Here is a 57160-nt window from a genome sequence, read left to right as displayed (position 1 = left end):
GCGAAGTCTCTGACCCGCCGTGAACGCTGACGCGTCGGGGTGGGGTTCGGTCTGCTCAGCCGGTGAGGGACTGCCGGTGTGGGTTCGGTCTGCTTCAGCCGGTGCGGCGGGGATAGCGGTCCCGCCAGCGCTGCGGTGAACCGGGGCCCGGGGCCGGGCCCGTCTGGCAGGCGGGGCACCAGTAGGTGGGGCGTTCCTGGGAGCCGTCGCCCTGGTCGGCCACGCGGACCGGTGTGTGGCAGCGCAGGCAGGGGCGGCGTGCGCGGCCGTAGACGAACAGGTCGTGCCGGTGCAGGCCGGTGGTCTGCCGGACCGGGCGGTCGCGGTTCGCCTCCAGGAGTCTCTTGGCGAGCGCGGGCAGTTTCTCGGCGCGGTCCGCGGGCAGCGCGCCGACCGGGAGCCACGGGGTGACGCCCAGCAGGAAACAGAGTTCGTTCTTGTAGATGTTGCCGATGCCGGCGAGGTTGCGCTGGTCGAGCAGGGCTTCGCCGAGCGGGCGGGCGGGGTCCGCGAGGACGTTGGCGAGGGCGCGCTCGGGGTCCCAGTCGGGGCCGAGCAGGTCCGGTCCCAGATGGCCGACGACCCGCTCTTCCTCCCCGGTGCGCAGCAACTCCAGCACCTGGAGCCGGTATCCCACGGCCGTGCGGTCGGCCGTGCCGAGGATCGCCCGGATCTGGTGGGCCGGGCCGCCCCGCCAGCGCTCGCCGGTGCCGTACACCTTCCAGGCGCCCTCCATACGCAGATGCGTGTGGAGGGTCAGGCCGCCCTCGAACCGGGTGAGCAGGTGTTTGCCGCGCGGGATCGTGCTGAGCACGGTACGGCCCGTGAGGTCGACCGTCGCGTACTTCGGCACCCGGAAGTCGCTGCGGGTCAGCGCCTTGCCCGCGAGGGCCTCGTGCAGCCGCCGCGCGGCCTGCCAGACCGTGTCACCTTCGGGCATGCGTCAAGAGTGCCACGGGCGGCCAACAGGGGTGGGGCGGGACCAGCCTGCCTCTCCCGGGCGCGAGGGCGCCCCAAGGGCGAGCGGCGAGGCGGTGGTCATGGTCTCAGGCGCAGGCCGCGCGGTGTGGCCACGAAGCCCGCGGCTTCCAGAAGACTGCCTATGGGCGAGGTCAGCGCCTGGGCGCCGTTGATCCGCTCGACCGTGACCGTGCCGAGGGAGCCCGCGCGGGCCGCCGCGGCCAGGGCCTCCGCGGCCGTACGCAGCCGGGGGTCGTCCGCGGTCTCGGTGTCCGGCGTTTCGGGCCAGGCCAGCAGGGTCTTGCCGCCGCGCTCCATGTACAGGGTCAGCTCGCCGTCCACCAGGACGACCAGCGAGCCCGCCTTGCGGCCCGGTTTGTGACCGGCGCCGGTCGGCGGCTCGGGCCAGGACAGGGCGGCGCCGTAGGCGTTGGCGGGGTCGGCCGCGGCGAGGACGACGGCACGCGGGTCGGGCGCGGCCGTGCTCGGACGACCGCTGCCGTACCCGCGTGGCAGCGGTGAGCCGTAGGCCCCGGAGCCGCCTCCTCGGGGGCCGCCGTAGCCGGGGGTGGCGAAGGGGTCGGCGAGGTCGCAGGGCGAGACGTACTCGCCGGGCGCGGGCGGGGGGTCCGCCGGCGGCCAGGTGAAGTCGCCGTCGAGGCCGGGGTGGGCGAAACCGCCGTCCGACCCGTCGAAGGGCCCGGGGAGGGGGTGGCCGTGGGGTGTGCTCTCGGCGCCGGGGACACCGCCCCCGAACGCGGGCGCGGCGAAGCCGTTCGAGGGACCCGGGAAGCCGTTTCCGGCGGTGGTGCTCTCCCCGCGGTCACGGGCGTTGGACACCGCGCGGAGCCGGTCCACCGCGCCGTCCATCGCGAACTGGGCCGCGCCCAGGCCCTCGACCACATAGCCGCGCCGCGCCTGGCCGCTCTCCTCGAAGGCGGACAGCACGCGGTACACCGCCGAGAAGCCGCCCTCGATCCCCTCCGCGGCGACCGCCCCGCGGGTCACCACGCCGTGCCGGTCCAGCAGGGTGCGGGCCAGCGCGTGGGCGCGCACGGTGGCGTCCGGCTCGGCCGGGGGAAGCAGCGACCAGCGGCCGGCGACGGTGGGCGGGCCGCTACGGGAGGCGGTGCGGGCGGCGGCCGTCAGGGAGCCGTAGCGTCCGCGCGGGACGGCACGCCTGGCGCGGTGGGCGGTCGACCCCGCCGTACGGCCCGAGCCCAGCAGCGACCGCATCGGGGCGAGGGTGTCGTTGGTGAGCCGGCCCGACCAGGCCAGGTCCCAGAGCACATCGGCCAGTTGGGGATCGGTGGCCTCGGGGTGGGTGGTCGCGCGGACCTGGTCGGCGATCTGGCGGAAGAACAGGCCGTAGCCGCCGGACAGCGCGTCCAGCACGGACTGGTGCAGCGCGGTCAGCTCCAGGGGGTGGGGCGGCGGGAGCAGCAGGGGGGCCGCGTCCGCCAGATACAGGGAGACCCAGCCGTCCTTGCCGGGCAGGGCGCCCGCGCCCGCCCACAGCACCTCGCCGGCGGCGGTCAGCTCGTCGAGCATGGCGGGCGTGTAGTTCACCACGCGGGAGGGCAGGACGAGCTTCTCCAGCGCGGACGCCGGCACCGAGGCGCCTTGCAACTGCTCGATGGCGCGCACCAGTCCGTCGATCCCGCGCAGGCCGTGGCCCTTGCCGATGTGCTGCCACTGCGGCAGGAACTGGCCGAGCGCGGCCGGTGGCACGGGCTCCAGCTCATGGCGCAGGGCCGCCAGCGAACGGCGGCGCAGCCGGCGCAGTACGGCCGCGTCGCACCACTCCTGGCCGATGCCCGCCGGGTGGAACTCGCCCTGGACCACCCGGCCGTTGGCGGCCAGCCGCTGCAGCGCGCCCTCGGTGACCGCCACGCCCAGGCCGAAGCGGGCCGCCGCCGTGGCCGACGTGAACGGGCCGTGAGTGCGGGCGTACCGGGCGAGGAGATCGCCCAGCGGGTCCTTCACCGGCTCGGTGAAGGCCTCCGGCACGCCGACCGGCAGGGCCGTGCCCAGCGCGTCGCGCAGCCGGCCCGCGTCCTCGACCGCCGCCCAGTGGTCCGCGCCGGCGATCCGGACCTTGATGGCCCGGCGCGCACCGGCCAGCTCGCGCGCCCACTGCGGATCCGCGCCCCGCGCGACCAGCTCCGCGTCGGTGAGCGGACCGAGCAGCCGGAGCACGTCGGCGACGCCCTCCACGTCCTTGACCCGGCGGTCCTCGGTGAGCCACTGCAGCTCGCGCTCCAGCTCGGTCAGCACCTCGGCGTCGAGCAGCTCCCGCAGCTCCGCCTGGCCCAGCAGCTCCGCCAGCAGCCGGGAGTCCAGGGACAGGGCGGCGGCGCGGCGCTCGGCGAGCGGGGAGTCGCCCTCGTACAGGAACTGGGCGACGTACCCGAACAGCAGGGAGCGGGCGAACGGGGACGGCTCCGGGGTGGTGACCTCGACCAGGCGCACCTTGCGGGATTCGATGTCGCCCATCAGCTCCACGAGCCCGGGGACGTCGAAGACGTCCTGGAGGCACTCGCGCACCGCCTCAAGGACGATCGGGAAGGAGCCGAACTCGCTCGCCACCTGCAGGAGTTGGGCGGCGCGCTGGCGCTGCTGCCACAGCGGGGTGCGTTTGCCGGGGTTGCGGCGCGGCAGCAGCAGCGCCCGGGCGGCGCACTCGCGGAACCGGGAGGCGAACAGGGCGGACCCGCCGACCTGGTCGGTGACGATCTGGTCGACCTCGCCCTTGTCGAAGGCGACGTCCGCCGCGCCGACGGGCGCCTGCTCGCTGTCGTATTCGGTGCCCGCCTTCATGGGCTCCTGGTCGAGCAGGTCCAGCCCCATCAGATCGGCGTCGGGCAGGCGCAGCACGATGCCGTCGTCGGCGTGCATGACCTGTGCGTCCATGCCGTACCGCTCGGAGAGGCGGGCGCAGAGCGCCAGGGCCCACGGTGCGTGCACCTGGGCGCCGAAGGGGGAGTGGACGACGACCCGCCAGTCGCCCAGCTCGTCACGGAAGCGCTCCACGACGATGGTGCGGTCGTCCGGGACATGGCCGCAGGCCTCCCGCTGCTCGTCCAGGTACGACAGCACGTTGTCCGCCGCCCAGGCGTCCAGGCCCGCTGCCAGCAGTCGCAGCCGGGCGTCGTCCTTGGGCAGCGAGCCCACCTCGCGCAGGAACGCGCCCACCGCGCGGCCCAGTTCCAGCGGGCGGCCCAGCTGGTCGCCCTTCCAGAAGGGCAGCCGGCCGGGCACGCCGGGTGCGGGGGAGACCAGGACGCGGTCGCGGGTGATGTCCTCGATGCGCCAGGAACTGGTGCCCAGCGTGAAGACGTCGCCCACCCGGGACTCGTAGACCATCTCCTCGTCCAGCTCGCCGACCCGGCCGCCGCCCTTCTTGGGGTCGGAACCGGCGAGGAAGACCCCGAACAGGCCCCGGTCGGGGATCGTGCCGCCGGAGGTGACGGCGAGGCGCTGGGCGCCCGGGCGGCCGGTGATCGTGCCGGCCACGCGGTCCCACACCACGCGCGGGCGCAGCTCCGCGAACGCGTCCGACGGATAGCGGCCCGCGAGCATGTCGAGGACCGCGGTGAACGCCGACTCGGGCAGCGACGCGAAAGGGGCCGCGCGGCGGACCACGGTGAGCAGGTCGTCGAACTGCCAGGTGTCCAGCGCCGTCATGGCGACCAGCTGCTGCGCGAGCACGTCCAGCGGATTCGCGGGCACCCTCAGGGACTCGATCGACCCCGAGCGCATCCGCTCGGTGACCACCGCCGCCTGGACCAGGTCACCGCGGTACTTGGGGAAGACGACACCGGTGGAGACGGCCCCCACCTGGTGTCCCGCGCGGCCCACGCGCTGCAGCCCGGAGGCGACCGACGGCGGGGACTCGACCTGCACGACCAGGTCGACGGCGCCCATGTCGATGCCCAGCTCCAGGCTGGAGGTGGCGACCACCGCGGGCAGCCGGCCCGCCTTCAGATCCTCCTCCACCAGGGCACGCTGCTCCTTGGAGACCGAGCCGTGGTGCGCGCGGGCGATCACCGGGGGCGCGCCCTGGGCGGCGCCCGAGCCGCCCATCAGCTGGGCCGGGGAGTGGTGCTCGTCCAGGGTCTCGCCGGTCGCCCTCTCGTAGGCGATCTCGTTGAGCCGGTTGCACAGCCGCTCGGCGAGGCGACGGGAGTTGGCGAACACGATCGTGGACCGGTGGGCCTGCACCAGGTCGGCGATCCGCTCCTCGACATGGGGCCAGATCGACGGCTTCTCGCCGCCTTCGCCGGCGTCGGCCGCCGGGGAGCCGCCCAGCTCGCCCATGTCCTCGACCGGCACCACCACGGACAGGTCGAACTCCTTGCCGGACTCCGGCTGGACGATCTCCACCTTGCGGCGCGGCGAGAGATACCGGGCCACCTCGTCCACCGGGCGGACGGTCGCCGACAGGCCGATCCGGCGGGCCGGCCGCGGCAGCAGTTCGTCGAGCCGCTCCAGGGAGAGCGCGAGATGCGCGCCGCGCTTGGTGCCCGCGACCGCGTGCACCTCGTCCAGGATCACCGTCTCCACGCCCGTGAGCGCGTCACGCGTGGCCGAGGTCAGCATCAGGAACAGCGACTCGGGGGTGGTGATCAGGATGTCCGGCGGGCGGGTGGACAGGGCGCGCCGCTCGGCCGCCGGGGTGTCGCCGGAGCGGATACCCACCCGGACCTCGGGCTCCGGCAGGCCCAGGCGCACGGACTCCTGGCGGATGCCGGTCAGCGGGCTGCGCAGATTGCGCTCGACGTCGACCGCGAGGGCCTTCAGCGGGGACACGTACAGCACCCGGCAGCGCTTCTTCGGGTCGGCCGGGGGCGGGGTCGAGGCCAGCTGGTCCAGGGCGGCGAGGAACGCGGCCAGCGTCTTGCCCGAACCGGTCGGGGCCACCACCAGCACGTCCGAGCCCGCGCCGATGGCCTGCCACGCGCCGGCCTGGGCCGCGGTGGGCGCGGAGAAGGCCCCCGTGAACCAGCCGCGGGTCGCGGGGGAGAAGCCGTCGAGGGCTCGATGTGCGGAGCTGACCATGCGTCCATCCTGCACCCGGCCACTGACAATCACGCTGACCTGGGCAAATGCCGTCCGGTGAGGCTGGGCGGGGTCGGCCGGCGGACGCCCGGGCGGAGAATGGGGGCATGGCGGGTGCAGCAGGCCGGGATGAGGAGCGGATCCGCGGGGGTGCGGCCGAGGGCCGGCCGCTGGAGCGCGGGCGGAACCGGTGGGACGACGGTGAGCGGGGTGGGGAGCGGGCCGGCGGGGGCACGGTCGAGGGCCGGCCGATGGAGTGCGGGGGGGGGGGAACCGGCAGGACGACGATCGGCGCGGTGGCAAGCGGGCCGGCGGTGCCGCGGCCGGGGTCCGGCCGGCGGAGCGCGGGCGGGACCGGTCGTACGTCGATCAGCCGGGCGGAGAGCGCGTCGGTGAGGGCGTGGCGGAGCGTCGGCCGGTGGAGCGGGCGCGGCACTGGCGGTACGACGACCTGCCGGGCGTGGACCTGCTGCGGGCCCGGTATGTCCGCAAGACCTTCGTGCGGCACACCCACGAGCACTTCGTGATCGCGGCCATCGCCGACGGCGTCGAGGTCTTCCAGCACCGTGGCTCCGACGTGTACGTCCCCGCCGGAGCCCTCGCCCTCGTCAACCCGGACACCGCGCACACCGGCCGCGCCGGTGTCCCGGAGGGCTGGCGGTACGGTGCCGTCTATCCCTCGCCCGAGGTGGTCGCCGCGATCGCGGCCGAGACCACCGGCATCCGGGGCACGCCGGGTTTCGTCAGCCCCGTCCTCGACGACCCCTACGCCGTCCGCCTGGTCCACCGGATCCTCCGCGCCGCCGACGAGGGCAACGCGCTGGCTGCCGACACCCTGCTGCGGGTCGCCGTGACCAGGCTGCTGCGGCTGAACGGCGGCCCGCTGCCGCAGCGGCCGGTGCGCACGGCGGGAGCCCGTGTCGCGGCACGCGCGCGTGCCGTGCTCGAGGCGCGCATGGCCGAGCCCCCGACCCTGGAACGCCTGGCCGCCGACCTCGGCACCAGCCCCTTCGCGCTGCTGCGCGCGTTCCGCGACAGCTACGGCATGCCGCCGCACGCCTGGCTGACCGACGCCCGGGTGCGCCGCGCGCGCCTGCTGCTCGACGCGGGGGCACCCCCGGCCGAGGCGGCCGTGGCCGTCGGCTTCACCGACCAGCCCCACCTCAACCGCCACTTCACCCGGATCGTCGGCGTGCCCCCGGGGGCCTACCAGCGCGAGCGCGTGGCATCCGGCGAAGGCGGGCGCAAGAACGTACAAGACCCGGACTGAGACACGCCCGTACCGTCCCGCGTGTGGCACAGCAGACGTTACTCGCGGACATGACAGCCGACGACGCGCACAAGCCCGACCGGTCCGTCGTACGGGACGCGCTCGGGGTCGGCGTCGCCGTCGGGCTGTCCGGATTCGCCTTCGGGGTGACCTCGGCCGGCAGCGGGCTCGGACTTCTCCAGACCTGCGCGCTCAGCCTCCTGGTCTTCACCGGCGCCTCCCAGTTCGCCCTGGTCGGGGCACTGGCCGCCGGCGGCAACCCGTTCACGGCGGCCGCCGGCGCCTTCTTCCTCGGCGTGCGCAACGCCTTCTACGGGCTGCGGTTGTCGCACCTGCTCGCTCTCCCGCGCGCGGTACGGCCGTTCGCCGCCCAGTGGGTGATCGACGAGACAACGGCGGTCACCCTGGCCCAGCCGACCCGGCGGGCCCGGCGCATCGGCTTCACCGTCACCGGGCTCACCCTGTACGCCTTGTGGAACCTCACCACGCTCCTCGGCGCGCTGGGCGCCAAGGCCATCGGCGACACGCGCGCGTGGGGCCTGGACGCGGCCGGCCCCGCCGTGTTCCTGGCGCTGCTCGCGCCCATGCTGCGGACCACCACCGAGCGCGCGGTCGCAGGCCTCGCGGTCCTGCTGGGCCTCGGCCTGCTGCCCGTCCTGCCGGCCGGTGTCCCCGTCCTGGTGGCTGCCCTGGCCGCGCCGGTCGCCCTCCTCGCCGAGGGACGCCGCGCGGCGCGCACCCGACGAGGTGCGGCACGAGCGCCGGACCGGCGGGGCGGACCGGATGGACCAGGCGGATCCGCTGCATGTACTGGATCGGACGAAGCGGATCAGATTGACCAGGTTGACCGGGTCAATGGGATGGCCGGACCGGCTGGATCGGATGGACCGGCCGGACTGGATGGGGTGGCCGGACTGGATGGACTGGATGAACCGGACGGACCCGCGGAGGGGGAGGAGAACCGTTGAACACCTGGATCGCGATCGGCCTGACCGCGCTCGGCTGCTACGCCGTGAAGCTCGCCGGGCTGCTGGTGCCCGCGGGCGTCATGGAACGGCCCTTCGTACGGCGGCTCGCCGCCCTGCTGCCCGTCGCCCTCCTCGCCGCGCTCACGGCGCAGCAGACGTTCGCCGACGGGCACGCGCTCGTGCTGGACGCACGGGTCGCCGGGCTGGGCGCGGCCGCCGTGGCGCTGGTGCTGCGCGCGCCGTTCCTGCTGGTGGTCGCGGCGGCCGTGGTGGTGACGGCGGGCGCGCGTGCCCTCGGAGGGTGAGGGGGACGTTGGCGCAACGCGGTCGCCGGGTGCGGTCGCCGGAGGAGGCCAGCGGGTGCGGCGGTTCGCGGGTGAGCCTGCGGAGTGATCCGTCCCCGGCCGTGCCCCGGGCGCGATCAGCCGGCGGCAGGGCGCCGGCTCAGCCCACGTACCGGCCGTACACCCGCAGAGTGCGCAGGGCCTCGATCGTCACCAGGGAGCGTGCCTCCAGCGCGGGAGCCGGCGCCCACCGGCGCCAGCGGATCGGCCAGCCGCCGTCGTCCTGCTGCTCGGTGGCGAGGTGGTCCAGGGAGCGCGCCATTTCGTCGTCCGTGAACCACGCGCGTGCGAGCGACTGCGGAGTCCTGGCGAAGTCGTGCGGGAAGTGGTGCTCACCGGGGGCGTAGCCGGACGCCACCGGAAACGCGTCGAGCCTCTCCGGGTCCAGGGCGGCGAGGCGCTGCTCGCGCACCAGGCGGCCGAGCCGGTCCGCGGCGGCCTCCGCGCGCGAGCGGTCGGGAGCGGAGTCCAGGAAGGCCACGGCGGCCTCCACCTCGTAGGGGTGGGACTTCTCCAGGGACTCCACGGCCTGCCAGCAGAAGTCGGTGGCCCGGAACAGCCAGGCGTGCCACACCTCGTTGCGGTGCAGCAGCCCGACCACCGGCCCGGTGGCGAGCAGGTCGCTGGGAGGGTCGTCGACGACCGGGACGAACGGCGCCGCGGGATAGCCGCGCTGACTGGGATGGATCGCCGGCAGGGCGCCGTCGGCGGTGGAGATCCCGGTCAGGTAGCGGCACACGCGCTCGACCCGCTGCCCGGCGCAGCGCCCGATGGCGTCCAGCACCCGCAGCGCGTGCGCGGTGTGCAGAGGCTGGCTCACGGGGCCGCGCAGATCGGGTTCCAGCGCGTGCCCGTATCCGCCGTCCTCGTTGCGGTAGGCGTCCAGCGCCGCTTCCACAGCGTCCGGGCTGCCGTGCAGGAAGTGGTGCGCGAAGAGGTGCTGCTCCAGCACGCGCGCGTTGAGCCACACGAACTGCTCGGCGCGAAAGAGCGGGGAGCGCGCCGAGGGCGTGGAGGGGAGTGGGGAAACTCCTGTTTCGGCCATGCGTCAGACCGTAGGGCGGAAAGCGGTCTCGGCAAGCGCTCCCGGCCGGCGCCCACCCCCAGGGGCGGGATACTGGAGTCATGCGGTTGACGGTCTTCTGGCAGCGGATGGCGGAGCACTTCGGTCCGGGGTACGCCGACACCTTCGCACGTGATCACGTCATGTCGGAGCTGGGCGGGCGCACGGTGCACCAGGCGCTGGAGGCCGGCTGGGACGCGAAGGACGTGTGGCGCGTGGTCTGCGCGGTCATGGACGTGCCGGGCGAGCGGCGCTGAGGCGCGCACGCGCAGCCGGAAAAGTCCCCTTTCCTTCGTTAAGCGGTCAACTGTACGACGCTGAACGACCGCGAAGATCGCAGGTGGGCGCGGGTTGTCGGTGACGTGGGCGAGACTTGGCCCGTGGCATCCATCGACCAGGACAACGAGCCGCCGGTCCGCGACGCGGCATCGACCGGCACGACCCCGCCCGAGCGGCCCCCGGCCCCCGGCGCCGTCGCCGCGGCCGCCCGCATGCCGCGCTGGCTGCCGCGCGCCATGGTGCTCGCGCTCGCGCTGATCGCCGCGTTCCAGCTCGGCAGCTGGGCCTTCCACCAGCTGACCGGACTGTTGATCAACGTGTTGATCGCGTTCTTCCTGGCCCTCGCGGTGGAACCCGCGGTGAGCCGGATGTCCGCCCGCGGCATGCGCAGGGGACTCGCCACCTTCCTCGTCTTCCTCGGACTCGCGATCGCCGCCGCCGGATTCGTCGCCCTGCTCGGTTCGATGCTGGCCGGCCAGATCATCAAGATGGTCGAGGGCTTCCCGGCCTACCTCGACTCGCTCATCAACTGGATCAACGAGACCTTCCACACGCAACTGCGGCGCGTGGACGTCCAGGAGGGGCTGCTCCACTCCGACTGGCTGCGCAAGTACGCGCAGAACAGCGCCGCCGGTGTCCTCGACGTCTCCGCACAGGTGCTCGGCGGGCTCTTCCAGATGCTGACGGTGGGACTGTTCTCGTTCTACTTCGCCGCCGACGGCCCCCGGCTGCGCCGGGCCCTGTGCTCCGTCCTGCCGCCCGCGCGTCAGGCCGAGGTGCTGCGCGCCTGGGAGATCGCCGTCGACAAGACGGGCGGCTATCTGTACTCGCGTGGCCTGATGGCGCTCATCTCCGGCGTCGCCCACTACATCCTGCTCCAGGCCCTGGGCGTGCCGTACGCGCCCGTGCTGGGCGTCTGGGTGGGCCTGGTCTCGCAGTTCATCCCGACCATCGGCACCTACCTCGCGGGCGCGCTGCCGATGCTGATCGCGTTCACCGTCGACCCCTGGTACGCGGTGTGGGTGCTGGTCTTCGTCGTGGTCTACCAGCAGTTCGAGAACTACATGCTGCAGCCCAAGCTGACCGCCAAGACCGTCGACATCCATCCCGCCGTCGCCTTCGGCTCGGTCATCGCGGGCACCGCGCTGCTGGGCGCCGTCGGCGCGCTGATCGCCATTCCGGCGGTGGCCACGCTCCAGGCGTTCCTCGGCGCGTATGTGAAGCGGTACGCCGTCACGGACGACCCGCGCGTGCACGGGCACCGTGGCCGGGGTACCGGCGGTCCCGGGCTGCTGGCCCGGATACGCCGGCCGCGAGCCGGGCAGCCCGAGCCGGAGGAGTCGTAGCAGCAGGGGCGCCTCGTCGTCCGCGGATGCCCGTCGCCGTAGGTGGGGTGCGTCCGGAGACGGACGGCTGAGCCGGTGGCGGGCGGGCGTCGCGGGCCCGCCCACCGCTCCCGCCCCTGTCACCGGTACGTCGGCACCGCCCACAGCCCCGCCACGGCGACCGCCGCCGTGTAGCAGCCAGCTCCCGCGGCCGCGATTCGCAGGCGTGTGAGTTCGCTCCAGGGCGAGCCGGTGAGCAGCCAGGCCGGCGCGGGCAGGACGAGCACCGCGTGCAGGCTCACGTCGTGCGGGGGCTTGAGCGGGGCCGTCGAGTGGTGGGCGGCCTCCTGATGGCCGGTCCCGGTCAGCACCACCCCGCGCGCGATCATCGCCGCTCCGGAGGCCGGCGCCATCAGCGGGATCGCGAACCCGGAACGTATGGCGAGCGGCACGCCGGCCGGACCCGCCGGCCGGCGCCGGAAGACGCCACGGCGAAGACCGTGAGCAGGACGACCAGTACACCGCCGCCCACCGCCAGCGTCATGGACACCATCGTGTCGAAAGGCGTCTCCATGTTCAGATGCGCGGGCACCCGGCGCCACGCCTGGAGGACCTGACAGGACGAGGAGCGGCCCCGTCGCACCGGCAGAGGCGGTCGGCGGTGCCCGGTGGTGAAGGACTGGTTCCGTGCGCCATGTGGTGCGCTTGACACCAAAATCGAACATCCATTCTTATGGAGGCTCAGGCGAGGGTCTCAAGGGGGATTTCGTCCCGTTCTGCGGGGATGAGTCCCATAGTTATCCACAGGCCAGGCCTGCGTCGGGGCGCATTGTCAGTGGCAGGCGTTAGCGTCTTTGACGTGAAGCGATCGACTCAAGCAAACCGGGTGGAACCCATGGCAGGAACCGACCGCGAGAAGGCGCTCGACGCCGCGCTCGCACAGATTGAACGGCAATTCGGCAAGGGCGCGGTCATGCGCATGGGCGAGCGGTCGAAGGAGCCCATCGAGGTCATCCCGACCGGGTCGACCGCACTCGACGTCGCCCTCGGCGTCGGTGGCCTGCCGCGCGGCCGTGTCGTCGAGGTGTACGGCCCGGAGTCCTCCGGTAAGACCACGCTGACCCTGCACGCCGTGGCCAACGCCCAGAAGGCGGGCGGCACCGTCGCCTTCGTGGACGCCGAGCACGCCCTCGACCCCGAGTACGCCCAGAAGCTGGGCGTCGACATCGACCAGCTGATCCTCTCCCAGCCGGACAACGGCGAGCAGGCCCTGGAGATCGTGGACATGCTGGTCCGCTCCGGCGCCCTCGACCTGATCGTCATCGACTCCGTCGCCGCGCTCGTGCCGCGCGCGGAGATCGAGGGCGAGATGGGCGACAGCCACGTCGGTCTCCAGGCCCGTCTGATGAGCCAGGCCCTGCGGAAGATCACCGGTGCGCTCAACCAGTCCAAGACCACCGCGATCTTCATCAACCAGCTGCGTGAGAAGGTCGGAGTGATGTTCGGCTCGCCGGAGACCACCACCGGCGGCCGCGCGCTGAAGTTCTACGCCTCGGTGCGCCTGGACATCCGCCGCATCGAGACCCTGAAGGACGGCACGGAGGCGGTCGGCAACCGCACCCGCGTCAAGGTCGTCAAGAACAAGGTCGCCCCGCCCTTCAAGCAGGCCGAGTTCGACATCCTCTACGGCCAGGGCATCAGCCGCGAGGGCGGCCTGATCGACATGGGCGTGGAGCACGGCTTCGTCCGCAAGGCCGGCGCCTGGTACACGTACGAGGGCGACCAGCTCGGCCAGGGCAAGGAGAACGCGCGCAACTTCCTCAAGGACAACCCCGACCTGGCCAACGAGATCGAGAAGAAGATCAAGGAGAAGCTGGGCGTCGGCGTCCGGCCGGAGGAGCCCGCCGCCGAGCCGGGCGCGGACGCGGCGGTCACCGCCGCGGCCGCCGGCGACGCCAAGACGGTGCCCGCCCCGGCAGCCGCCAAGGCCACCAAGCCCAAGGCCGCCGCGGCCAAGAGCTGACCCGTGACACGACGAACCGACTGGGCCGAGTACGAGTACGCCACCCCCGGTGCCCCACGGGGGAGGGGCACCGGGGGTGGCTCGGACTCCGCACCCGGCGGTGACGGCGGACACCGGGACGACGGTCACGGCGAGCACGACCCGGACCACGGCAGCCGGCGGTACAGGGACGACGGCGGCTTCCACCCGGGTGACCCGGGCGGCGAGCCGTACGGGGACGGCTCGCCCGGCCGGTCCCACGGCGGCACGGGTCCGCGGGGCGGCCGGGCCCGCGGCCGGAGACGGCGCGGGTTCGGAGATGCGCCCGGTGAGGACGAAGGCGCCCCTTCCTCGTCGAGGGCCGAGCGGGGGGAGTCTTCAGGGGACCCGGCTGAGCGGGCACGGGCGATCTGCCTGCGCCTGCTCACCGGGACCCCGCGCACCCGCAAGCAACTCGCGGACGCCCTGCGCAAGCGGGAGATTCCCGAGGACGTCGCCGAGGAGGTGCTGTCGCGGTTCGAGGAGGTCGGGCTGATCGACGACGGCGCGTTCGCGGACGCCTGGGTGGAGTCACGGCACTACGGCCGGGGGCTCGCACGCCGGGCGCTCGCCCAGGAGCTGCGCACCAAGGGGGTCGACTCGGCGCTGATCGACGAGGCCGTCTCCCAGCTCGACTCCGAGCAGGAGGAAGCGACGGCCCGCGAACTCGTGGCCCGCAAACTGCGTGCCACCCGTGGCCTCGACCGCGACAAGCGGCTCCGCCGCCTCGCCGGCATGCTCGCCCGCAAGGGCTACCCCGAGGGCATGGCCCTCCGCGTCGTCCGCCGGGCACTGGAGGAAGAGGGCGAGGACACCGAGTTCCTCGAAGGGGACTTCTGACCCTGCACCGAAGTGCCGCCTGTTCTGCTCCTGGTCACCGGGAGACGGCAGAACCCCCGCGCCCGGCACGGGGGTTCGGACCTCGGTCAGGGCGTGGCCGGCTCCACCGGCAGGCCTTCGGCCCGCCATGCCTGGAAGCCGCCCACCAGGTCGGTCGCCCGGTGCAGGCCCAGTTGGTGCAGGGAGGCGGCGGCGAGACTGGAGGCGTACCCCTCGTTGCAGACCACCACCACACGCAGGTCGTGGCTGGTGGCCTCGGGGAGACGGTGGCTGCCCTGGGGGTCGAGGCGCCACTCCAGTTCGTTGCGCTCGACGACGAGCGCGCCGGGGATGAGCCCGTCCCGCTCGCGCAGGGCCGCGTACCGGATGTCGACGAGCAGCGCCTCGCCCGTCCGCGCCGCCTCGTACGCCTCGCGGGCCTCGATGCGCCGGTAGCCCGCGCGCACCCGCTCCAGCAACTCGTCGATGCCGACCGGAGACCGACCGGTGCCGCTCACTGCCAGTCCTCCGGGCGTTCGACCTGCTCGAGGCGGAGGACCTGACCTGTGCGGCTGTAGCGCCGGATGCGGGGCAGGGGCGGATAGTAGGCGTGCACGGAGATCGCGTGCTCCTCGCGGGACTCGTTGAGAACCTCGTGGACATGGTGGCGGCCGAAGGCGCGGCCCTGGCCCGCGGCCAGCCGGCGTTCGCGGTCCACGCCCTCGGTGAGTTCGAGGGTCTTCCAGCCGTCGGTCGGCAGCCGGGCGGCGAGCGAGTTCTCCTTGAGCGTGCCGGAGGCGGTGAAGAACGCGCCGACCGAGTCGGCGTGGTCGTGCCAGCCGGTGCCGGTGCCGGGCGGCCAGCCGATCAGCCAGGCCTCGCTGCCGCCCGGACCCTCCAGCCGCACCCAGGTGCGGCCCTCCGGATCGAGCGGAAGGGAGGCGATCAGCTCGGCGTCGGCGGCGGTGCGCCGTACGAAGTCGAGGAGGTCCGCCTGGGTGGGCGTCGAGCCGACGGCAGGGGACAGGGAAGCAGGGGAGACAGACACGTACACCGTCCTGAAGCCTGAAGAGGGTTCGCGAACGGGCGCTGCGAGGCGCCCGGAAGGGAAAAGAGATGCGAATTCAGCAGGGCGGGCGACACACGCAGCCCGCGTAGCGGACGAGGTCCATGTGGACCCTCCGCCACAGGCGCACGCAGGTGTCGGTCATGGTCCGGAGTACAGCATGCCGGTGTGGTTCGGTCAACTCACCGTCACCATGTGGACAGAGGGTGACGGTCCTCCCGATCAGCGGGCGCCGGAAGCGACCCGTGCCTCTTCCCTGGCCGCGCCGCCCACCGCCGCCTCCGCCGCCGAGTACAGGTCGGCCGGCCGGACCCCGCTCAGCGCGGTGACCAGATGGCCGTCGGGGCGTACCAGCAGCACGCTGTGCGCCGGCGCACCCGGGTAGCTCTCGGCGACCAGCAGTTCCGCCGGGCACGGCAGGGCGGTCACGGCCGCCGCGAGGCGGGGCATGACTCCGGCCGAGACCCAGTGCTTGCGGTCCCACACGCCCGTGCCCGGCGCGATCAGGACCACGAGCAGGGCGCCGCGGCCGAGCCGGTCGCGCAACTGGACGAAGGAACCATCCTCCGCGGTGACCCGTACGTCGGTGACCGGCTCGCCGGGCAGGGTGCCGACCGGGATCTCACCCTCCAGCTGCCCGGGCGTGAGCGGAGAGGAGGAGTACGCCCCCGGCGCACCCAGCGGCCCGCGCCCCAGGTGGCCGTCCGCGAGCAGCGCGTCGTGGCCCCGCGCCGCACCCGGCACGATCTGGCGCAGCCCGCCTCCGCCGCGCAGCACCGGCAGCGCCTGGTCGGCGGCGCGCAGCCGCGCGGCGATCACCGCACGCCGCTCGGACTGGTAGCTGTCCAGCAGCGCCTCGCGCGGGCCGTGATGCCAGACCGAGGCCAGCTTCCAGGCGAGGTTGTCGGCGTCCCTCAGCCCCTCGTCCAGCCCCTGGGTGCCGAGCGCGCCCAGCAGGTGGGCCGCGTCCCCGGCGAGGAAGACCCGGCCGACGCGCCACCGGCGGGCCAGCCGGTGGTGCACCGTGTGAACACCGGTGTCGAGCAGGTCGTACGCCGGTGTGGAGCCGTCGGTCCAGCCTGCGAGGGTCTCGCGGATCCGGGCCACCAGGATCTCGGGCGTGACTAGGTCCTTGCCCGGCGGCAGCAACCAGTCCAGGCGCCACACCCCGTCCGGGAGGGGGCGGGCGGTCACCTCCCCGGCCGAGGGCCCGGACTGCCGCCACGGCGGCATCCGATGGAGCAACGCGCGACCCTCCCAGGGAAGTTCCGCGCGCAGCGCGGCGACCGCGTGCCGCTCCACCGCCGTACGGCCCGGGAAACGGACGTCCAGGAGTTTGCGTACCGTGGAGCGCGGGCCGTCGCAGCCGACCAGGTAACTGCCGCGCCACCAGGTGCCGTTCGGGCCGCGGGTGTGCGCGGTGACGCCGGAACGCTCCTGCTCGATCCCGTCCAGGCGGCTGTCCACGGCCAGCCTGACGAGGGGCTCGTCGGCGACGGCCGCGCGCAGGGCGCCGGTGACGGTGTGCTGGGCGATGTGCAGCGGGGCCGCGGGATCGTCCGCGTCGAAGGCGATCTCGGTCATGACCTGCTTGCGCCGGACCGAGCGCCATCCGGCCCAGCGCACACCGTGCTCGTCGAGCGCCACCCCGGTCAGCCGCTCCAGCAGGGCGGCGGTGTGCTCGCGCAGCACGACGGTCCGGGCCGGGCGGGGTTCGTCCTTGCCGGGGCCCTCGTCCAGCACGACGCACGGCACGTCCTGTCGGGCCAGCGCCAGAGCGAGCGCCAGCCCGACCGGCCCCGCTCCGACGACGATCACCGGGTCCATGACGCGGTGCCCCCTGCCCGTGACGACGCCCTGACGGAGACAAGTGAACAGGAAGGTGGAGCGGGGTGCACGATCACAAAACGTATGCAACCCATTGGCAGAGTTTGCGTCAAGCGACCGGAGGCAGTGGCGATCATGCCACTGCCTCCGGGTCATGCTTTCGGGCCTGAGCCGGCGTCAGGCGGCGGTGCCGGCTCCCGCATGGCCGGCGATGTCCACGGTGTCCTCGACACCGAGCACCGCCCCCGTCGACTTCTTGCGCCGTCGCAGTCGGCCCTCGAGCCAGCTCGCGAACGAGGTCAGCGTGAAGTTGACGGCCACGAAGATCACGGCGACGACCGTGAAGGAGGCGATGGTGTTGGCGCCGTAGTAGCCGCTCATCGTGTTCGCGGACGCGAGCAGTTCGGGGTAGGTGAGGACGGCGCCGCCGAGCGCGGTGTCCTTCACCACGACCACCAGCTGGCTGACGATCGCCGGGAGCATCGCGGTGACCGCCTGCGGCAGCAGGATGAGCCGCATCACCTGGCCCTTGCGCAGACCGATCGCCATCGCCGCCTCGGACTGGCCCTTCGGCAGGGCGAGGATGCCCGCGCGGACGATCTCGGCGAGCACCGACGCGTTGTACAGCACCAGGCCGGTGACGACCGCGTACAGCGGACGGTCGTCCGAACTGACGTTGGTGTACTGGCTGTACAGCTCGTTGCCGAAGATCATAAGGACGAGCACGGGAATCGCCCGGAAGAACTCGACCACGACCGTCGCCGGTACCCGCACCCACGCGTGGTCCGACAGCCGCGCGATGCCGAGGACGGCGCCCAGCGGCAGCGCGATGACCATCGCCAGGGCCGCCGCCTTCAGGGTGTTCTGCAGGCCCGGCCAGATGTACGTCGTGTAGGCCTCCGAGCCGAAGAACGGTTTCCACAGCGCCCAGGCCAGCTGGCCCTTGTCGTCGAGGGACGTGTACACCCACCACACCAGGGCGGCGAGGGCGACCAGGAAGAGCGCCGTGTACAGGACGTTGCGCCGTCTGGCGCGCGGCCCCTGGGCGTCGTAAAGGACCGAGGTCATCGCTTCACCGCCACCTTCTTGCCCACCCAGCCGAGGATCAGACCGGTCGGCAGGGTCAGGCAGCAGAACCCGAAGGCGATGACCGCGGAGATCGCCAGCAGTTGGGCCTCGTTCTCCACCATCTTCTTCATCAGGTACGCCGCTTCCGCCACGCCGATCGCGGCCGCGACGGTCGTGTTCTTCGTCAACGCGATCAGCACGTTGGTCAGCGGTCCGACCGCGGCGCGGAAGGCCTGCGGGAGCACGACCAGGAACAGCACCTGGGTGAAGCTCAGGCCGATGGCCCGGGCCGCCTCGGCCTGGCCTACGGGCACCGTGTTGATGCCGGAGCGGATCGCCTCGCAGACGAAGGCCGACGTGTAGACGATCAGTCCCAGCACGGCCAGCCGGAAGTTGATCGTCTCGAACTTGTCCGCGCCCAGGGTGATGCCCAGCGTCTGGTTCAGACCGAGCGAGGTGAACAGGATGATCACCGTGAGCGGGATGTTGCGCACGATGTTCACGTACGTGGTGCCGAAACCGCGCATGAGGGGCACCGGCCCCACCCGCATGGCCGCCAGCAGGGTGCCCCAGACCAGGGAGCCCACGGCCGACAGCAGCGTGAGCTGCACCGTCGTCCAGAAGGCGCCCAGCACGTCGTACTTGTCAAGAAAGTCGAACACGATCTCCCGTGCTTCCGCGTGTAGGGATGCCCGGGTGCGCCGCCCTCACGGACGGCGCACCCGCCGGGCGTTTCCTCAGCTCTTGATGTCGCCGATCTTCGGGGCGGGCTCGTTCTTGTAGCCGGCCGGGGCGAGGTTCTTGTCCACGGCCTTCTGCCAGGAACCGTCGGCGACCATGTCCTGGAGCGCCTTGTTGATCTTGGCCTTGAGGTCGCTGCCCTTCTTGACGCCGATGCCGTAGTTCTCGTTGGTCATCTTGAAGCCGCCGAGCTTGAACTTGCCCTTGAACTGGGACTGGGCGGCGTAGCCGGCGAGGATGGCGTCGTCCGTCGTCAGGGCGTCGATCGCCTTGTTCTGCAGGCCGGTCAGGCAGGCGGAGTACGTCGGGTACTCCTGGAGCTGGGCCTTGGGGGCCAGCTTGTCGTGCACGTTCTGCGCCGAGGTCGAGCCGGTGACCGAACACAGCTTCTTGTTGTTGAGGTCGGACGGAGACTTGATCGAGTTGTCGTCCGCGCGGACCAGCACGTCCTGGTGGGCCAGCAGGTAGGGGCCGGCGAAGTCGACCTTCTGCTGGCGCTCGGGGGTGATCGAGTAGGAGGCGGCGATGAAGTCGACGTCACCGCGCTGCAGCATGGTCTCGCGGTCGGCGCTCTTCGACTCCTTCCACTCGATCTGGTCGGCCGAGTAACCGAGCTTCTTGGCGACATAGGTGGCCACGTCGACGTCGAAGCCCGCGTAGCCCTGCGGGGTCTTCTGGCCGATGCCCGGCTGGTCGAACTTGATGCCGATGGCGATCTTCTTGCCGCCGCCGGAGGAGCCGTTGTCGTCCTTCTTGCCGCCGCCGCAGGCGGTGGCCCCCACGGCGAGGGCGAGCACGGCGGCCGATGCGGCGGTGACCTTGCGGAGCTTCATGCTGAACATCCTTAGGAGTGGTGAGGAACGAGGTCCGTGGGAAAAGGCGACCCCGCGCGCGGGGCGGCCGGGCACCGTCAGTGGTGCAGGATCTTGGACAGGAAGTCCTTGGCCCGGTCGCTGCGCGGGTTGCTGAAGAACTGGTCGGGCGCGGCCTGTTCGACGATCCGGCCGTCGGCCATGAAGACCACGCGGTTGGCGGCCGACCGCGCGAAGCCCATCTCGTGGGTGACGACGACCATCGTCATGCCCTCACGGGCGAGCTGCTGCATGACCTCGAGGACCTCGTTGATCATCTCGGGGTCGAGGGCGGAGGTCGGCTCGTCGAAGAGCATGACCTTCGGGTCCATCGCCAGCGCCCGCGCGATGGCCACGCGCTGCTGCTGGCCGCCGGACAGCTGGGCGGGGTACTTGTCGGCCTGCGTGGCCACACCGACCCGGTCGAGCAGGGACCGGGCCTTCTCCTCGGCCTGCTTCTTGTCCGCCTTGCGGACCTTGAGCTGGCCGAGCATCACGTTCTCGAGCACGGTCTTGTGCGCGAAGAGGTTGAAGGACTGGAAGACCATCCCGACGTCCGCCCGCAGCCGGGCCAGCTCCTTGCCCTCCTGGGGCAGGGGCTTGCCGTCGATGGTGATGGTGCCCGAGTCGATCGTCTCCAGGCGGTTGATGGTGCGGCACAGCGTCGACTTCCCGGACCCGGAGGGCCCGATGACCACGACGACCTCGCCGCGGGCGATCGTCAGGTCGATGTCCTGGAGCACGTGCAACGCGCCGAAGTGCTTGTTGACGCTCTTCAGGACGACCAGTTCGTCGGACGTGACCACGCTTTCCTCCTTGGTCACCGATACATTGGTCATCGCTTTCGGGCTCCGTCCTCCTCGGTTTCGGAGGACAGTAATGAGCGGCTGTGACCTGCGTCATCACATCTGAGGGAGATCTGAGCATCACGATCCGATAGCAATCGGACACGTGTCGTAGCAGTTGTCCCCCGTGTGCGTATCGGCCGGATAACGGAAGCCACGGACAACCGGAACGCTCTTGACTCCGTCCTTGTCCATCGGCGTCACTTCCATGGGCACGCGCGCGTGAGCCACCCGAAGCACGCGAACCCGGACCGTACGACCGCTGAACCGAAGGGGGACGGGATGAGACTGCTGCTCGTCGAGGACGACAACCATGTCGCGGCGGCGCTGTCCGCCGTCCTCGCCCGGCACGGTTTCGAGGTCACCCACGCGCGCAGCGGCGAGGAGGCGCTGCAGGCGCTCGTCCCCGAGAGCGACGGCTTCGGTGTGGTCCTGCTCGACCTGGGGCTGCCCGACCAGGACGGTTACGAGGTCTGCGGCAAGATCCGCAAACGCACCAGCACCCCGGTGATCATGGTCACCGCGCGCTCCGACGTCCGCTCCCGCATCCACGGGCTCAACCTGGGCGCCGACGACTACGTGGTCAAGCCGTACGACACCGGGGAACTGCTCGCCCGCATCCACGCCGTCAGCAGGCGTACGGCGCACGAGGAGCCGGGGTCCGGCGGCGACGGCTCGCTGCACCTCGGTCCGGTCCGCATCGAACTGCCCACGCGCCAGGTCACCGTGGACGGCGCGGTCGTCCAGCTGACCCGCAAGGAGTTCGACCTGCTCGCCCTGCTCGCGCAGCGCCCCGGTGTGGTCTTCCGGCGCGAGCAGATCATCAGCGAGGTCTGGCGCACCAGTTGGGAGGGCACCGGCCGCACCCTGGAGGTGCACGTCGCCTCCCTGCGCGCCAAACTGCGCATGCCCGCGCTGATCGAGACCGTACGCGGCGTCGGCTACCGCCTCGTCGCCCCGGCCGCCTAGCGGGGCCGGGTGCGCGCACGTCTGCTGCCGCTGCTCATCGTCCTGATGGCGGCGGTCCTGCTCGCCCTCGGGGTCCCGCTCGCCGTCAGCCTGGCCGCCGCCCAGCAGCAGAAGGTCGTCGTCGACCGCATCGACGACACGGCACGCTTCGCGGCGCTCGCCCAGTTCGTGACCGCCGGGCCCAGCGGATCGCGCCGCACCGGCACCGACGACCGCCTGCAGGCGCTGCGCAGCGAACTCGCCAGCTACTACGACGTCTACGGCATCCGCGCGGGCGTCTTCTACCGCAACGGCTCCGCGATGGCCAACGCCCCCGACGACTGGTTCGTACCGCGGACGGGGGAGGTGCGGGACGCCTTCGAGGAGGCGCTGCTCAGCCGGCGCAGCCATGACCCCCGACAGGTGTGGCCCTGGCAGCACAGCCGGCTGGTCGTGGCCTCGCCTGTGATCCGGGACGGGGACGTGGTGGCGGTCGTGGTCACCGACTCGCCCACCGGCCAGATGCGTTCCCGGACCCTGCGCGGCTGGATGATCATCGGGGCGGGCGAGATCGCGGCGATGCTGCTGGCCGTGGGCGCGGCGCTGCGGCTGACCGGCTGGGTGCTGCGGCCCGTACGGGTCCTGGACGCCACCACCCACGACATCGCCACCGGACGGCTGAAGTCCCGGGTGGCGGTCGCCGGCGGCCCGCCGGAACTCAGGCGGCTGGCCCGCTCGTTCAACGAGATGGCGGACAACGTCGAGGACGTGCTGGAGCAGCAGCGCGCCTTCGTCGCGGACGCCTCGCACCAGCTGCGCAACCCGCTCTCGGCGCTGCTGCTGCGCATCGAACTGCTGGCACTCGAACTCCCGGAGGACAACGAGGAGATCGCCTCGGTGCGCACCGAGGGCAAGCGCCTCGCGCAGGTTCTGGACGACCTGCTCGACCTCGCGCTGGCCGAGCACGCCGAGGCGGACCTGAAGGTGACCGACATCGGCGCGCTCGCCGAGGAGCGGGTCGCCGCCTGGGCGCCGGCCGCCGAGGCCAACGGCGTCCGGCTCACCGGGGACTGCCCGCCCACGACCGCCTGGGCGGACCCGATCACCCTGTCCAGCGCCCTGGACGCGGTGATCGACAACGCGGTGAAGTTCACCCCCGAGGGGGGCACGGTGGAGGTCACCGTGGCCGCCGACGGCGACACCTCCACGGTCGTCGTCACCGACACCGGGCCCGGCCTCACCGACGAGGAACTCGCCCGCGTGGGCGACCGCTTCTGGCGCAGCGGCCGCCACCAGAACGTCAAGGGCTCGGGCCTGGGCCTGTCCATCGTGCGCACCCTTCTCACGGCCGGCGGCGGCTCGATCGAGTACGCCCACCACGAGCCGCGGGGCCTGCGGGTGACGGTGAGGGTTCCGAGGCACGGGGAGGCGTGAGCGGGGGCCGGGGCCGGGGCCGGTGTCGGGATGTCAGGTCCGCGGGGCGCCGGGCCGTACCGGAGTCCAGGGCGCTTCAGAGCCGTCCGCTCATACCGGGAGCTGGGGGTGCCGGGACCGTCGGCCCTAAGGCTTCACCTCGCGGTAGTAGCGGCGGGCGCCCTCCTGGAGGGGCAGTGGGTCGGTGTAGATGGCGGTGCGCAGGTCGACCAGCTGGGCGGAGTGGACATGGGCGCCTATGCCGTCGCGGCTCTTGATCACCGTGCGGGTCACCCATTCGGTGAGCCGGGGGTCCACGTCCGCGCGGGTCATCAGGAGGTTGGACACCGCGAGGGTCGGCACCTCGGTGCCCTGTTGCACGGCCGGATAGGCGGACTCGGGGATGTTGGTGGCCCGGTAGTAGCGCGACTCCTGGCCCTGGCCGTGCAGTCGCTTGACGACATCGCCCTCGATCGGCACGAACTTGAAGGCGCCCTTCCTGGCCATCCCGACGAGCCCCTTGGTCGGCAGGCCGCCCGACCAGAAGAAGGCGTCGATCCCGCCCCGCCCCAGCCGGCCGGGCCCGGTGTCGATGCCGTCCGAGAACGGCGTGATGTCCTTGCGCGGGTCGATGCCGGAGGCCCTGAGCACCCGGTCGGCGATCAGCCGCACCCCGGAGTCGGGCAGCCCTATCGCCACCCGCTTGTGCCGCAGATCCGCGACGTTCCTGATGTCCGAGTCGCTGCGCACGATGAGGTGCACGTAGTCGTCGTACAGCCGGGCCACTCCGCGCAGCCGCCCGGCGCCGCTGCCGTGCGCCAGCTCGTACGCCTCCACCGCGTCGGCCGCCGCGATGGTGAAGTCGGCCCGGCCGGTCGCCACCCGCTGCACGTTCTCCTGCGAACCGGCGCTGTTCAGCAGCTTCACCTTCAGATCGGGCATGTCCTTGGCGAACTCGGCGCGCAGCCGCTCGCCGTACTCCTGGTAGACCCCCCGGGGCGTGCCCGTGCTGAAGACGATCGTCCCGCTCGGCGGCTTCTCGCCCAGCGGCAGCAGCCACCACAGCAGGAGACCGAGCACCACGGCGCCGGCGGCCGCGGCCGGCAGCGCCCGGCGCCTGCCGAGACGGGGGAAGACCTTGGACATGCGGCGATCCTGCCAGGCCGGGCGCGACCCTGACCAGGGCCGAGGCACGCGGGGCCGGTGCACGGAGGGCTCCGGGCGGCGCCGTGAGAAGGACGGCGGGCACTGTCAGTGGCCGCCGTTACAGTCGTCGCATGAGCACTTCGCCCGCCGACCTCGTCCGAGAGTTCCACCACGCCTTCGGCCTGGACGCCCGCAGTACGCCGACGGAGGTGGGCCCCGGTCTGGCCGCGCACCGCGGGGAGCTGCTAGCCGAGGAGGCCGCGGAGGTCGCCGAGGTGGCCGTCGACGGACCGCTGGACAGACTCGCGCACGAACTGGCGGACGTGGTCTACGTGGCGTACGGCACGGCGCTGGTGCACGGCATCGACCTCGACGAGGTGATCGCCGAGATCCACCGCGCCAACATGAGCAAGCTCGGCCCGGACGGGCAGGTCGCCCGCCGGGCCGACGGCAAGGTGCTCAAGGGCGAGCACTACCGCGCACCGGACGTGTCGGCCGTACTGCGCCGCCAGGGCTGGAGACCGGCGGCGCAGAACGGCTCTTCCCGGACAAGCGCCCAGCAGCGGGCGAGCGCCACGGGACAGCAGCGGGCCAGCGCCGCGGGCGAGGAACGGACGAGCGCCTAGGCGGACGAGCGCCGCCGCAACCCGTGCCGAGGGCGGACGCATCGCCTGCCGGGGCCGACGCGTGCTGCGGATCAATGCCTGCCGAGGGTCAGTCGCCGGTCAGGCCGGTGCCGCCGAGACGCGTGAGCAGGGTCGACAGCTGGGCGATGGTCTCGCCGCTCCATGCTGGGGCGGTGAAGATCTCGGTGGCGGTCTCCTCGGCCGTGGCGGTCATCTCCCGCAGTCGCCGGCGGCCCGTCGCGGTCAGCGACGCGTAGGCCACGCGCGCGTCCCGTGCGTCCGGCTCGCGGGTCACCAGTCCGATCCGCTCCAGCGGCGCCAGCCCGCGCGTGACCCCGGAGGCCGTCATGCCCAGTGCCTCGGCGAGGTCGACGCGGCGCATCCGTCCGCCGGGCGCCTGCGACAGCCGCAGCAGCAGGGTGAAGTCGGCGAGGCTGACGCCGTGCAGCCCGCTCAGCCGGGAGGCGAAGCGCCGTACCAGCGCCGCCTGGGCCCGTACCAGCCGCAGCACCGCGTCCAGGGGGTCACTCATCGCCCCAGCTCACGCCCATGCGCCCGGCATTCGCTTGCAGTTTCCTTGAGTAGTCAAGTTTATGCCCCGTTCGAACGGGCCGCGCGCCGCTGCCGCTTGCCCATCGGAGCCTGGGAGAGGTCCTCGGCACTGGAGCGGAGGTGCTTGAAGCCGTAGCCGCGCTCGGTCAGCCAGGCCTTCGCGGCCGCCTCGGCCCGCTCGGTCGCCTCCAGGATGTCCTCCTCGTCCTCCCCGCTGTCGGAGAAGCGGAAGACGAACGCCGGCCGGGCGGCGATGTCGTAGGTGAGGGTGCCCTCGGGCGTGAACGCGGCACGCAGCACGTCGTGCTCGGCGGCGTCCGCCAGCAGCCCCGCCCGCTGGGCGTCGGTGAGTTCGTCGAAGGCGCCGCGGACGGTGATCCGGAAGGTGCGAGTGGTCATCGCCCGACCCTAGACACAGCCGGCCCGCCCCATCCACCGGGTTTCCGGAGGCGGACGGTGCCTACTCTGGACCCGTACACCGGCGGCGACCGGAGCCCGACGGCGGCTGCCGGCTCTCACAGGGCGGTGCGTTGCATGCGGTACGTGGCGGTGAGTGCGCTGAGCCATCCGGGGCTGCTCCGCGAACGCAACGAGGACAGTCTGGTGGCCGGGCCGTGGACGCTGTGCGCCACGGTGACGGAGAGTCCGCAGACCTTTGTGTTCCCGCTCGGCACGCCCCTGGTCGTCGCCGTCGCCGACGGCCTCGGCGGGCATCCCGGCGGCGATGTGGCCAGCACCCTGGTCGCCCGCCGGATCGCGTCCGTCGGCCCCGCTCTGAGCAGCGAGGACACCCTGCGCGACGCCCTGAGCGCCTGCAACCGCGCCGTGTACGAGGCCGCCGGAGGCGACGAGCCGGGCGAGCTCGCCGCCATGGGCACGACGGTCGCCGGCCTCGTCGTGCAGCCGGACTCGCTGCTGGTGTTCAACGTGGGCGACAGCCGGGTCTTCGCGGCGTCCGGCGACGGGCTGCGCCAGGTGAGCGTCGACGACAGCCCGCCCCTCGAACCCGGGCAGCGCACCACGTCCATCGTCACCCAGTGCCTGGGCGGCAGCCCCTCGTACCGCCCCGTCCGCCCCCATGTGGCCACCGAGTCCCTCTCGCCGGGCGCCCGCTATCTCGTCTGCACCGACGGTCTGACCGATCCGGTGCCGACGGACGTCCTCGACGAGGTGATGCGCGAGCACGACGACGGCCGGGCTGCCTTCGAGCTGTGGAAGGCCGCCATCGAGGCGGGCGGCCCGGACAACATCACGCTGGCGGTCGTACGCGTCTCGGACGAGTGAGCCGCGGCCGGGAAAGCCACCGGCCCCCGCACTCCCGCGCGTCACTCCGCCTCGTCCGGCGGGAAGCCGTACCGCCCCCGCAGCCGGACGAAGCAGGCCCCGGTCACCACCCGCAGCCGCGTCAGCCCGGAGGCGGTGCGCGCGAAGCACACGACCTGCTCGTGCCCGCCCGGCCCGACCGGCTGCACCAGGCGGCCACCCGGCCGCACCTGCGCGGCCAGCGGAGCGGGCACCTCGGGGAACGCGGCCGACACGAGGACGGCGTCGTACGGCGCCCGGTCCGGCACGCCGCCGCTGCCGTCGCCGACCCGCAGGTCCACGTTCGGCACACCGTGACGCGCCAGGTTCTCGCGCGCCCGGCGGGCTATGTCCGGCCTCATCTCCACGCTGACCACGTCGGCGGCCAGCCGCGCGAGCAGCGCGGTCTGGAATCCGAGGCCCGTGCCGACCTCGAGGACGTGCTCCGACCCGCTCAGCGAGAGGGCCTCGATCATGAGGGCGGACAGCGAGGGCTGCGTGGTGACCTGCCCCTCGCCGATCGGGACGGGCACGTCCTGGTAGGCGGCGGCCCGCTCGCCGGCCGGGACGAACGCCGCCCGGGGCGTCGCCCGCACGGCTTCGAGCAGCCGCTCGTCCGCGATCCCGGCGGCCACCAGGGCCCGCACGAGATCGTCCGGTGCTCCGGGTACGGCGTGCACGGACCGGCTCACCACCTCGCGCCCCCGACGGCGCGGGCGCCTACCGTGGAGGCATGAGCGAGATCGTCGTCTACGAACTCGACAACCCGGCGGCCACGCGCTCCGCAGCGCAACGGACCGGCGTGGAACGGCGCGTCCGCAGGGTGCACGCGGCACCGGCCGCTCCCGGATCGCGCACGACCGCTGGGCCCCGGACCCTGTGCGGCAAGGACACCTTCGCCATGGAGACGGCCGGGACGCCCTCCGAAGGCCCGGGAGCCCCCTGGTATCCGGAGGAGCACGCCTCGCTCGTCTGCCCGGACTGCGCCGCCGTGATGGAGACCTGACCGGGCGCTTCGGCTACCGCGTCCGGCCGCTCACCCGCGCTCCACGTACTCCTTGAAGTGCTCCAGATCGCTGCGGACGAGCCGCTGGATCGCGTTGGTCTGGGCGAACCCCTTCGGACCGCCGAAGGTGCCCCGGACGGTCTCGGGGTCGTACTCCACCCGTGCCTGGATCCGGGTGTGGTTCTGGTCGATCGGCTGGACCGAGAAGGAACCCGCCAGCTCCGGGGCGCCCCTGGTGAGCCACTCCATCACGTGCTCACCGCGGTCGGTCACCTCGGCCTCGACCTCACGGGAACGGCCGCCCGCCTCCACCTCCAGATGTGCTCGGCCGCCCGCCTCCGTACGGGCGCCCCGCACTCCTTGCACGAAGCGCGGGTAGTTCTCCAGCCGGTGCAGGGAATCCCAGGCCGCGTCGATCGGGACGTCGACGTCGACGTGCAGTTCGAGGGTGCTCATGGCGTACCTCCATGTGCAGCTCATGACGCCTGGCCTTCTGCTACCAGTGTGCGCCCGGCAGGGCCGGGGAGGCGGGACGGGGCCCTTCCGGCAGCGCCTACCCTTGACGCATGACCAGCAGCAGCGACCGGAGCCCCGCAGTGGACGTGCACGCACCCAAGAGCTACGAGATCCGCACCTATGGGTGCCAGATGAACGTCCACGATTCCGAGCGATTGGCCGGCCTGCTGGAAGAGGCCGGATACGTGCGGGCCCCCGAGGGGGCGGACGGGGACGCCGACGTGGTCGTGTTCAACACGTGCGCGGTGCGGGAGAACGCCGACAACCGGCTGTACGGCAACCTCGGCCGGCTCGCGCCGAAGAAGGCCTCGCGGCCCGGCATGCAGATCGCGGTCGGCGGCTGCCTCGCGCAGAAGGACCGCGACACCATCGTGAAGAAGGCGCCCTGGGTGGACGTCGTCTTCGGCACGCACAACATCGGCAAGCTGCCCGTCCTGCTGGAGCGCGCCCGGGTGCAGGACGAGGCGCAGGTCGAGATCGCCGAGTCGCTGGAGGCGTTCCCGTCGACGCTGCCGACGCGGCGCGAGAGCGCGTATGCGGCCTGGGTGTCGATCTCCGTCGGCTGCAACAACACCTGCACCTTCTGTATCGTCCCGGCCCTGCGCGGCAAGGAGAAGGACCGCCGGCCCGGCGACATCCTCGCCGAGGTCGAGGCGCTGGTCGCCGAGGGCGTCTCCGAGATCACGCTCCTCGGCCAGAACGTCAACGCCTACGGCTCCGACATCGGCGACCGCGAGGCCTTCAGCAAGCTGCTGCGCGCCTGCGGCACCATCGAGGGCCTGGAGCGGGTCCGCTTCACCTCCCCGCACCCGCGCGACTTCACCGACGACGTGATCGCCGCCATGGCCGAGACCCCGAACGTGATGCCGCAGCTGCACATGCCGCTGCAGTCCGGCTCCGACACCGTGCTGAAGGCGATGCGCCGCTCCTACCGCCAGGAGCGCTACCTCGGGATCATCGAGAAGGTCCGGGCCGCCATCCCGCACGCCGCGATCACCACCGACATCATCGTGGGCTTCCCCGGCGAGACCGAGGAGGACTTCGAGCAGACCCTGCACGTCGTCCGTGAGGCCCGGTTCGCGCAGGCCTTCACCTTCCAGTACTCCAAGCGGCCCGGCACCCCGGCCGCCACGATGGAGAACCAGATCCCCAAGGAGGTCGTCCAGGCGCGCTACGAGCGGCTGGTCGCACTCCAGGAGGAGATCTCCTGGGAGGAGAACAAGAAGCAGGTCGGCCGCACGCTGGAGCTGATGGTCGCCGAGGGCGAAGGCCGCAAGGACGGCGCCACGCACCGCCTCTCCGGCCGCGCCCCCGACAACCGCCTGGTCCACTTCACCAAGCCGGAGCAGCAGGTGCGCCCGGGTGACGTGGTCACGGTCGAGGTGACGTACGCCGCCCCGCACCACCTCCTCGCCGAGGGCCCCGTCCTGTCCGTGCGCCGCACGCGCGCGGGCGACGCCTGGGAGAAGCGCAACGCCGCCGAGGCCGCCAAGCCGGCCGGCGTCATGCTGGGCCTGCCGAGGGTCGGCGCGCCGGAGCCGCTGCCGGTCGCGACGGGCAGCGGTTGCGGCTGCGACTGACCGCCTTCGGCCGCCCGGCGGCAGACCGCCAGGGCGCGCCGGCGAGGGTGACGAGGACGTGCTCGCGTCATCGGCCCGACCGGCGTGCCCCTCGCGGACCGTCTCGGCCGGCGGCCGTCGTACGGCGTACCCTGCCGATCATGCTTGTCGCCGCCGCTGTCTGTCCGTGCCCTCCGCTGCTCGTGCCCGAGGTGGCCGCGGGCGCCGCTCCCGAGATGGACGCCGCGCGCTCGGCGTGCTCCGACGCGCTGGGCGTGCTCGCGGCCGCCCGTCCGGACCTTCTGGTGGTCGTCGGGCCCGGCGGGGAGAGCGGGGGCGGAACATTCCCGCAGGGCACTCCGGGATCCTTCCGCGGGTTCGGGGTCGACGTGCGGGTACGGCTGGGCTCCGCCGGGTACACCGGCTCCGAGCCCTCCGAGCCCTCCGAGCCCTTCGAGCCCTCCGAGCGTGAGCTGCCGCCGTCGCTGGCCGTCGGCGCGTGGCTGCTGGAGCGGACCGGCTGGGCCGATGCCCCGATCGAGGGGCTCGGGGTCGAGGAGTCGCTGACGCCCGAGCGGTGCGCCGAAGCCGGCCGCGAGACCGGCGCCCGGGCGGAGCGGGTGGCGCTGCTGGTGATGGGAGACGCCAGCGCGTGCCGGACGGTCAAGGCTCCGGGCTACCTGGACGAGCGGGCGGCGCCCTTCGACGCGGAGGTCGCGCGGGCGCTGGGCACGGCGGACGTCCCGGCCCTCCAGGCGCTCGACCCCGCCCTGGCGCACGAACTGAAGGCCTCCGGCCGGGCCCCCTGGCAGATCCTGGCCGGCGCCGCGCAGGACACGGCCCTCACCGGCTCCCTGCTGTACGAGGACGCGCCGTACGGCGTGGGGTATGTAGTGGCCACTTGGTCCTAGCGGTTGCGGGCCAGGGGTCCTGGAGGTTGAGGGCTGTCGGCTGCGGGGTGCGGAACGGAACGGCGGACGGCCGCGGAGCACACCGGCTCCGCGGCCGTCCGCCGTTCCGCATGCCCTTGGTGAGCATGCCGTTGCGAGACTCAGGAAGCCGGTGGCGGTCCCTCCGGCGGGGTGGGGCTCGTCGGCCGGCCGGGGCCCGTCGCCGTGCCGGGGCCTTCCTTGTGCGCGAGGCGGTCGAACGCCTCCTTGGCCTTCCCGGTGCCCGCCTGGATCCTGTCGCTGTACTTCCCCTTGGTCCGCTCGTCCACGGCCTTCGCGGCCTTGTCGATGCCGTGCTGGACCTTGTCCCCGTGCTGTCGCGCCAGGTCCGACACCTTGTCCCTGGCCGGGCCGAGCTTGGCCTTCATGTTGTCCATCAGACCCATGGTCCACCTTCCCTCGCGGGGCGGTTACCTGCGGGCGCCCTCGCCGGACTCGTTGTCGGCGGCCTCCTCGGCGGACTGCTGCCTGGGGATGCCGGAGCCGTCGGACGCGTCGTCCGCGGCGGTGCCGCAGCGCTCCGCCGCGTCCTCGCCGGTGTCCCCGGCCGAACCCTTCGCCTCCGTCGTGCCCGCCGCCTCGGCCTGAGCCGACTCGGTTTCCTCCGCCTCGGCCCCGTCCGGCTCCGCGCCGGTCTGCGCCTCGGCGGCCGACGCCTCCGGAGCCGTCTTCGACCTGCCGAGGAGTCGTGCAAAAACGCCCATATCCACTCCATACGGTACTCGTGCGGGCGAATTCCCGCGTCACCCGGTGCGTACGGTTGCGCCGCCCGGGTCACCGCCTCCGGTGATCCGGATGGCGGTATCCGCACGGGCAACGATCAGGGATCCGACCCGTCACGTAACTCGTTCGAGGCACCGCCTGGAGGTTTGCGAGACTGGTGCGGTGAGCAGTGCACCCTCCACCCCCCGCGTCATCGCCGTCGTCGGACCCACCGCGGCCGGAAAGTCCGATCTCGGCGTCTTCCTCGCCCAGCAGCTCGGCGGGGAGGTCGTCAACGCGGACTCCATGCAGCTGTACCGAGGGATGGACATCGGCACCGCCAAGCTGACACCCGAGGAGCGCGGCGGCGTCCCGCACCATCTGCTCGACATCTGGGACGTCACCGTCACCGCCTCCGTCGCCGAGTACCAGAAGCTGGCCCGCGCCCGGATCGACGCACTGCTCGCCGAGGGCCGGTGGCCCATCCTGGTCGGCGGCTCCGGCCTCTACGTCCGTGGGGCCGTCGACAACCTGGAGTTCCCCGGCACCGACCCCGTGGTCCGGTCCCGCCTGGAGGAGGAGCTGGCGCTGCGCGGTTCCGGCGCGCTGCACGCCCGGCTGGCCGCCGCCGACCCGGAGGCCGCCCGCGCGATCCTGCCGAGCAACGGCCGCCGTATCGTCCGGGCACTGGAAGTGATCGAGATCACCGGGCGGCCCTTCACCGCGAACCTGCCGGGCCACGACTCCGTGTACGACACCGTCCAGATCGGGGTCGACGTGGCCCGTCCGGAACTGGACGAGCGCATCGCGCGCCGCGTCGACCGGATGTGGGAGGCCGGTCTCGTGGACGAGGTGCGCGCCCTGGAAGCGCAGGGGTTGCGCGAGGGGCGCACGGCGTCGCGTGCGCTGGGTTACCAGCAGGTGCTGGCGGCGCTCGCCGGGGAGTGCACGGAAGCGGAAGCGCGGGCCGAGACCGTGCGTGCGACCAAGCGCTTCGCGCGCCGTCAGGATTCGTGGTTCAGGCGCGATCCCCGGGTGCACTGGCTGAGCGGGGCCGTGGCGGACCGCGGGGAACTTCCGCACCAGGCCCTGGCGTTGGTCGAACGACCGGTTACAGCCTGATCACGTCATGGCATCGGGATGCGCCGCCGGTCATCGCTGCCTTCGGCGCCGTGCCATCATCGAGCTTCGATCGACCAAGTGGAGCCTAGTTGGGAGGGCGCGTGGCGATGGAGGCCGGCCCTCGCGACACCGCACACAGTGCCGAGCATGTCACCACCGCCGGTGACGAACCGGACCCGCGCGGCGGCCGTCCGACCGACGACTGCCCGGCCGAGGGCGGTCTGGCCGAAGACCGCCGGAACCTGGCCGAAGAGCGGCGGAACGGAGACCGGCCGGGCGGGAACCGGCTGTCCGGAGGCCGCCTGGACACGGAGCGCAGCGGCCTGGCCGACGGCCGTCCCGCCGAAGACCGTCGCGCGGAGGACCGTCACGTGGAGGTCCGTCGCGCCGAGGCCCGCGTGATCGAGCAGCGGCATGCCGAGGACCGGCTGGGCGACGAGTCCCTGGGGGATTCCCGGCTGGGCGAGGAGCCCCTGGGTGACTCGCGGCTGGGCGAGGAGCCCCTGAGCGGAGTCCGGCTGGCCGACGACGGCCCCGACGAGGTGCCGGACGGAGTGACGGACGACGGGCCCGAGCCGGAGGAGATGTACTCCGACGGTCCGAAGGTCGAGGTCGAGTTGCGTCCGCAGCGCAGGCTGCGCCTGTGGCAGCTCGCCCCCATCGTGGGACTGTCCGCCGTCGGCTCCCTGATGTTCGCCTTCCCGCTCGCCTTCGACTTCGGTGACAGCGGCGCCGTCATCGCCATGCTCGGCCTGCTGATCTGCTCCTGCGCCGCCGGCTGGGGCATGATGGCCGCCCGCCGCGTGGGCTACACCTGGCCCGGCCTGCCCGCCCGGGGCTCCGGCCGCCGCCCCGACTGGCGGGTCGTCCTCGGATACGTCCTCCTGGTGGCCGTGGTGGTCGTCCTCGCGGTGTGGCGCGTCGCAAGGCTCCGCTAGAGCTGGGCACGAAGCGGTGCGGGACCGCTGAGCAGCGGGGGGATCCAAATCCGCGCGGGACGCGAAACTGCGTGTGACCTGAAGCCGCGCCGGACCCGAAGGGCGCGGGGACGCGAAACGGCGCAGGATCCGGAGGAGCGCGGGGACCCGAAACGGCGCAGGGTCCGAAGGAGCCCGGGGACCCGAAGCCGCGCGGGACCCGAAGGGCGCGGGGGACGCGAAACGGCGCAGGGTCCGAAGGAACCCGGGGACCCGAAGCCGCGCGGGACCCGAAGGGGCGCGGGGCCCGAAGGGGGCGCGGGGAACTGCGCGATCGACCCCCGCCGGGCCGCGGCCTCCACCACCGCGGCCACCCCGCCTCCCATCGGCCAGCCCGGCGCTGCGACCCCGTACGATCGAGGAATGAGCACACCGATCCCCTTCCTCAAGGGTCACGGCACCGAGAACGACTTCGTGATCGTCCCGGACCCGGAGAACGCCCTCGACCTGAGCCCGGCCGCCGTCGCCGCCCTGTGCGACCGCCGCGCCGGCATCGGCGGGGACGGGGTGCTGCACGTGGTGCGGTCCGCCGCCCACCCGGAGGCCCGGGCGATGGCGGCCGAGGCCGAGTGGTTCATGGACTACCGCAACGGCGACGGCTCGGTCGCCGAGATGTGCGGCAACGGCGTTCGTGTGTTCGCGCGCTACCTCCAGCACGCCGGTCATGTGGGCCAGGGCGACCTCGCGATCGCCACGCGCGCGGGCGTGAAGACCGTCCACATCGCCAAGGACGGCGACATCACCGTCGGTATGGGCCGCGCCCGGCTGCCGGAGGGCGAGGTCACGGTGAGCGTCGGCGAGCACAGCTGGCCCGCGCGGAACGTGAACATGGGCAACCCGCACGCGGTCGCCTTCGTGGACGACCTTGCGCAGGCCGGCACCCTCTACAGCCCGCCGCCGGTCAGCCCGGCGTCCGCGTACCCGGACGGGGTCAACGTCGAGTTCGTCGTCGACCGCGGCCCCCGCCATGTCGCCATGCGCGTGCACGAGCGCGGCTCCGGCGAAACCCGTTCGTGCGGCACGGGCGCGTGCGCGGTCGCCGTGGCCGCGGCCCGCCGCGACGGCGCCGACCCGGCGGCCACCGGCACCCCGGTCACGTACACCGTCGACCTGCCCGGCGGCCGTCTGACCATCACCGAACGGCCCGACGGCGAGATCGAGATGACCGGACCCGCCGTGATCGTCGCCGAGGGCGAGATCGACGGAGATTGGCTGGAAAGCGCCCTCCGCTGATCCGAAGCGACCGGCCCGAAGGACGTCCTCAGGTCCCGTATCAGCGGTTTCCGTTGGCCGGGGGCCGGTGGAACGAGGGGCGGCCCCTGGGTGGTTGGCGCAAATCCTAAACATCGATCTCTTCGCTCGAATGGGTGATCCGTTTCACGCTCGGCGAGAGGCGGTCGGTCGCGCGTGGTGGGCTCGATAGCATCAAGCACCGGCACGGACGGGGGAACGTCGCCATCCCTGAGCCGCGTACGCCCTGGGGCCCCGTCCGCCGGTCCACGAGCCGGAGGTGCCCATGAGTGCGGAGGCCACGAACCCCGCGAGTCCTGGCCCGGTAGCGCCCACGGCGTCCGCGGCGGCCACCGCCCCCGCGGTGCCCAGAGCGGACCGCAGGAAATCCCGGGCCCGGATCGACCTGCGGAGGCTCGGCCGGGCCGCGTTGCTCGGCCCCGCCGTCCGCGGCAAGCTGCCCGACGCGATCAGCCACGTCGTGGAGGCACACCGCGCCCACCACCCCGACGCCGACCTCGACCCGCTGCGCCGCGCCTACGTCCTCGCGGAGTCCTCGCACCGCGGCCAGATGCGCAAGAGCGGCGAGCCGTACATCACCCACCCGCTCGCGGTGACCCTGATCCTCGCCGAACTCGGCGCCGAGACCACGACCTTGACCGCCTCGCTGCTCCACGACACCGTCGAGGACACCGATGTGACGCTTGATCAGGTGCGGGAACAGTTCGGCGAGGAGGTCCGTTATCTCGTCGACGGGGTCACGAAACTGGAGAAGGTCGACTACGGCGCCGCCGCCGAGCCGGAGACCTTCCGCAAGATGCTCGTCGCCACCGGCAACGACGTGCGCGTGATGTCGATCAAACTCGCCGACCGCCTGCACAACATGCGCACCCTCGGCGTGATGCGCCCCGAGAAACAGGCACGGATCGCCAAGGTCACCCGCGACGTCCTCATCCCGCTCGCCGAACGCCTCGGCGTGCAGGCCCTGAAGACCGAGATGGAGGACCTGGTCTTCGCCATCCTCCACCCCGAGGAGTACGAGCACACCCGCGAACTGATCGCCGAGAACGCCGCCCGCGGCGACGACCCGCTCGCGGAGGTCGCCGACGAGATGCGCGGAGTGCTGCGCGAGGCCGGCCTGCAGGCCGAAGTCCTCATCCGCCCCCGGCACTTCGTCTCCGTCCACCGCGTCGCCCGCAAACGCGGGCAGCTGCGCGGCACCGACTTCGGCCGCCTGCTCGTGCTGGTGAACGAGGACGCCGACTGCTACGGCGTCCTCGGCGAACTGCACACCTGTATGACGCCGGTCGTCTCGGAGTTCAAGGACTTCATCGCCGTACCCAAGTTCAACCTGTACCAGTCGCTGCACACCGCCGTCGCCCGCCCCGACGGGCAGGTCGTCGAAGTCCTCATCCGCACCCACCAGATGCACAAGGTCGCCGAGGCCGGTGTCATCGCCCTCGGCAACCCCTACGCCGCGGCCTCCGACGCCCCCGCCTCCGACGCCCCCACCGACGGCGAGCGTGCCGACCCCACCCGCCCCGGCTGGCTCTCCCGCCTCCTCGACTGGCAGCAGGCCGCACCCGACCCCGACACCTTCTGGTCCACCCTGCGCGAGGACCTCGCCCAGGACCGCGAGATCACCGTCTTCCGCCCCGACGGCGGCACCCTCGGCCTGCCCGAGGGCGCCACCTGCGTGGACGCCGCCTACGCCCAGTACGGCGAGGACGCGCACGCCTGCATCGGTGCACGCGTCAACGGCCGCCTGGCCACCCTCAGCACCGTCCTGAAGGACGGCGACACGGTCCAGCTCCTCATGGGGCAGGACCCCGCCTCCGAGCCCTCCCGCGAATGGCTGGAGCACGCCCACACCCCGGCCGCCCGCATCGCCATCCAGCGCTGGCTGGCCACCCACCCCGGCGGCGGCGCCGGGACGGACGACACGGCCGACCCCCGCACCGAACCGGCCGAGCGCGTCGCAGCGCCACGCCCCGCGACCGGTACGCGCTCCACGACGGGTCCGCGCCCCGCGACCGGCGCGCGCGCCGATGCCGCGCAGCACCCGCTGACCGGTGCGCGCACCGGCGCCGCTCCGGCGCCGGGCGCCGAGCCCGCCCGCCCCCGGCGCCCCGACGTCCTCGTCGACCGGCCGGGCGCTTCCGTACGGCTCGCGGGATGCTGTACCCCCGTGCCACCGGACGAGATCACCGGCTTCGCGGTGCGCGGGGGAGTGGTGACCGTGCACCGGGTGGAGTGCGCCGCGGTGACGCACATGAAGAGCAAGGGGCGCGCGGAGATCGGTGTGCGCTGGGGGGACACCACCGAGTGCCGGGTCACCCTGGTCGCTGAATCGTTCGGCCGCCCCCATCTGCTCGCCGACCTCACCGAGGCGATCTCCTCGGCGGGCGCCGACATCGTCTCGGCCACCGTGGAACCGCCCAGCCAGCAGCGGGTCCGGCACACCTACACCCTCCAGCTCCCCGACGCCGCCCACCTCCCGTCCGTGATGCGCGCCATGCGAGACGTCCCGGGCGTGTACGACGTGGCCCGCGCCCAGCACCAGACGCCGGGGAACTGAGGACCGCCGACCGCCGCCAGGGGGGGTGCCTGGCCCGCGTTGCCTGCGGGATGGCCGGGGGGAAGGACACGAGGCGGGGAAAGGCCGCGAGGCGGGGAAAGGCCGCGAGTCGCTTGGCCCGAGCCCTGCCGGTTGCTTGCCCGGCAGGCTGCCGGGGGCTAGATCCGGGGCTCGCTGGTTGCTTGGCCGGCAGGCTGCGGGTGGCTCAATCCGAGGCTCGCGGGTCGCTTGAGCGGCAGGCCGCGAGTGGCCTGATCCGGGGCTCGCCGGTCACTTGAGCGACAGGCCGCCGGGCTTGGATCAGAAGGCCCTCCGGACGGAACCCGTTCGGGTGGGCCGGGCGCGAGTCGCCGTCGCGGCGCGGAAGCGCACTGGTAGCGGTGGTCCATGCCGCTCAACCCTCGCGTCGACCCGCAGGCCCGCTCCCACCCCCGCACCGCCCAGTCCGGTCCCGCCGAGCCCCGTACCGCCCGGTCCGGCCCGGCCGAGCCCCGTACCGCCCGGTCCGCCCCCGTCCCGCTCAGGACCGCCCGGCTCCGTGCCCGGCCCCGGATCTCCCGGCATCAGAAGGCGGCCCTGCTCGCCTCCGCCGTCTCCGTCTGCCTCCTCGCCGCCGCGGCCCCGGCCGAGCCGCTCGGCATCGGCGACCGGCTCTACCCGTACCTGGGCAACCCCGGCTACGACGTTGCGTCGTACGACGTGTCCCTCACCTATCCCGGCAGCAACGACAAACCCCTCCAAGCCGTCACCACCATCGACGCCCGGACCACCGCCGGCCTGGACCGGATCAACCTGGACTTCGCCCACGGCACCGTGCGGTCGGTCGAGGTCGACGGGCGTCCGGCGTCCTTCACCAGCACCGGCGAGGACCTGGTCGTCACCCCGGAGAGCCCCCTCGCGGAGGGCAGCTGGACCCGGATCACGGTGCGGCACACCAGTGATCCCGTCGCCGCCAAGGACCAGGACGGCGGCTGGGTGCGCACCACCGACGGTCTCGCCATGGCCAACCAGACCGACGCCGCCCACCTGGTCTTCCCGTGCAACGACCACCCGTCCGACAAGGCGATGTTCACCTTCCACGTCACCGCCCCGAACGGCTACACCGCCGTCGCCAACGGGCTGCCCGCCGGAGCGGACCGGGCCGGCCCTACGACCACCTGGACCTATCGCACCCGGCACCCCATGGCCACCGAACTCGCCCAGGTGTCCATCGGCCGCTCCACCGTGCTGCGCCGCGAGGGACCGCACGGACTGCCGGTGCGCGACGTCGTGCCCGGCTCCGACGCCAAGGCCCTCGAGCCGTGGCTCGCCAAGACGCCCGGGCAGATCGCCTGGATGGAGAGCAAGGTCGGTGCGTTCCCCTTCGAGACGTACGGGCTGCTCATGGCCCAGGCCTCCACCGGGTTCGAACTGGAGACACAGACCCTCTCGCTCTTCGAGAAGAACCTGTTCACCGAGCCTGCCTACCCCAGGTGGTACGTCGAGTCGGTCATGGTGCACGAGCTGTCCCACCAGTGGTTCGGCGACAGCGTCAGCCCCCGCACCTGGTCCGACGTCTGGCTGAACGAGGGGCACGCCACCTGGTACGAGGAGCTGTACGCCCAGGAGACCGCCCACCGGCCGATGGAGGAGCGGATGAAGGCCGCCTACGGCGCCTCCGACCGCTGGCGCCAGGCGGACGGCCCGCCCGCCCGGCCCAAGCCGCCCGCCCCGGGCCAGAAGATCGGCATCTTCCGGCCCAACGTGTACGACGGCGCGGCCCTGGTCCTCTACGCCCTGCGGCAGGAGATCGGCCGGCCGGCCTTCGAGCGGCTGGAGCGCGTCTGGGTCGGCGAGCACCGGGATTCCACTGCCGGTACCGCAGACTTCGTCCAGCTGGCCTCGGAGGTCTCCGGCCGCGACCTGACCGGCTTCTTCAAGGCATGGCTGTACGGCGAGAAGACCCCGCCGATGCCGGGCCACCCGGACTGGAAGCCGCTGGCCCCGGCCAAGGCCGCAGGCCCCGCCGGCCGCGCCGCGCACCGCCACACCGCGGCACAGGGCGGCGGTGCGGGAAGGCCGAGGAGCGTGCGGTGAGACGTGACGTCGTCCCCGTGGCCGTGAGGCCGGGCACGTGGGGTCACGGCGGGAGCCCGGGCACCGCGGGCGCGCGATAACACGGTGACGGGACGAGCCGCCTCGTGCGACCATCTTCGGGTCGGGCCGGACGGGACGCGGGAATCTCCCGGGGCACTCGTACGTTGACGACATACACGCGGTCCTGCGGGCCCGCGCCACCGACGCCGTAACGGCATCCCATCGACGTAAGGATCCAATGACCTCCTCTTCTTCCCCTTCCCAGGACACCAAGCGCCTCGCGCACGCCTATCCCGAGGGTCTTCGGGCCGATGCCCTGATGGAAGAGGACGTCGCCTGGAGCTACGAGATCGACGGCGAGCGGGACGGCGACCAGTTCGACCGGTCCGAGCGTGCGGCCCTGCGCCGCGTGGTGGGTCTGTCCACCGAGCTGGAGGACGTCACCGAGGTCGAGTACCGCCAGCTCCGCCTGGAGCGGGTCGTGCTCGTCGGAGTGTGGACCACCGGCACCGCGCAGGACGCCGAGAACTCCCTCGCGGAGCTGGCCGCCCTCGCGGAGACCGCGGGCGCGCTCGTGCTCGACGGCGTCATCCAGCGCCGTGACAAGCCGGACGCGGCCACCTACATCGGCTCCGGCAAGGCCGCCGAGCTGCGGGACATCGTGATCGAGACCGGCGCGGACACCGTCATCTGCGACGGTGAGCTGAGCCCGGGCCAGCTGATCCAGCTGGAGGACGTCGTCAAGGTCAAGGTCATCGACCGTACGGCCCTGATCCTGGACATCTTCGCCCAGCACGCCAAGTCCCGCGAGGGCAAGGCGCAGGTCGCGCTCGCTCAGATGCAGTACATGCTGCCGAGGCTCCGCGGCTGGGGTCAGTCCCTGTCCCGGCAGATGGGTGGCGGTCGCGGCGGACTCGCCACGCGCGGCCCCGGTGAGACCAAGATCGAGACGGACCGGCGGCGGATCCGCGAGAAGATGGCGAAGATGCGCCGGGAGATCGCAGAGATGAAGACCGGCCGCGAGATCAAGCGCCAGGAGCGCCGGCGCCACAAGGTGCCGTCCGTCGCCATCGCGGGTTACACCAACGCCGGCAAGTCGTCCCTGCTCAACCGCCTCACGGGCGCCGGCGTCCTGGTCGAGAACGCCCTGTTCGCGACCCTGGACCCGACCGTCCGCCGGGCGCAGACGCCGAGCGGCCGGCTGTACACGCTGGCGGACACCGTCGGTTTTGTCCGGCACCTGCCGCACCACCTGGTCGAGGCGTTCCGCTCCACCATGGAGGAGGTCGGCGACTCCGACCTGATCCTGCACGTGGTGGACGGCTCGCACCCGAACCCGGAGGAGCAGCTCGCCGCCGTGCGCGAGGTGATCCGGGACGTCGGCGCCACCGACGTGCCCGAGATCGTCGTGATCAACAAGGCGGACGCGGCCGACCCGCTGGTCCTCCAGCGGCTGCTCCGGGTCGAGAAGCGCTCTATCGCCGTCTCGGCCCGCACCGGCCGGGGCATCGAGGAACTGCTCGCCCTGATCGACAACGAGCTGCCCCGCCCGGCGGTCGAGATCGAGGTGCTCGTGCCGTACACGCACGGCAAGCTCGTCGCCCGCGCCCACACCGAGGGCGAGGTGATCTCCGAGGAGCACACCGCGGAGGGCACCCTGCTCAAGGTCCGGGTGCACGAGGAACTGGCAGCGGACCTGGCGCCGTACACCCCGGTCTCGGCGGCCTGACCCCCGGCTGTACCGAAGGCCCGCTCCCTCTGTACGAGGGGGCGGGCCTTCGTGCGCCCGGTCAGGGGCGCGGAGCCGTGCCAGTGTGCGGCTTCGCCGCGTGGGCGCGACCGGTCACGGACGACAGTCGGCGACGACATTCGGCCACCCACGCACAGCGACCCCTATGGCGGGACGTCCGGGCTGGCCGCCCTCACTGCCCGGCGAACTTCTTGCTCATCGACGCGTACACGTCCTTGGCCACCGGACCCAGCCGGGGACCGGCGAGCCATCCCGAGGTCACCGGACCGATGGAGGTGTTGGACACGAGCGCGGGCTTGCCGTCGGCACCCGTCTCCACCCAGCCGCCACCGGAGGAACCCGCCGTCATCGTGCAGCCGATCCGGTACATCGTCGGATCCGACTGGCTGATGGACAGCCGGCCCGGCTTGTCCTTGCACTGGTACAGCAACTGACCGTCGAACGGAGCCGCCTCCGGGTAGCCGGACGCGGTGATGCTGCTGACCTTCGGCACCGCCGGCGCGTCGAAGTTCACCGGCAGCGCCCCGCCGACCGTCTCCTCCAACGACCTGCCGCCGTTGCCCTGCTCCGGGGTCACATGGATCACCGCGAAGTCGTACGGCGCACCGTTGCCGCCGCTCTCACCGCCCTGGTCGATCCACTGCTGCGAGGTACGCGCCCCGTTGGCCCACCAGACGCCGTACGGCGCGATCTCGGACCGGCTGGCGTTCTGCAACTGGGCAACCGACTTGCCCGAGTTGTTGTACGACGGCACGAAGGCCATGTTGCGGTACCAGCCGCCGTTCTTGCCGGCGTGCACGCAGTGCCCCGCCGTCCACACCAGGTTGGACTTGCCCGGGTGGGCGGGGTCCTCCACGACCGTGCCCGAGCACACCATGTGGCCCTCGGGCGAGTCGAAGAACACCTTGCCCGAGGCAGGCGCGGTGGTGTGGTACGGCGGTACGACCGCCTGGGCCTTCACCGGCTGCGGGGTCGGGTCCGTCACGCCCTGGTCACCGGAGATGTCGTTGTCGTGGACACCCTTGTTGGGGTCGTTGGCGTGACGCATCCGGTCGGGGTTCCACAGACCCTTGATGATCGGGTTGATGAAGTCGTTGGCCTCGCGCAGCCAGTCCTGCTTGTTCCAGTTCTTCCAGGCGCCGTTCTTCCACTTGTCGATGTCGATCCCGTGCTCCTTCAGCCTCTGCTTGAGGTCGTCCGGGATCTGGATCTTGCCGTCGCCGCCACTGGCCGCGGTCGCGGAGGCGCTCGGCTTGCCGTCGGCCGTGTCGTCGCCGTTGCAGGCGGTGGCGGTGAGCGCCAGCGCCGAGGCGAGGGCGACCGCCGCCAGTGCGGGGGAGGTCCGGCGGGGGCCACTCCCTCGCCGGACGGTGAACGACGGCCGTATGGATCGCATGCTCTGACTCCCCCTGAGTGAAGGTACTCGGCGCTTCGGCCGCGCCACCGGCCGTGAACTCATGGGGAGTTCATGCCGGTCCCACGACCGCCTAGGAACGGCATCACACACTATGCGCTCGCTGTGGGCGACTTCCGCCGGAACGGCAACGGTTCGGCTACAAGCCGTCTGACCAGGCCCGTCATCCACGGATTGCCCGATTTGACGTTCACTCACGGCGCGGACGCCATCGGGCGTGCGCGTCACCTGGGTGTGCGCGTCGTCGGGTGTGCGCGTCATCAAGCGTGCGTGTCATCGGGTGGGGCGTCATCGGGGCGGACGAGTCCAACACCGATCACAGTTCCGTGGGTTGCGCCGCGAGCCAGCCCGTCGGCGGCCGTGCGCCGCGCGTGCCGCCGTTCCGTCCCGGCAATGATCTTGGGTGAAACCGTAACCCGTCGAACCCTTCGCGGTTGTAGCGGTGGGGGGCCAGCTGCCTGCACCCGGTCCCCGTCGAGCAACTCGCCTGTGGACAGCCGGGAGGACAGCGAGCCGTGGCCGCTACGGAGTCGATGGCCGGGGGCATGCCCGGGCAAGCGCGTGCGCTGCACGAGGGAATCCTCAGACGTCAGTCGGCGCGTGAATCCTCCGCCCGCACCTACGCCCGGGCCCTGCCCATCGTCCCGGTCCGGGCCCGCGGGCTCACCATCGAGGGCGCCGACGGACGCCGCTACCTGGACTGTCTCTCCGGAGCCGGCACCCTCGCCCTCGGACACAACCATCCGGTCGTGCTGCAAGCCATCCGCAGGGTCCTCGACTCCGGCGCTCCGCTCTCCGTCCTCGACCTGGCCACCCCCGTCAAGGACGCCTTCATCACCGAGCTGTTCCGCACCCTCCCTCCAGGGCTCGCCGACCGGGCCCGCGTCCAGTTCTGCGGGCCGGCAGGCACTGACGCCGTCGAGGCCGCCCTCAAACTGGTCCGCGCCGCCACCGGCCGCCCGGGCATCCTGGCCTTCACCGGCGCCTATCACGGCATGACCGCCGGCGCCCTGTCCGTCTCCGGTGACGCCCGCGACGTCCAGGTCGCCCGCCTGCCCTATCCCCAGGACTACCGCTGCCCGTTCGGCGTCGGCGGACCGCGCGGCGCCGAACTCGCCGCCCGCTGGACCGAGTCCCTCCTCGACGACCCCAAGTCGGGCGTGCCCCTTCCCGCCGGGATGATCCTCGAACCCGTCCAGGGCGAGGGCGGGGTGATCCCGGCGCCGGACGACTGGATGCGCCGTATGCGACAGCTCACCGGGGACCGGTCCATTCCGCTGATCGCCGACGAGATCCAGACCGGAGTGGGCAGGACGGGCGCCTTCTGGGCCGTCGACCACAGCGGAATCACCCCCGACGTCATGGTCCTGTCCAAGGCCATCGGCGGCAGCCTCCCGCTGGCCGTGATCGTCTACCGGGACGACCTCGACGTCTGGCCGCCCGGCGCCCACGCGGGAACCTTCCGGGGCAACCAGCTCGCCATGGCCGCGGGCACCGCGACCCTCGCCTACGTCCGGGAAAACGGACTCGCCGCACGAGCCGCCGACCTCGGCGCCCGCATGCTGGACCAACTCAGCGAACTCTCCGACACGTTCGCGTGCGTCGGGGAGGTGCGGGGGCGTGGGCTGATGATCGGGGTGGAGCTCGTGAACCCGGAAGGCACCGGACCGGAACCCCACGACCACCCCGTGCCCACCGTCCCGGCACGCACCGTCCCGGAACCCGCCGGCCGTGAAGCCGTCGGCCCGGACGCCGCCGACCCTGGGCCCGTCGTCCCGGAACCCCCTGGCAGTGAACCCACCATCAGGGAACGCGCCCGCGCCCCGCACCCGGCCTCGCCCGAACTCGCCGTCGCCGTCCAGCGGGAATGCCTCCACCGCGGCCTGATCGTCGAACTCGGCGGCCGCCACTCGGCTGTGGTCAGGCTGCTTCCCCCGCTCACGATCAGCGACGAGCAGGCCATGGCCGTGCTGGACCGCCTTGCGGACGCGGTGGCCGCGGTGGCCCGTGCCTACGAGGAGCACGGCCCACACCGCGGTCCACACCATGGCCCTGCCCAGCGCGCGGGCTGAGCCCCGCGCCCACACCGCCCAGCTCGCGACGCCCGCACCAGCCATCGGACCGCTTGCCTTCCCCATCCGACTTCACCTCCTCTCAAGGACCTTCAGGCCGAAGCCGGCCGCCCACGACACATCCACAGCCCACTCGTGCACAACCGCTCTCCCCGCCGGCCTGGCCCTCGGCGGCGGCAACCGCCGACGCCGCCGAGGCGACCGCGGCCGCGCAGGAACACCACCCGAGCGACGGCACGAGCCCCGCACCTCCCCAGCCAGCCACGAGGAGCCGTCATGAACCCCAGCCCCACTCCCGACGGCAGCTCCGGCGCTCCCGACGAACAGGGAGACTCCGGCGCCCCGGCCTCTCCCGTGCCGCTCGTCGAGTCGGTTCCCCAGCAGAAGCGCCGCACCGCTGATCTCACCCGAGTCACCGAGCCGGGCGCCGATCTGCTGGAGCACCCCGACCCACGCACCGCCGCCCAGGCCGCCACCGTGGAGAACCTCCTGCGGTGCTGGGTCCGTGAGACAGCCTCCGCCGCCCCCACCGCCGGCACCCTGCGCCTCCCGCTTCCGGCCAGCGGCACCTGCCTGCTCGTGCCGGTCCGCTACTGGTCCCCCACGGGCACGCACCGCTTCGGCCCACCGGGCCTCGCAGGCGCCCCCGACACCGCCCCCGCCGTCGACGCCGTCACCCTGGCGGCACTGCTCGCCCGGGAGACGGCCGGTGACACGGGCGCCGCGTCCGGCACCGAGACTCAGGGCACCACAGACCCCGGCGACGGCGGTGACCTCGTGGCCAGGGTGGCCGACTCCCTCCGCCGCACCGCGACCTTCCTCCGCGAGCGCCGCGAGCACCCCACCGATGTCCCGGACCTCTTCCTCTCCGCCGAGCAGGCGCTCGTCCTCGGACACCCCCTGCACCCGACCCCGAAGAGCCGGGAGGGCCTGACCGAGGCGGAAACCCGCCTCTACTCACCGGAGTTGCGCGGCTCCTTCCCTCTGCACTGGATGGCTGTCGCCCCTTCTCTCCTCGCGACCGACTCGGCCTGGACCGAGCGCGGCCGACCCGTGCCGGCCGGTCACCTCACCCGGCGCCTCGCCGGGACCGGCCTTCCGCTGCCCGACGGCTACGCCGCCCTGCCCCTGCACCCCTGGCAGGCCCGGGAACTGCGCCATCGCGAGCCCGTCGGCGCCCTGCTCGACGCCGGGCTCCTGCGTGACCTCGGCCCTCTCGGCGCCCCCTGGCATCCCACCTCCTCCGTACGCACGGTCCACAGGTCCGGCGCCCCCGCGATGCTCAAGCTGTCGCTGGGCCTGCGCATCACCAACTCCCGCCGTGAGAACCTGCGCAAGGAACTCCATCGGGGAGTCGAGGTCCACCGGCTCCTGCGCTCCGGCCTGTTCAAGCAGTGGCAGGCCGCGCACCCCGGCTTCGACATCGTCCGTGACCCGGCGTGGCTCGCCGTCGACGACCCCGACGGCCGGCCGGTGCCCGGACTGGACGCGGTGATCAGGCACAACCCGTTCACCCCGGCCGACGACGTCGGCTGTGTCGCCGGACTCGTCTCGCCCCGGCCCGTCCCCGACGGCGCCGACGCCTCGACGCGGCTGACCGCCTGGCCCATGCGTTCACGGCTGGCCGAGCTCGTGGAGAGGCTCGCCGCCCGCACCGGCCGACCGGTCGGAGCCGTTGCCGCGGAGTGGTTCCTCCGCTACCTGACGCAGGTCGTCCGCCCCGTGCTGTGGCTGGACAGCGAGGCCGGCATCGCCCTCGAGGCCCACCAGCAGAACACCCTTCTCCTGCTCGACGACTACGGCTGGCCCGTCGGCGGCCGCTACCGAGACAACCAGGGCTACTACTTCCGCGAGTCCCGGCGGGCCGAACTGGACGCCCGGCTGCCCGGCATCGGCGAGCGCAGCGACACCTTCGTCTCCGACGAGGTCACCGACGAACGCTTCGCCTACTACCTCGCCGTCAACAACGTGCTGGGCCTGATCGGCGCGTTCGGCTCCCAACGCCTCGCCGACGAGCGGCTCCTCCTCGCATGCTTCCGCCGCTTCCTGAGCGAGGTCGCGGCGGGACCCGGAGCACTGCGCACCCCCCTGCCCAGGCACCTGCTCGACTCACCCGTGCTGCGCTGCAAGGCCAACCTGCTGACCCGGCTGCACGGCCTGGACGAACTCGTCGGCCCGGTCGACACCCAGTCCGTCTACGTCACCATCGCCAACCCCCTCCATCCCTGAACGAATCGAACCGTCTCCCCGCCCTGCCGAGAAACATGACCCACCTCGTCTCCTGAGAGGAGCGCACCATGCCTCCCACCGACGCGAACGCCGGCCCCGGCCCTGCCCGTCCCGGTGCCCCCGCCCACGCGGGCGCACCTGTTCACGAGGCCTCCGGCCGCCCCGCTGCGGACCGAACGGGCAGCCGGAGTGCCCCCTTCGCGGGCTTCGCCGTCGAGGACGACGACGGGGACTGCGAGGAAACGCTGGACCTGCATCTGCCCGCCGAATTCCGCGCGCTCCTCGCCGGAGGCACCGGCTATCTCCTGGGTCAGCCCCACACGTGGGGCCCGGTGGTCACACGCGTCGGCTCCTTGCACCTCGTTCCTGTGCGTATCGGTCACGACCTGCCGCTCGTCCATCGCTGGATGAACGACCCCGCCGTCGCGGAGTTCTGGGAGCTGGCCGGGCCCCCGAACCGGACGGAGGAGCATCTGCGCGCGCAACTCGACGGCGACGGACGCAGCGTGCCCTGCCTCGGCGCACTGGACGGCACACCGATGAGCTACTGGGAGATCTACCGGGCGGACCTGGATCCACTGGCCCGCCACCACCCGGCCCGGCCGCACGACATCGGGATCCATCTCCTCGTCGGCGAAGCGGCGGACCGAGGGCGGGGCGTGGGCTCGACCCTGCTGCGGGCCGTGGCCGACCTGATCCTCGACCGGCGCCCCGCGTGCGCACGGGTCGTGGCAGAACCCGACCTTCGCAACACCCCCTCCGTCGCAGCGTTCCTGAGCGCGGGATTCCGGTTCGCCGACGAGGTCGACCTGCCCGGCAAGCGGGCCGCCCTCATGATCCGGGACCGGGTCCTGCGCGATGTGCTGTAGCGCAGCGTGACTGTCCTGTCGCACGTAGTACGACCGGCGTGCCGTGCGAGTTCCCGCCGACCCGAGAATCCAGAGAAATTCCTGCGCCCGCTGCCTCCCCCCACTCGTCCACCCACTCAGTCACCCACTCATCCGCCCACTCGCCCCACCCAGGAGCCCGGCCGTGATCCCGCCCTCCCTCCCCGTCTTGATCGCCCGTTTGTCAGTGCCGGGCCGTAGGGTGGTCGGGCTATGACGAAGCCCTCACTCCCCGAACTCCTGCACGCCGCTGTCACCGCTGTGGGCGGCACGGAGCGCCCCGGCCAGGTGACCATGGCCGAAGCGGTCGCCGAGGCGATCGACGACGGATCCCACCTGCTGGTCCAGGCCGGTACCGGCACCGGTAAGTCGCTCGGCTATCTCGTGCCGGCGCTCGCGCACGGGGAACGGGTGGTCGTCGCCACGGCCACCCTCGCGCTGCAGCGCCAGCTGGTGGAGCGCGACCTGCCGCGCACGGTGGAGGCCCTGCACCCGCTGCTGCGCCGCCGCCCGGAGTTCGCCATGCTCAAGGGCCGGTCGAACTATCTCTGCCTGCACCGCCTGCACGAGGGCATGCCCCAGGACGAGGAGGACGGTCTCTTCGACCAGTTCGAGGCCGCGGCGCCCACCAGCAAGCTGGGCCAGGATCTCCTGAGGCTGCGGGACTGGTCGGACGAGACGGAGACCGGCGACCGGGACGACCTCACTCCGGGCGTGTCGGACCGTGCCTGGGCGCAGGTGTCGGTGTCGTCGCGGGAGTGCCTGGGCGCGTCGAAGTGCGCCTACGGCGCCGAGTGCTTCGCGGAGATGGCCCGGGAGCGTGCCAAGCTCGCCGACGTCGTGGTCACCAACCACGCGCTGCTCGCCATCGACGCCATCGAGGGCGCACCGGTGCTGCCCCAGCACGAGGTGCTGATCGTGGACGAGGCCCATGAACTCGTCTCCCGCGTCACCGGCGTCGCGACCGGCGAGCTCACGCCCGGCCAGGTCAACCGGGCGGTGCGCCGTGCCGCCAAGCTCGTCAACGAGAAGGCCGCCGACCAGCTGCAGACCGCCGCCGAGGGCTTCGAGCGGCTGATGGAGCTGGCCCTGCCGGGGCGTCTGGAGGAGATCCCGGAAGATCTCGGCTATGCCCTGATGGCCCTGCGGGACGCCGCGCGCACGGTGATCACCGCGCTCGGCTCCACCCGGGACAAGTCGGTGCAGGACGAGGACGCGGTCCGCAAGCAGGCGCTGGCCTCGGTGGAGACGGTGCACGACGTGGCGGAGCGGGTCCTGAACGGCTCGGAGTGGGACGTCGTCTGGTACGAGCGGCACGACCGCTTCGGCGCCTCCCTTCGGGTCGCTCCCATGTCGGTGTCGGGTCTGCTCAGGGAGAAGCTCTTCTCCGACCGCGCGGTCGTCCTCACCTCGGCGACCCTCAAGCTGGGCGGTGACTTCAACGGCGTGGGCGCCTCCCTGGGGCTGGGCCCCGAGGGCGTGGAGGGCGAGGACCTGCCGAAGTGGAAGGGCATCGACGTCGGCTCGCCCTTCGACTACCGCAAGCAGGGCATCCTCTATGTCGCCCGGCATCTCTCGCGCCCCGCGCGTGACGGGGAGCGCTCCGACATGCTGGACGAGCTGACCGAGCTGATCCAGGCGGCCGGCGGCCGTACCCTCGGGCTGTTCTCGTCCATGCGGGCCGCGCAGCTCGCGGCGGAGGAGTTGCGCTCGAGGATTCCCGAGTTCCCGATCCTGCTCCAGGGCGAGGAGACCCTCGGCGAACTGATCAAGAACTTCGCGGCCGACCCGAGGACCTGTCTGTTCGGCACCCTTTCTTTGTGGCAGGGCGTCGACGTGCCGGGGCCGAGCTGTCAGCTGGTCGTGATGGACAAGATCCCGTTCCCCCGTCCCGACGATCCCTTGATGAGCGCCCGGCAGAAGGCGGTGGAGGACGCCGGGGGCAACGGCTTCATGGCGGTGGCCGCCACCCACGCCGCTCTGCTGATGGCCCAGGGCGCCGGCCGGCTCGTCCGCGCCTCGGGAGACCGGGGCGTGGTCGCCGTACTGGACCAGCGGCTGGCGACCGCACGGTACGGCGGCTATCTGAAAGCGTCACTGCCGGACTTCTGGTACACCACGGACCGTAACCAGGTGCGCAGGTCGCTCGCCGCGATCGACGCGGCGGCGAAGGCGGCCGAGGCGCAGCAGGCCGCGAAGTGATCGCGGGGTAGCCTGACCGGCGCCGGTCAGGCTACCCCGCGATGCGAGGAGTGCCGGGAGCCGCCCCGGACAGGGCAGGGCCCCGGAACCGGCGCAGGGGTTCCGGGGCCCGGTCAGGGAGCGAGCAGCCGTACGGCCCGCCCGCAGGTGTCACACGCGCCGCAGCACCGCGACGACCTTGCCCAGGATGGTCGCGTCGTCGCCGGGGATCGGCTCGTAGGCCGCGTTGTGCGGGAGGAGCCAGACATGGCCGTCCTCGCGCTTGAAGCGCTTGACGGTGGCTTCGCCGTCGAGCATCGCGGCCACGATGTCGCCGTTCTCGGCGACCGGCTGGCGGCGCACGGTGACCCAGTCGCCGTCGCAGATCGCGGCCTCGATCATGGAGTCGCCGACGACCTTCAGGACGAAGAGTTCACCGTCGCCGACGAGCTGGCGGGGGAGAGGGAAGACGTCCTCGACGGACTCCTCCGCGAGGATGGGGCCACCGGCGGCGATACGGCCGACCAGCGGGACGTACGACGCGGCGGGCTTGCCGGCGGTGTCCGTGGGCTGCATGGTCACGGCCTGGTCCGAGCCGCGCACCTCGTACGCGCGCGGGCGGTGCGGGTCGCGGCGCAGGAAGCCCTTGCGCTCGAGTGCCATCAGCTGGTGCGCGACCGAGGAGGTGCTCGAGAGGCCGACGGCCTGGCCGATCTCCCGCATCGACGGCGGGTAACCGCGCCGCTGTACGGAGTCGCGGATGACCTCGATCACGCGGCGCTGCCGGTCGGTGAGTCCGGAGCTGTCGGCCCGGATGCCTGGAGGCCGGCCTGGCAGGGAGCGCTTGGGTCCCTCGGGATTCGTGGCTTCGTTCATCACGTGTACCGCCTCGACTCGGCCCTGGGAGCGGTCCTGGGCGGTGATGGTGGCACTGTCTGCGGTGGTGGTCACGTCGGCCCCTCTCGATGGTCTCCCTGCTGCACAACGGTAGTTGCTTTCGAAAGGTTGCGCCAAACACACGTTCGAGTGAAAAAGTGCGATTCACCTGACGCGATCATGTGTCTGGGTGTATTGCTGACGCGCCACCTGGCGGGCAAAAGCGCCCATTGTTGTACTCTTCACCGCTGGGGTTGCCGACCTCGTGGGTCGCGGCCCCAGTCTGCCATCCGGAAGCCGGCCGTCCCGGCTCCGGGTCCCTTCTGCGCCGGAGTCCCACGCGTCCTCCGTGTGGCGCTCACGGTATCTCCGTAAGCCGCTCAGCGATACGGTTCTGCGGCCCGCGTGTCCCTGCGCGGTCCTTCGCGGCCGGTGTGCGCGGCGGTTCCGCGCGACACGCGATTCTGCCTCGATGTATGAGCCAATCCCCACATCTAGTGGTTGGATGGCTACAGCAGCCCAGAAGTTGTGGTCCCCCGGGTCTGAGACGGCTCCACGATCGCCTATGCTTAGGGCTGCTTCGCGGGGCTCATGTGGCTCGGTGAGGTTGATGAGTCTGCTGTGAGGAGGGTTGGAGATCATGCACTGCCCCTTCTGCAGGCACCCCGACAGCCGCGTGGTCGACAGTCGTACGACCGACGACGGCACGTCGATCCGCAGGCGCCGCCAGTGCCCTGACTGCTCCCGTCGTTTCACGACCGTGGAGACGTGCTCGCTCATGGTGATCAAGCGGTCCGGGGTCACCGAGCCGTTCAGCCGGACCAAGGTCATCAACGGCGTGCGCAAGGCATGCCAGGGGCGGCCTGTCACCGAGGACGCACTCGCCCAGCTCGGCCAGCGGGTCGAGGAGGCGGTACGGGCCACCGGAAGCGCCGAGCTGACCACCCATGACGTGGGGCTGGCCATACTCGGCCCGTTGCAGGAACTCGACCTCGTCGCCTATCTGCGGTTCGCCTCCGTCTACCGGGCGTTCGACTCGCTCGAGGACTTCGAGGCCGCCATCGCGGAGCTGAGGGAGGCGACGGGAGGCCCCGGCGTGGACGAGGAAGATGCGGGAACGGGGAGCAAGGAAGACGATCGCGGGCCGGGCAGGACCGGCGAGGTCCCCGTGCCCGCCCACGCCGCCGAGTGACGGCGGGCCGGAATCCGGGAGGAGAGCCGGGTTCCGGCCGTGAGGCGGCCAACGAAGACCTGTCGCGGGTGGCAGCTGAGGGTGCCCGCGACACACGACAGAACACCGTGCCACGGGAACAATCGGGGCACTTCAGGGCGTTTTTGCCCGTACAGGGAGGCGGCATGACAGAGACGGCGAGCGGTCCGGCACGAGGTTCCCGAGCGAAGGGCGCCAAGGCCACCAAGGGGCTGCGTGTCGAGCGCATCCACACCACCCCCGGCGTACACCCGTACGACGAGGTGTCGTGGGAGCGCCGTGACGTCGTCATGACCAACTGGCGCGACGGCTCGGTCAATTTCGAGCAGCGTGGCGTCGAGTTCCCCGACTTCTGGTCGGTGAACGCGGTCAACATCGTCACCAGCAAGTACTTCCGCGGTGCCGTCGGCACCCCGCAGCGCGAGACCAGCCTCAAGCAGCTGATCGACCGCATCGTGAAGACGTACCGGAAGGCCGGCGAGGACTACAAGTACTTCGCCTCGCCCGCCGACGCCGAGATCTTCGAGCACGAGCTGGCGTACGCCCTCCTGCACCAGATCTTCAGCTTCAACAGCCCCGTCTGGTTCAACGTGGGCACCCCGCAGCCCCAGCAGGTCTCCGCCTGCTTCATCCTGTCCGTCGACGACTCCATGGAGTCGATCCTCGACTGGTACAAGGAAGAGGGGATGATCTTCAAGGGCGGCTCCGGCGCCGGCCTGAACCTCTCCCGCATCCGCTCCTCCAAGGAGCTGCTGTCCTCCGGCGGCAACGCCTCCGGCCCGGTCTCCTTCATGCGCGGCGCCGACGCCTCCGCCGGCACCATCAAGTCCGGCGGCGCCACCCGCCGCGCCGCCAAGATGGTCGTCCTCGACGTGGACCACCCCGACATCGAGGACTTCATCGAGACCAAGGTCAAGGAGGAGGAGAAGATCCGCGTCCTGCGCGACGCGGGCTTCGACATGGACCTGGGCGGCGAGGACATCACCTCCGTCCAGTACCAGAACGCCAACAACTCGGTCCGCGTGAACGACGAGTTCATGAAGGCGGTCGAGGAGGGCGGCAAGTTCGGCCTGCGCGCCCGTATGACCGGCGAGGTCATCGAGGAGGTCGACGCCAAGGCGCTCTTCCGCAAGATCGCCGAGGCCGCCTGGGCCTGCGCTGACCCCGGCATCCAGTACGACGACACCATCAACAACTGGCACACCTGCCCCGAGTCCGGCCGGATCACCGCGTCGAACCCGTGCAGCGAGTACATGCACCTGGACAACACGTCCTGCAACCTGGCCTCGCTGAACCTGATGAAGTTCCTGAAGGACGACGGCAAGGGCAACCAGTCCTTCGAGACCGAGCGCTTCCAGAAGGTCGTCGAGCTGGTCATCACCGCGATGGACATCTCGATCTGCTTCGCGGACTTCCCGACCCAGAAGATCGGCGAGAACACGCGCGCGTTCCGCCAGCTCGGCATCGGCTACGCCAACCTCGGCGCCCTGCTGATGGCCACCGGCCACGCCTACGACTCCGACGGCGGCCGCGCCCTCGCCGGTGCCATCACCTCCCTGATGACGGGCACCGCCTACCGCCGCTCCGCCGAACTGGCCGCGGTCGTCGGCCCGTACGACGGCTACGCCCGCAACGCCGACGCCCACAAGCGCGTCATGGCGCAGCACGCCGACGCCAACGGCAAGGCCGTCCGCATGGACGACCTGGACACCCCGGTGTGGGCCGCCGCCACGGAGGCCTGGCAGGACGTGCTGCGTCTCGGTGAGAAGAACGGTTTCCGTAACTCCCAGGCGTCCGTCCTCGCCCCCACCGGCACCATCGGCCTCGCGATGTCCTGCGACACCACCGGTGTCGAGCCCGACCTGGCGCTCGTGAAGTTCAAGAAGCTGGTCGGCGGCGGCTCGATGCAGATCGTCAACGGCACCGTCCCGCAGGCCCTGCGCCGCCTGGGCTACCAGGAGGAGCAGATCGAGGCGATCGTCGCCCACATCGCCGAGCACGGCAATGTGATCGACGCCCCGGGCCTGAAGCACGAGCACTACGAGGTGTTCGACTGCGCCATGGGCGAGCGCGCCATCTCCCCGATGGGCCACGTCCGCATGATGGCCGCGATCCAGCCGTGGATCTCCGGCGCCATCTCCAAGACGGTCAACATGCCGGAGACGGCGACCGTCGAGGAGGTCGAGGAGATCTACTTCGAGGCCTGGAAGCTGGGCGTCAAGGCGCTCGCGATCTACCGCGACAACTGCAAGGTGGGCCAGCCGCTGTCCGCCAAGAAGAAGGAGACCGCGGAGGACAAGGCCGAGGAGCCCGCCGCCGAGCCCAAGGTCGAGAAGGTCGTCGAGTACCGCCCGGTCCGCAAGCGCCTCCCGAAGGGCCGCCCGGGGATCACCACCTCCTTCACGGTCGGTGGCGCCGAGGGCTACATGACCGCCAACTCCTACCCGGACGACGGTCTCGGCGAGGTCTTCCTGAAGATGTCCAAGCAGGGCTCGACCCTCGCGGGCATGATGGACGCCTTCTCCATCGCGGTCTCCGTCGGCCTGCAGTACGGCGTGCCGCTGGAGACGTACGTCTCGAAGTTCACCAACATGCGCTTCGAGCCGGCCGGCATGACGGACGACCCGGACGTGCGGATGGCGCAGTCGATCGTCGACTACATCTTCCGCCGTCTGGCGCTGGACTTCCTGCCCTTCGAGACCCGCTCCGCGCTCGGCATCCACTCCGCCGAGGAGCGCCAGCGGCACCTGGAGACCGGTTCCTACGAGCCGTCCGAGGACGAGGTCGACGTCGAGGGCCTGGCCCAGTCGGCGCCGCGTGCACAGGAGCTGAAGGCGGTCGCCACGCCGAAGGCCGAGACCGAGGCGGCCAAGCCCGCTCCGAAGCAGGCCCACACCAGCGCCGAACTGGTGGAGATGCAGCTGGGCATCCAGGCCGACGCCCCGCTGTGCTTCTCCTGCGGTACGAAGATGCAGCGGGCCGGTTCCTGCTACATCTGCGAGGGCTGCGGCTCGACCAGCGGCTGCAGCTGACGGTCTGAAGTGAGGTGAGGGTAAGGGGCGCCGGCCAATTGCCGGCGCCCCTTACCCCTAGGGCTGGATCCTGCACTTCTAGGGCTGGGCCCTGCCCATGACGCGGGTGAAGGCCGCGGGGTCCTCCTCGAAGCCGTGCACGCCGGGACGGAAGGCCCACTCCCCGGCCTCGTCCCGCACGAATTCGGCGATCGTGGCGGCCGTCGCCCCGGGGATCGAGCCGAAGTCGTCCTGGGCGAGCACGGTGTAGCGGCCCTCCCGGACCCGCATGCCCGGGTTGAGCACCTGGGCGAACGTCCTGGGCCCGTAGCGCTGCTGGATGACGACACCGACCACCACGCGCGCGTACCGGCTGTCCAGCCGGTCCAGTTGCAGCGTCATGACCTCGTCCCAGCCGAAGCCCTTGCCGTCCGGGCTGTCCCGGTTGAGGAAGATCGTGCCGTCCGGTGAGCGGCTGTCGAAGTGCACCACGTACGCCGGGCTCCCGTACGCGTCGCCCGACACGAAGGTCGCGGCGACGAGATCCAGATCGCTCGGAGGCTGACCCGCCGGACTGGGGTCCCACTTGAGTCCGACCTCGACCTCGCGCATTCCCTTGCTGAAGCCGGTCAACAGGCTTCCCCTTCCCCCAGTGGCTGCCTCGTTCCCCAACTCGCGCGGAGAAGGGGTCTCTTGCTCATCGTGCCACGCGCGCGGGGGCATGTGCGCGGGTGATCTGCGCCGGAGCGTGACCGGCGCCACGTCCCGTGGCCTTACGATGGCGCGGTGCTGGTCAAGTGGATTCGCTGCACCGTGGTGGACCGCCGCGGTTTCGAGCGGGGGCAGCGGAAATGGGCGGGGCTTCTGGGGGAGCCGGGATTCCGGGGGCAGGGTGGCGGCTGGAGCCGGCAGCGACCGGGCGTGGCGCACATCTTCGCGTTCTGGGAGAGCCGCGCCTTCTACGACTCCTTCATGGCCCGCTCGCACGACCGGCTGGCGTCCGCCCAGGCCGGCACGTTCAAGGACGCCCAGGCCAAGCTCTTCGAGTACCGCTTCGATGTGAAGACCGGCTTCGAGCCGAGGTTCACCGACGCCGATCTCATCCGTGTGGCTCTGTGCCGGATCCACGAGGAGCGCGTCGAGCACTTCACCCTCATGCAGGAGAAGGTCTGGAATCCCGCGATGGCCGGTTCGCCCGGCATGATCCGCGGCATGTTCGCCGAGGCGCCCGGTCAGGAGTTCATGATCCTGTCGATGTGGCGGTCGGCCGCGGAGCACGGCAAGTACCGCACCGAGCGTGTGGAACGCCTCGCGCTGCGCGCCCAGACCGAGGCCGACGTCGCGGCTCTCTCCGGGGACATCGTGGAGATGGAGCCGTCCTGGACGGTGTGAGGACGGCGACGGCAAGTTTGAATTTCAAACCCGCAATGCCAGGGGTCCGGAGCCGCCCTCGAGGGCGGGTTTCGTGTGACATACGCTGTATGAGCCCGCACGAGTGCATTGATTCCCGTCGCTCGATCTAGGGTTTTGGCATGGCACGACCACGGCGCATCGTCCTTGTCCGGCACGGCGAGTCCACGGGCAACGTCGACGACTCCGTGTACGAGCGCGAGCCCGACCACGCTCTCGCGCTGACCGAGCGCGGCTGGCGGCAGGCAGAGGAGACCGGCAAGAAGCTCCGGGAGCTCTTCGGCCGGGAACGCGTGAGCGTGTACGTCTCCCCGTACCGCCGCACCCACGAGACACTCCGCGCCTTCCACCTCGACCCGGACCTCATACGCGTCCGGGAGGAGCCGAGGCTGCGCGAGCAGGACTGGGGCAACTGGCAGGACCGCGACGACGTACGCCTGCAGAAGGCCTACCGCGACGCGTACGGCCACTTCTTCTTCCGGTTCCCGCAGGGCGAGTCGGGTGCCGACGTGTACGACCGGGTCGGCGGCTTCCTGGAGAGCCTGTACCGCAGCTTCGAGGCACCGGACCATCCGCCGAACGTCCTGCTGGTCACCCACGGGCTCGCGATGCGCCTGTTCTGCATGCGCTGGTTCCACTGGACGGTCGCCGAATTCGAGTCGCTGTCGAATCCGGGGAACGCCGAGATGCGGATGCTCGTTCTCGGGGAGGACGGCAAGTACACGCTCGACCGGCCCTTCGAGCGCTGGCGCGAACCGGTGCCGTACTGGGTGAACGGATAGAGTGGCAGAGCGATGACCGCTGACTCCTCGACCTCGGGGCGCCTGGAGCGCGCCCTGGCCAGCCTGCGCGGACTGGCCGTGGGGGACGCCCTGGGCTCCCAGTTCTT

At 72.1% G+C, this 57160-nt stretch carries 49 protein-coding genes and 3 pseudogenes (2 of these 52 cut by a window edge); 30 read left to right on the top strand and 22 right to left on the bottom strand.

All coding sequences use genetic code 11. From position 1 onward, the window contains the following. Positions 1-23, top strand: partial view of a hypothetical protein gene (locus OG956_RS09090; RefSeq protein ID WP_330337445.1) — the final stretch only. Its footprint begins 256 nt before the window's first position; the window shows 23 of its 279 coding nt (coding positions 257-279); its start codon lies beyond the left edge, outside the window; the stop codon is at positions 21-23. Positions 24-94: 71 nt separating this feature from the next. On the opposite strand, the gene OG956_RS09085 is transcribed toward OG956_RS09090, so the two are convergent. Both OG956_RS09085 and OG956_RS09080 read right to left on the bottom strand, forming a co-directional pair. After that, entirely contained in the window at positions 95-940 is an 846-nt protein-coding gene (locus tag OG956_RS09085; protein ID WP_330337444.1) for an Fpg/Nei family DNA glycosylase, read from the bottom strand. 98 nt (positions 941-1038) lie between these two features. Continuing rightward, the gene (locus OG956_RS09080) at positions 1039-6021 is read right to left on the bottom strand and encodes an ATP-dependent helicase (protein WP_330337443.1); all 4983 of its coding nucleotides are present in this window, start codon (positions 6019-6021) and stop codon (positions 1039-1041) included. Positions 6022-6421: 400 nt separating this feature from the next. On the opposite strand from OG956_RS09080, the pseudogene OG956_RS09075 reads away from it, so the two are divergent. From OG956_RS09075 to OG956_RS09065, 3 genes and pseudogenes are all read left to right on the top strand, one after another. After that, a pseudogene (locus OG956_RS09075) lies at positions 6422-7288 on the top strand (AraC family transcriptional regulator); the annotation flags it as partial. A 26-nt stretch (positions 7289-7314) separates the two neighbouring features. After that, positions 7315-8259: an AzlC family ABC transporter permease gene (locus OG956_RS09070; RefSeq protein ID WP_443065544.1), complete on the top strand. Its 945-nt coding sequence runs from the start codon at positions 7315-7317 to the stop codon at positions 8257-8259. Continuing rightward, positions 8256-8564, top strand: coding sequence for an AzlD domain-containing protein (locus tag OG956_RS09065; RefSeq protein ID WP_330337441.1), 309 nt, complete (start codon positions 8256-8258; stop codon positions 8562-8564). The genes OG956_RS09070 and OG956_RS09065 overlap by 4 nt, the downstream gene beginning before the upstream one ends. Before the next feature lie 139 nt (positions 8565-8703). Here the strand turns inward: OG956_RS09065 and OG956_RS09060 are convergent, their stop codons facing one another. Beyond that, a complete protein-coding gene (locus tag OG956_RS09060) occupies positions 8704-9648 on the bottom strand; it encodes a hypothetical protein (RefSeq protein WP_330337440.1) in 945 nt (314 codons plus the stop codon). Positions 9649-9728: 80 nt separating this feature from the next. Between OG956_RS09060 and OG956_RS09055 the strand changes: the two genes are divergently transcribed. Both OG956_RS09055 and OG956_RS09050 read left to right on the top strand, forming a co-directional pair. Then, entirely contained in the window at positions 9729-9923 is a 195-nt protein-coding gene (locus OG956_RS09055) for a DUF3046 domain-containing protein (protein WP_330337439.1), read from the top strand. Positions 9924-10157: 234 nt separating this feature from the next. Continuing rightward, entirely contained in the window at positions 10158-11291 is a 1134-nt protein-coding gene (locus OG956_RS09050) for an AI-2E family transporter (protein WP_330342781.1), read from the top strand. Positions 11292-11410: 119 nt separating this feature from the next. On the opposite strand, the pseudogene OG956_RS09045 reads toward OG956_RS09050, so the two are convergent. After that, positions 11411-11880, bottom strand: a pseudogene (locus tag OG956_RS09045) (hypothetical protein); the annotation flags it as partial. 285 nt (positions 11881-12165) lie between these two features. On the opposite strand from OG956_RS09045, the gene recA reads away from it, so the two are divergent. Then, positions 12166-13293 carry a recombinase RecA gene (recA, locus tag OG956_RS09040; protein ID WP_330337438.1) on the top strand — a complete coding sequence of 376 codons (1128 nt, stop codon included), beginning with the start codon at positions 12166-12168 and terminating at the stop codon, positions 13291-13293. Positions 13294-13296: 3 nt separating this feature from the next. Then, entirely contained in the window at positions 13297-14151 is an 855-nt protein-coding gene (gene recX, locus OG956_RS09035; RefSeq protein ID WP_330337437.1) for a recombination regulator RecX, read from the top strand. Positions 14152-14237: 86 nt separating this feature from the next. On the opposite strand, the gene OG956_RS09030 is transcribed toward recX, so the two are convergent. The 8 genes from OG956_RS09030 to OG956_RS08995 form a co-directional block, all read right to left on the bottom strand. Beyond that, positions 14238-14654 (bottom strand): rhodanese-like domain-containing protein, encoded by a 417-nt coding sequence (locus OG956_RS09030; RefSeq protein ID WP_443065669.1) that lies wholly within the window; start codon positions 14652-14654, stop codon positions 14238-14240. Then, entirely contained in the window at positions 14645-15178 is a 534-nt protein-coding gene (locus OG956_RS09025; protein ID WP_330337435.1) for a cysteine dioxygenase, read from the bottom strand. Before OG956_RS09025 ends, OG956_RS09030 begins: the two co-directional genes overlap by 10 nt. Before the next feature lie 76 nt (positions 15179-15254). Next, positions 15255-15341 (bottom strand): putative leader peptide, encoded by an 87-nt coding sequence (locus tag OG956_RS09020; protein ID WP_330342780.1) that lies wholly within the window; start codon positions 15339-15341, stop codon positions 15255-15257. A gap of 77 nt (positions 15342-15418) precedes the next feature. Continuing rightward, complete coding sequence (locus tag OG956_RS09015; RefSeq protein ID WP_330337434.1) at positions 15419-17023, bottom strand: FAD-dependent monooxygenase; 1605 nt, start codon at positions 17021-17023, stop codon at positions 15419-15421. Between the two features lie 177 nt (positions 17024-17200). Next, complete coding sequence (locus OG956_RS09010) at positions 17201-18091, bottom strand: amino acid ABC transporter permease (RefSeq protein ID WP_330337433.1); 891 nt, start codon at positions 18089-18091, stop codon at positions 17201-17203. After that, positions 18088-18753, bottom strand: coding sequence for an amino acid ABC transporter permease (locus tag OG956_RS09005; RefSeq protein ID WP_330337432.1), 666 nt, complete (start codon positions 18751-18753; stop codon positions 18088-18090). The genes OG956_RS09010 and OG956_RS09005 overlap by 4 nt, the downstream gene beginning before the upstream one ends. Positions 18754-18828: 75 nt before the next feature. Next, positions 18829-19665, bottom strand: a complete 837-nt coding sequence (locus tag OG956_RS09000) for a glutamate ABC transporter substrate-binding protein (RefSeq protein WP_330337431.1) — start codon at positions 19663-19665, stop codon at positions 18829-18831. Between the two features lie 77 nt (positions 19666-19742). Next, positions 19743-20522 (bottom strand): amino acid ABC transporter ATP-binding protein, encoded by a 780-nt coding sequence (locus OG956_RS08995; RefSeq protein WP_330337430.1) that lies wholly within the window; start codon positions 20520-20522, stop codon positions 19743-19745. 288 nt (positions 20523-20810) lie between these two features. On the opposite strand from OG956_RS08995, the gene OG956_RS08990 reads away from it, so the two are divergent. After that, entirely contained in the window at positions 20811-21497 is a 687-nt protein-coding gene (locus OG956_RS08990; protein WP_330337429.1) for a response regulator transcription factor, read from the top strand. A gap of 9 nt (positions 21498-21506) precedes the next feature. Continuing rightward, complete coding sequence (locus OG956_RS08985; RefSeq protein WP_330337428.1) at positions 21507-22910, top strand: sensor histidine kinase; 1404 nt, start codon at positions 21507-21509, stop codon at positions 22908-22910. Positions 22911-23036: 126 nt separating this feature from the next. On the opposite strand, the gene OG956_RS08980 is transcribed toward OG956_RS08985, so the two are convergent. After that, entirely contained in the window at positions 23037-24035 is a 999-nt protein-coding gene (locus tag OG956_RS08980) for a TAXI family TRAP transporter solute-binding subunit (RefSeq protein ID WP_330337427.1), read from the bottom strand. A 131-nt stretch (positions 24036-24166) separates the two neighbouring features. Between OG956_RS08980 and OG956_RS08975 the strand changes: the two are divergent. Beyond that, positions 24167-24565: pseudogene (locus tag OG956_RS08975) on the top strand (MazG nucleotide pyrophosphohydrolase domain-containing protein); the annotation flags it as partial. Positions 24566-24749: 184 nt separating this feature from the next. Here OG956_RS08975 and OG956_RS08970 read toward each other — a convergent pair. After that, the gene (locus OG956_RS08970) at positions 24750-25193 is read right to left on the bottom strand and encodes a MarR family winged helix-turn-helix transcriptional regulator (RefSeq protein WP_330337426.1); all 444 of its coding nucleotides are present in this window, start codon (positions 25191-25193) and stop codon (positions 24750-24752) included. A 59-nt stretch (positions 25194-25252) separates the two neighbouring features. Further along, positions 25253-25612 carry a DUF6204 family protein gene (locus OG956_RS08965; RefSeq protein WP_330337425.1) on the bottom strand — a complete coding sequence of 120 codons (360 nt, stop codon included), beginning with the start codon at positions 25610-25612 and terminating at the stop codon, positions 25253-25255. 135 nt (positions 25613-25747) lie between these two features. Between OG956_RS08965 and OG956_RS08960 the strand changes: the two genes are divergently transcribed. Beyond that, the gene (locus OG956_RS08960) at positions 25748-26497 is read left to right on the top strand and encodes a PP2C family protein-serine/threonine phosphatase (RefSeq protein ID WP_330337424.1); all 750 of its coding nucleotides are present in this window, start codon (positions 25748-25750) and stop codon (positions 26495-26497) included. Positions 26498-26538: 41 nt separating this feature from the next. Here OG956_RS08960 and OG956_RS08955 read toward each other — a convergent pair whose 3' ends face one another. Next, positions 26539-27195, bottom strand: coding sequence for a protein-L-isoaspartate(D-aspartate) O-methyltransferase (locus tag OG956_RS08955; RefSeq protein ID WP_330337423.1), 657 nt, complete (start codon positions 27193-27195; stop codon positions 26539-26541). Positions 27196-27248: 53 nt separating this feature from the next. On the opposite strand from OG956_RS08955, the gene OG956_RS08950 reads away from it, so the two are divergent. Further along, positions 27249-27521, top strand: a complete 273-nt coding sequence (locus tag OG956_RS08950) for a hypothetical protein (RefSeq protein ID WP_330337422.1) — start codon at positions 27249-27251, stop codon at positions 27519-27521. 30 nt (positions 27522-27551) lie between these two features. Here OG956_RS08950 and OG956_RS08945 read toward each other — a convergent pair whose 3' ends face one another. Continuing rightward, complete coding sequence (locus tag OG956_RS08945) at positions 27552-27977, bottom strand: SRPBCC family protein (RefSeq protein ID WP_330337421.1); 426 nt, start codon at positions 27975-27977, stop codon at positions 27552-27554. Between the two features lie 110 nt (positions 27978-28087). Here OG956_RS08945 and miaB point away from each other — a divergent pair, with 110 nt between their 5' ends. Together miaB and OG956_RS08935 are read left to right on the top strand one after the other, a co-directional pair. Continuing rightward, a complete protein-coding gene (miaB, locus tag OG956_RS08940; RefSeq protein WP_330337420.1) occupies positions 28088-29617 on the top strand; it encodes a tRNA (N6-isopentenyl adenosine(37)-C2)-methylthiotransferase MiaB in 1530 nt (509 codons plus the stop codon). A gap of 140 nt (positions 29618-29757) precedes the next feature. After that, positions 29758-30507, top strand: coding sequence for a class III extradiol dioxygenase subunit B-like domain-containing protein (locus OG956_RS08935; protein ID WP_330337419.1), 750 nt, complete (start codon positions 29758-29760; stop codon positions 30505-30507). A gap of 140 nt (positions 30508-30647) precedes the next feature. On the opposite strand, the gene OG956_RS08930 is transcribed toward OG956_RS08935, so the two are convergent. Together OG956_RS08930 and OG956_RS08925 are read right to left on the bottom strand one after the other, a co-directional pair. Beyond that, positions 30648-30932 (bottom strand): antitoxin, encoded by a 285-nt coding sequence (locus OG956_RS08930; protein WP_330337418.1) that lies wholly within the window; start codon positions 30930-30932, stop codon positions 30648-30650. 24 nt (positions 30933-30956) lie between these two features. Next, entirely contained in the window at positions 30957-31250 is a 294-nt protein-coding gene (locus OG956_RS08925; protein WP_330337417.1) for a hypothetical protein, read from the bottom strand. 181 nt (positions 31251-31431) lie between these two features. Here OG956_RS08925 and miaA point away from each other — a divergent pair, with 181 nt between their 5' ends. From miaA to hflX, 6 genes are all read left to right on the top strand, one after another. After that, positions 31432-32370, top strand: coding sequence for a tRNA (adenosine(37)-N6)-dimethylallyltransferase MiaA (gene miaA / locus OG956_RS08920; protein WP_330337416.1), 939 nt, complete (start codon positions 31432-31434; stop codon positions 32368-32370). 458 nt (positions 32371-32828) lie between these two features. Continuing rightward, positions 32829-33308, top strand: a complete 480-nt coding sequence (locus OG956_RS08915; protein ID WP_443065668.1) for a hypothetical protein — start codon at positions 32829-32831, stop codon at positions 33306-33308. Positions 33309-33710: 402 nt separating this feature from the next. After that, entirely contained in the window at positions 33711-34580 is an 870-nt protein-coding gene (gene dapF / locus OG956_RS08910) for a diaminopimelate epimerase (RefSeq protein WP_330337415.1), read from the top strand. Positions 34581-34863: 283 nt separating this feature from the next. Beyond that, complete coding sequence (locus tag OG956_RS08905; protein WP_330337414.1) at positions 34864-37155, top strand: RelA/SpoT family protein; 2292 nt, start codon at positions 34864-34866, stop codon at positions 37153-37155. A gap of 387 nt (positions 37156-37542) precedes the next feature. Continuing rightward, positions 37543-39231 (top strand): M1 family metallopeptidase, encoded by a 1689-nt coding sequence (locus OG956_RS08900; protein WP_330337413.1) that lies wholly within the window; start codon positions 37543-37545, stop codon positions 39229-39231. Between the two features lie 238 nt (positions 39232-39469). After that, positions 39470-40960 (top strand): GTPase HflX, encoded by a 1491-nt coding sequence (gene hflX / locus OG956_RS08895; protein ID WP_330337412.1) that lies wholly within the window; start codon positions 39470-39472, stop codon positions 40958-40960. A 193-nt stretch (positions 40961-41153) separates the two neighbouring features. On the opposite strand, the gene OG956_RS08890 is transcribed toward hflX, so the two are convergent. Beyond that, on the bottom strand, positions 41154-42377 hold the full coding sequence (locus OG956_RS08890) for a trypsin-like serine peptidase (protein WP_330337411.1): 1224 nt from the start codon (positions 42375-42377) through the stop codon (positions 41154-41156). A gap of 551 nt (positions 42378-42928) precedes the next feature. Here OG956_RS08890 and OG956_RS08885 point away from each other — a divergent pair. The 4 genes from OG956_RS08885 to OG956_RS08870 all read left to right on the top strand — a co-directional run bounded on the left by OG956_RS08885 (position 42929) and on the right by OG956_RS08870 (position 49785). Continuing rightward, complete coding sequence (locus OG956_RS08885) at positions 42929-44467, top strand: diaminobutyrate--2-oxoglutarate transaminase family protein (protein WP_330342778.1); 1539 nt, start codon at positions 42929-42931, stop codon at positions 44465-44467. 276 nt (positions 44468-44743) lie between these two features. Beyond that, positions 44744-46696 carry an IucA/IucC family protein gene (locus OG956_RS08880; protein ID WP_330337410.1) on the top strand — a complete coding sequence of 651 codons (1953 nt, stop codon included), beginning with the start codon at positions 44744-44746 and terminating at the stop codon, positions 46694-46696. Positions 46697-46764: 68 nt separating this feature from the next. Then, positions 46765-47565, top strand: coding sequence for a GNAT family N-acetyltransferase (locus OG956_RS08875; protein ID WP_330337409.1), 801 nt, complete (start codon positions 46765-46767; stop codon positions 47563-47565). Positions 47566-47796: 231 nt separating this feature from the next. After that, the gene (locus OG956_RS08870) at positions 47797-49785 is read left to right on the top strand and encodes an ATP-dependent DNA helicase (RefSeq protein WP_330337408.1); all 1989 of its coding nucleotides are present in this window, start codon (positions 47797-47799) and stop codon (positions 49783-49785) included. A 150-nt stretch (positions 49786-49935) separates the two neighbouring features. Here OG956_RS08870 and lexA read toward each other — a convergent pair whose 3' ends face one another. Beyond that, complete coding sequence (gene lexA, locus OG956_RS08865; RefSeq protein WP_330337407.1) at positions 49936-50715, bottom strand: transcriptional repressor LexA; 780 nt, start codon at positions 50713-50715, stop codon at positions 49936-49938. A gap of 565 nt (positions 50716-51280) precedes the next feature. Here lexA and nrdR point away from each other — a divergent pair. Beyond that, on the top strand, positions 51281-51832 hold the full coding sequence (gene nrdR, locus OG956_RS08860; protein WP_330337406.1) for a transcriptional regulator NrdR: 552 nt from the start codon (positions 51281-51283) through the stop codon (positions 51830-51832). Between the two features lie 164 nt (positions 51833-51996). Further along, on the top strand, positions 51997-54882 hold the full coding sequence (locus OG956_RS08855) for a vitamin B12-dependent ribonucleotide reductase (protein WP_330337405.1): 2886 nt from the start codon (positions 51997-51999) through the stop codon (positions 54880-54882). A 78-nt stretch (positions 54883-54960) separates the two neighbouring features. Here OG956_RS08855 and OG956_RS08850 read toward each other — a convergent pair whose 3' ends face one another. Next, positions 54961-55494, bottom strand: a complete 534-nt coding sequence (locus OG956_RS08850) for a TerD family protein (RefSeq protein WP_330337404.1) — start codon at positions 55492-55494, stop codon at positions 54961-54963. A gap of 153 nt (positions 55495-55647) precedes the next feature. Between OG956_RS08850 and OG956_RS08845 the strand changes: the two genes are divergently transcribed. The 3 genes from OG956_RS08845 to OG956_RS08835 all read left to right on the top strand — a co-directional run. Next, complete coding sequence (locus OG956_RS08845; RefSeq protein WP_330337403.1) at positions 55648-56253, top strand: YdbC family protein; 606 nt, start codon at positions 55648-55650, stop codon at positions 56251-56253. Positions 56254-56393: 140 nt separating this feature from the next. Next, entirely contained in the window at positions 56394-57053 is a 660-nt protein-coding gene (locus tag OG956_RS08840; RefSeq protein WP_330337402.1) for a histidine phosphatase family protein, read from the top strand. 12 nt (positions 57054-57065) lie between these two features. Continuing rightward, positions 57066-57160, top strand: the 5' end (the start) of a protein-coding gene (locus tag OG956_RS08835; RefSeq protein ID WP_330337401.1) for an ADP-ribosylglycohydrolase family protein. It continues 811 nt past the right edge of the window; only the first 95 of its 906 coding nucleotides appear in the window; its start codon is at positions 57066-57068; the stop codon falls past the right edge of the window.

Source organism: Streptomyces sp. NBC_00557 (assembly GCF_036345995.1).
Taxonomy (GTDB): Bacteria; Actinomycetota; Actinomycetes; order Streptomycetales; family Streptomycetaceae; genus Streptomyces.
Note: the sequence above shows the minus strand (reverse complement) of the source record. Positions and strands in the feature narration are given on the sequence as shown.

Bases quoted from the DNA above. Each gene is read 5' to 3' on its own strand.
- OG956_RS08945 (WP_330337421.1), bottom strand. From the start codon at position 27,977: ATGAGCACCCTCGAACTGCACGTCGACGTCGACGTCCCGATCGACGCG.
- OG956_RS09050 (WP_330342781.1), top strand. From the start codon at position 10,158: ATGCCGCGCTGGCTGCCGCGCGCCATGGTGCTCGCGCTCGCGCTGATC.
- OG956_RS08965 (WP_330337425.1), bottom strand. From the start codon at position 25,612: ATGACCACTCGCACCTTCCGGATCACCGTCCGCGGCGCCTTCGACGAA.
- dapF (WP_330337415.1), top strand. From the start codon at position 33,711: ATGAGCACACCGATCCCCTTCCTCAAGGGTCACGGCACCGAGAACGAC.
- OG956_RS08900 (WP_330337413.1), top strand. From the start codon at position 37,543: ATGCCGCTCAACCCTCGCGTCGACCCGCAGGCCCGCTCCCACCCCCGC.
- OG956_RS08890 (WP_330337411.1), bottom strand. From the start codon at position 42,377: ATGCGATCCATACGGCCGTCGTTCACCGTCCGGCGAGGGAGTGGCCCC.
- OG956_RS09020 (WP_330342780.1), bottom strand. From the start codon at position 15,341: ATGACCGACACCTGCGTGCGCCTGTGGCGGAGGGTCCACATGGACCTC.
- OG956_RS08880 (WP_330337410.1), top strand. From the start codon at position 44,744: ATGAACCCCAGCCCCACTCCCGACGGCAGCTCCGGCGCTCCCGACGAA.
- OG956_RS08885 (WP_330342778.1), top strand. From the start codon at position 42,929: ATGGCCGGGGGCATGCCCGGGCAAGCGCGTGCGCTGCACGAGGGAATC.
- OG956_RS08870 (WP_330337408.1), top strand. From the start codon at position 47,797: ATGACGAAGCCCTCACTCCCCGAACTCCTGCACGCCGCTGTCACCGCT.
- OG956_RS09055 (WP_330337439.1), top strand. From the start codon at position 9,729: ATGCGGTTGACGGTCTTCTGGCAGCGGATGGCGGAGCACTTCGGTCCG.
- OG956_RS08950 (WP_330337422.1), top strand. From the start codon at position 27,249: ATGAGCGAGATCGTCGTCTACGAACTCGACAACCCGGCGGCCACGCGC.
- OG956_RS08980 (WP_330337427.1), bottom strand. From the start codon at position 24,035: ATGTCCAAGGTCTTCCCCCGTCTCGGCAGGCGCCGGGCGCTGCCGGCC.
- OG956_RS08995 (WP_330337430.1), bottom strand. From the start codon at position 20,522: ATGACCAATGTATCGGTGACCAAGGAGGAAAGCGTGGTCACGTCCGAC.
- OG956_RS08970 (WP_330337426.1), bottom strand. From the start codon at position 25,193: ATGAGTGACCCCCTGGACGCGGTGCTGCGGCTGGTACGGGCCCAGGCG.
- OG956_RS08925 (WP_330337417.1), bottom strand. From the start codon at position 31,250: ATGGGCGTTTTTGCACGACTCCTCGGCAGGTCGAAGACGGCTCCGGAG.
- OG956_RS08935 (WP_330337419.1), top strand. From the start codon at position 29,758: ATGCTTGTCGCCGCCGCTGTCTGTCCGTGCCCTCCGCTGCTCGTGCCC.
- OG956_RS08840 (WP_330337402.1), top strand. From the start codon at position 56,394: ATGGCACGACCACGGCGCATCGTCCTTGTCCGGCACGGCGAGTCCACG.
- hflX (WP_330337412.1), top strand. From the start codon at position 39,470: ATGACCTCCTCTTCTTCCCCTTCCCAGGACACCAAGCGCCTCGCGCAC.
- OG956_RS08960 (WP_330337424.1), top strand. From the start codon at position 25,748: ATGCGGTACGTGGCGGTGAGTGCGCTGAGCCATCCGGGGCTGCTCCGC.
- OG956_RS08990 (WP_330337429.1), top strand. From the start codon at position 20,811: ATGAGACTGCTGCTCGTCGAGGACGACAACCATGTCGCGGCGGCGCTG.
- OG956_RS09000 (WP_330337431.1), bottom strand. From the start codon at position 19,665: ATGAAGCTCCGCAAGGTCACCGCCGCATCGGCCGCCGTGCTCGCCCTC.
- OG956_RS09085 (WP_330337444.1), bottom strand. From the start codon at position 940: ATGCCCGAAGGTGACACGGTCTGGCAGGCCGCGCGGCGGCTGCACGAG.
- OG956_RS08855 (WP_330337405.1), top strand. From the start codon at position 51,997: ATGACAGAGACGGCGAGCGGTCCGGCACGAGGTTCCCGAGCGAAGGGC.
- OG956_RS08905 (WP_330337414.1), top strand. From the start codon at position 34,864: ATGAGTGCGGAGGCCACGAACCCCGCGAGTCCTGGCCCGGTAGCGCCC.
- OG956_RS09010 (WP_330337433.1), bottom strand. From the start codon at position 18,091: ATGACCTCGGTCCTTTACGACGCCCAGGGGCCGCGCGCCAGACGGCGC.
- OG956_RS09080 (WP_330337443.1), bottom strand. From the start codon at position 6,021: ATGGTCAGCTCCGCACATCGAGCCCTCGACGGCTTCTCCCCCGCGACC.
- OG956_RS09015 (WP_330337434.1), bottom strand. From the start codon at position 17,023: ATGGACCCGGTGATCGTCGTCGGAGCGGGGCCGGTCGGGCTGGCGCTC.
- recA (WP_330337438.1), top strand. From the start codon at position 12,166: ATGGCAGGAACCGACCGCGAGAAGGCGCTCGACGCCGCGCTCGCACAG.
- nrdR (WP_330337406.1), top strand. From the start codon at position 51,281: ATGCACTGCCCCTTCTGCAGGCACCCCGACAGCCGCGTGGTCGACAGT.
- miaB (WP_330337420.1), top strand. From the start codon at position 28,088: ATGACCAGCAGCAGCGACCGGAGCCCCGCAGTGGACGTGCACGCACCC.
- OG956_RS08930 (WP_330337418.1), bottom strand. From the start codon at position 30,932: ATGGGTCTGATGGACAACATGAAGGCCAAGCTCGGCCCGGCCAGGGAC.
- OG956_RS08875 (WP_330337409.1), top strand. From the start codon at position 46,765: ATGCCTCCCACCGACGCGAACGCCGGCCCCGGCCCTGCCCGTCCCGGT.
- OG956_RS09060 (WP_330337440.1), bottom strand. From the start codon at position 9,648: ATGGCCGAAACAGGAGTTTCCCCACTCCCCTCCACGCCCTCGGCGCGC.